This is a genomic window from Collinsella aerofaciens (assembly GCF_028206795.1).
Classification (GTDB): Bacteria; Actinomycetota; Coriobacteriia; order Coriobacteriales; family Coriobacteriaceae; genus Collinsella; species Collinsella aerofaciens_AX.
The window spans coordinates 1-57,671 of record NZ_JAQLFJ010000007.1 but is presented as its reverse complement, the minus strand read 5'-3'; the positions used below and the strand labels follow the sequence as shown (position 1 = coordinate 57,671).

The 57,671-nt window shown below is 59.6% G+C and carries 47 protein-coding genes, 1 tRNA gene, 1 rRNA gene and 1 other RNA gene (1 of these 50 running past the window's edge); 14 read left to right on the top strand and 36 right to left on the bottom strand.

Annotated elements, in window-relative coordinates; all coding sequences use genetic code 11:
• Positions 1-605, bottom strand: partial view of an ABC transporter ATP-binding protein gene (locus tag PMX70_RS06125; protein WP_271743156.1) — the 5' portion only. It extends 1,261 nt beyond the left edge of the window; the window shows 605 of its 1,866 coding nt (coding positions 1-605); the start codon lies at positions 603-605; its stop codon lies beyond the left edge, outside the window.
• Between the two features lie 211 nt (positions 606-816).
• On the opposite strand from PMX70_RS06125, the gene PMX70_RS06120 reads away from it, so the two are divergent.
• Positions 817-1,884, top strand: coding sequence for an LPXTG cell wall anchor domain-containing protein (locus PMX70_RS06120; protein WP_271743155.1), 1,068 nt, complete (start codon positions 817-819; stop codon positions 1,882-1,884).
• Between the two features lie 350 nt (positions 1,885-2,234).
• Here PMX70_RS06120 and ffs read toward each other — a convergent pair.
• Both ffs and tadA read right to left on the bottom strand, forming a co-directional pair.
• An RNA gene (gene ffs, locus PMX70_RS06115) (signal recognition particle sRNA small type) lies at positions 2,235-2,330 on the bottom strand.
• Positions 2,331-2,784: 454 nt separating this feature from the next.
• Entirely contained in the window at positions 2,785-4,566 is a 1,782-nt protein-coding gene (gene tadA, locus PMX70_RS06110; RefSeq protein ID WP_271743154.1) for a tRNA adenosine(34) deaminase TadA, read from the bottom strand.
• Between the two features lie 51 nt (positions 4,567-4,617).
• Here tadA and PMX70_RS06105 point away from each other — a divergent pair.
• Positions 4,618-4,707 (top strand) — tRNA-Ser (locus PMX70_RS06105).
• A gap of 3 nt (positions 4,708-4,710) precedes the next feature.
• Here PMX70_RS06105 and PMX70_RS06100 read toward each other — a convergent pair.
• Positions 4,711-5,295: a TetR/AcrR family transcriptional regulator gene (locus tag PMX70_RS06100; protein WP_158549345.1), complete on the bottom strand. Its 585-nt coding sequence runs from the start codon at positions 5,293-5,295 to the stop codon at positions 4,711-4,713.
• A 211-nt stretch (positions 5,296-5,506) separates the two neighbouring features.
• Here PMX70_RS06100 and PMX70_RS06095 point away from each other — a divergent pair, with 211 nt between their 5' ends.
• Positions 5,507-6,058 (top strand): LemA family protein, encoded by a 552-nt coding sequence (locus PMX70_RS06095; RefSeq protein WP_171021549.1) that lies wholly within the window; start codon positions 5,507-5,509, stop codon positions 6,056-6,058.
• Positions 6,059-6,537: 479 nt separating this feature from the next.
• Here PMX70_RS06095 and PMX70_RS06090 read toward each other — a convergent pair whose 3' ends face one another.
• Positions 6,538-7,590 carry a branched-chain amino acid aminotransferase gene (locus tag PMX70_RS06090; RefSeq protein WP_035138743.1) on the bottom strand — a complete coding sequence of 351 codons (1,053 nt, stop codon included), beginning with the start codon at positions 7,588-7,590 and terminating at the stop codon, positions 6,538-6,540.
• A gap of 298 nt (positions 7,591-7,888) precedes the next feature.
• Complete coding sequence (locus tag PMX70_RS06085; protein WP_138113555.1) at positions 7,889-8,527, bottom strand: DedA family protein; 639 nt, start codon at positions 8,525-8,527, stop codon at positions 7,889-7,891.
• Between the two features lie 223 nt (positions 8,528-8,750).
• Here PMX70_RS06085 and cysE point away from each other — a divergent pair, with 223 nt between their 5' ends.
• Positions 8,751-9,455, top strand: coding sequence for a serine O-acetyltransferase (cysE, locus tag PMX70_RS06080; RefSeq protein ID WP_195521049.1), 705 nt, complete (start codon positions 8,751-8,753; stop codon positions 9,453-9,455).
• Positions 9,456-9,565: 110 nt separating this feature from the next.
• Here the strand turns inward: cysE and PMX70_RS06075 are convergent, their stop codons facing one another.
• The 4 genes from PMX70_RS06075 to PMX70_RS06060 form a co-directional block, all read right to left on the bottom strand.
• Positions 9,566-11,566 carry an ABC transporter ATP-binding protein gene (locus PMX70_RS06075; protein ID WP_238057931.1) on the bottom strand — a complete coding sequence of 667 codons (2,001 nt, stop codon included), beginning with the start codon at positions 11,564-11,566 and terminating at the stop codon, positions 9,566-9,568.
• A 1-nt stretch (position 11,567) separates the two neighbouring features.
• A complete protein-coding gene (locus tag PMX70_RS06070; protein ID WP_138375060.1) occupies positions 11,568-13,292 on the bottom strand; it encodes an ABC transporter ATP-binding protein in 1,725 nt (574 codons plus the stop codon).
• Entirely contained in the window at positions 13,292-13,792 is a 501-nt protein-coding gene (locus PMX70_RS06065; RefSeq protein WP_022094370.1) for a MarR family winged helix-turn-helix transcriptional regulator, read from the bottom strand. Before PMX70_RS06065 ends, PMX70_RS06070 begins: the two co-directional genes overlap by 1 nt.
• 181 nt (positions 13,793-13,973) lie before the next feature.
• Positions 13,974-14,264 carry a hypothetical protein gene (locus PMX70_RS06060; RefSeq protein ID WP_006235631.1) on the bottom strand — a complete coding sequence of 97 codons (291 nt, stop codon included), beginning with the start codon at positions 14,262-14,264 and terminating at the stop codon, positions 13,974-13,976.
• A gap of 294 nt (positions 14,265-14,558) precedes the next feature.
• On the opposite strand from PMX70_RS06060, the gene PMX70_RS06055 reads away from it, so the two are divergent.
• Positions 14,559-15,080 carry a nitroreductase family protein gene (locus tag PMX70_RS06055; RefSeq protein WP_271743153.1) on the top strand — a complete coding sequence of 174 codons (522 nt, stop codon included), beginning with the start codon at positions 14,559-14,561 and terminating at the stop codon, positions 15,078-15,080.
• Positions 15,081-15,143: 63 nt separating this feature from the next.
• On the opposite strand, the gene PMX70_RS06050 is transcribed toward PMX70_RS06055, so the two are convergent.
• The 3 genes from PMX70_RS06050 to PMX70_RS06040 all read right to left on the bottom strand — a co-directional run bounded on the left by PMX70_RS06050 (position 15,144) and on the right by PMX70_RS06040 (position 18,322).
• Positions 15,144-15,719, bottom strand: a complete 576-nt coding sequence (locus tag PMX70_RS06050) for a hypothetical protein (RefSeq protein ID WP_271743152.1) — start codon at positions 15,717-15,719, stop codon at positions 15,144-15,146.
• 84 nt (positions 15,720-15,803) lie between these two features.
• Complete coding sequence (locus tag PMX70_RS06045; protein ID WP_238057934.1) at positions 15,804-17,021, bottom strand: helix-turn-helix domain-containing protein; 1,218 nt, start codon at positions 17,019-17,021, stop codon at positions 15,804-15,806.
• A gap of 266 nt (positions 17,022-17,287) precedes the next feature.
• Positions 17,288-18,322: a YeiH family protein gene (locus PMX70_RS06040; RefSeq protein ID WP_138113569.1), complete on the bottom strand. Its 1,035-nt coding sequence runs from the start codon at positions 18,320-18,322 to the stop codon at positions 17,288-17,290.
• Positions 18,323-18,515: 193 nt separating this feature from the next.
• Here PMX70_RS06040 and PMX70_RS06035 point away from each other — a divergent pair, with 193 nt between their 5' ends.
• A complete protein-coding gene (locus tag PMX70_RS06035) occupies positions 18,516-19,217 on the top strand; it encodes a GntR family transcriptional regulator (RefSeq protein WP_226790702.1) in 702 nt (233 codons plus the stop codon).
• Positions 19,218-19,329: 112 nt separating this feature from the next.
• Here the strand turns inward: PMX70_RS06035 and glmS are convergent, their stop codons facing one another.
• Complete coding sequence (glmS, locus tag PMX70_RS06030; RefSeq protein WP_238057791.1) at positions 19,330-21,177, bottom strand: glutamine--fructose-6-phosphate transaminase (isomerizing); 1,848 nt, start codon at positions 21,175-21,177, stop codon at positions 19,330-19,332.
• A 442-nt stretch (positions 21,178-21,619) separates the two neighbouring features.
• Positions 21,620-23,224: an MFS transporter gene (locus PMX70_RS06025; RefSeq protein ID WP_238057790.1), complete on the bottom strand. Its 1,605-nt coding sequence runs from the start codon at positions 23,222-23,224 to the stop codon at positions 21,620-21,622.
• Positions 23,225-23,380: 156 nt separating this feature from the next.
• Here PMX70_RS06025 and PMX70_RS06020 point away from each other — a divergent pair, with 156 nt between their 5' ends.
• The gene (locus tag PMX70_RS06020; RefSeq protein ID WP_271743151.1) at positions 23,381-25,213 is read left to right on the top strand and encodes a BglG family transcription antiterminator; all 1,833 of its coding nucleotides are present in this window, start codon (positions 23,381-23,383) and stop codon (positions 25,211-25,213) included.
• A 124-nt stretch (positions 25,214-25,337) separates the two neighbouring features.
• Here the strand turns inward: PMX70_RS06020 and PMX70_RS06015 are convergent, their stop codons facing one another.
• The 3 genes from PMX70_RS06015 to PMX70_RS06005 form a co-directional block, all read right to left on the bottom strand.
• Positions 25,338-26,954 (bottom strand): amidohydrolase, encoded by a 1,617-nt coding sequence (locus PMX70_RS06015; protein ID WP_238057788.1) that lies wholly within the window; start codon positions 26,952-26,954, stop codon positions 25,338-25,340.
• 3 nt (positions 26,955-26,957) lie between these two features.
• Entirely contained in the window at positions 26,958-28,574 is a 1,617-nt protein-coding gene (locus tag PMX70_RS06010) for an MFS transporter (protein ID WP_271743150.1), read from the bottom strand.
• A gap of 238 nt (positions 28,575-28,812) precedes the next feature.
• Positions 28,813-29,319, bottom strand: a complete 507-nt coding sequence (locus PMX70_RS06005) for a hypothetical protein (protein WP_238057786.1) — start codon at positions 29,317-29,319, stop codon at positions 28,813-28,815.
• 228 nt (positions 29,320-29,547) lie between these two features.
• Between PMX70_RS06005 and PMX70_RS06000 the strand changes: the two genes are divergently transcribed.
• Positions 29,548-30,657: a LacI family DNA-binding transcriptional regulator gene (locus tag PMX70_RS06000; RefSeq protein WP_271743149.1), complete on the top strand. Its 1,110-nt coding sequence runs from the start codon at positions 29,548-29,550 to the stop codon at positions 30,655-30,657.
• A 113-nt stretch (positions 30,658-30,770) separates the two neighbouring features.
• Here the strand turns inward: PMX70_RS06000 and PMX70_RS05995 are convergent, their stop codons facing one another.
• Entirely contained in the window at positions 30,771-31,421 is a 651-nt protein-coding gene (locus tag PMX70_RS05995; protein ID WP_006235623.1) for an HAD family hydrolase, read from the bottom strand.
• A gap of 173 nt (positions 31,422-31,594) precedes the next feature.
• Here PMX70_RS05995 and larE point away from each other — a divergent pair, with 173 nt between their 5' ends.
• A complete protein-coding gene (gene larE, locus PMX70_RS05990) occupies positions 31,595-32,473 on the top strand; it encodes an ATP-dependent sacrificial sulfur transferase LarE (RefSeq protein ID WP_138113575.1) in 879 nt (292 codons plus the stop codon).
• A gap of 782 nt (positions 32,474-33,255) precedes the next feature.
• Here larE and PMX70_RS05985 read toward each other — a convergent pair.
• The 6 genes from PMX70_RS05985 to PMX70_RS05960 all read right to left on the bottom strand — a co-directional run bounded on the left by PMX70_RS05985 (position 33,256) and on the right by PMX70_RS05960 (position 39,251).
• Positions 33,256-33,708 (bottom strand): PTS sugar transporter subunit IIA, encoded by a 453-nt coding sequence (locus PMX70_RS05985; RefSeq protein WP_271743148.1) that lies wholly within the window; start codon positions 33,706-33,708, stop codon positions 33,256-33,258.
• A gap of 11 nt (positions 33,709-33,719) precedes the next feature.
• The gene (locus PMX70_RS05980) at positions 33,720-34,658 is read right to left on the bottom strand and encodes a transketolase family protein (RefSeq protein WP_271743147.1); all 939 of its coding nucleotides are present in this window, start codon (positions 34,656-34,658) and stop codon (positions 33,720-33,722) included.
• On the bottom strand, positions 34,658-35,488 hold the full coding sequence (locus PMX70_RS05975) for a transketolase (RefSeq protein ID WP_271743146.1): 831 nt from the start codon (positions 35,486-35,488) through the stop codon (positions 34,658-34,660). The genes PMX70_RS05980 and PMX70_RS05975 overlap by 1 nt, the downstream gene beginning before the upstream one ends.
• Positions 35,489-35,551: 63 nt before the next feature.
• The gene (gene fsa / locus PMX70_RS05970) at positions 35,552-36,235 is read right to left on the bottom strand and encodes a fructose-6-phosphate aldolase (protein ID WP_006235616.1); all 684 of its coding nucleotides are present in this window, start codon (positions 36,233-36,235) and stop codon (positions 35,552-35,554) included.
• A 124-nt stretch (positions 36,236-36,359) separates the two neighbouring features.
• Positions 36,360-37,634: a class II D-tagatose-bisphosphate aldolase non-catalytic subunit gene (locus PMX70_RS05965; protein WP_195192740.1), complete on the bottom strand. Its 1,275-nt coding sequence runs from the start codon at positions 37,632-37,634 to the stop codon at positions 36,360-36,362.
• A 144-nt stretch (positions 37,635-37,778) separates the two neighbouring features.
• Positions 37,779-39,251, bottom strand: coding sequence for a PTS fructose transporter subunit IIC (locus PMX70_RS05960; RefSeq protein WP_006235614.1), 1,473 nt, complete (start codon positions 39,249-39,251; stop codon positions 37,779-37,781).
• Positions 39,252-39,666: 415 nt separating this feature from the next.
• On the opposite strand from PMX70_RS05960, the gene PMX70_RS05955 reads away from it, so the two are divergent.
• The gene (locus tag PMX70_RS05955) at positions 39,667-40,677 is read left to right on the top strand and encodes a LacI family DNA-binding transcriptional regulator (protein WP_271743145.1); all 1,011 of its coding nucleotides are present in this window, start codon (positions 39,667-39,669) and stop codon (positions 40,675-40,677) included.
• 119 nt (positions 40,678-40,796) lie between these two features.
• Positions 40,797-41,780, top strand: a complete 984-nt coding sequence (locus tag PMX70_RS05950) for a DNA/RNA non-specific endonuclease (RefSeq protein WP_138113581.1) — start codon at positions 40,797-40,799, stop codon at positions 41,778-41,780.
• A 127-nt stretch (positions 41,781-41,907) separates the two neighbouring features.
• Here the strand turns inward: PMX70_RS05950 and PMX70_RS05945 are convergent, their stop codons facing one another.
• The 4 genes from PMX70_RS05945 to PMX70_RS05930 form a co-directional block, all read right to left on the bottom strand.
• On the bottom strand, positions 41,908-43,983 hold the full coding sequence (locus PMX70_RS05945) for an elongation factor G (RefSeq protein WP_128620655.1): 2,076 nt from the start codon (positions 43,981-43,983) through the stop codon (positions 41,908-41,910).
• A 310-nt stretch (positions 43,984-44,293) separates the two neighbouring features.
• Complete coding sequence (locus PMX70_RS05940) at positions 44,294-45,058, bottom strand: amino acid ABC transporter ATP-binding protein (protein WP_229066893.1); 765 nt, start codon at positions 45,056-45,058, stop codon at positions 44,294-44,296.
• The gene (locus tag PMX70_RS05935) at positions 45,051-45,704 is read right to left on the bottom strand and encodes an amino acid ABC transporter permease (RefSeq protein ID WP_006235606.1); all 654 of its coding nucleotides are present in this window, start codon (positions 45,702-45,704) and stop codon (positions 45,051-45,053) included. The genes PMX70_RS05940 and PMX70_RS05935 overlap by 8 nt, the downstream gene beginning before the upstream one ends.
• 150 nt (positions 45,705-45,854) lie before the next feature.
• Positions 45,855-46,715, bottom strand: coding sequence for a transporter substrate-binding domain-containing protein (locus PMX70_RS05930; RefSeq protein WP_271743144.1), 861 nt, complete (start codon positions 46,713-46,715; stop codon positions 45,855-45,857).
• Positions 46,716-47,052: 337 nt separating this feature from the next.
• Here PMX70_RS05930 and rlmD point away from each other — a divergent pair, with 337 nt between their 5' ends.
• Positions 47,053-48,501, top strand: coding sequence for a 23S rRNA (uracil(1939)-C(5))-methyltransferase RlmD (gene rlmD, locus PMX70_RS05925; RefSeq protein WP_138113589.1), 1,449 nt, complete (start codon positions 47,053-47,055; stop codon positions 48,499-48,501).
• A 78-nt stretch (positions 48,502-48,579) separates the two neighbouring features.
• Here rlmD and PMX70_RS05920 read toward each other — a convergent pair whose 3' ends face one another.
• The 5 genes from PMX70_RS05920 to tilS all read right to left on the bottom strand — a co-directional run bounded on the left by PMX70_RS05920 (position 48,580) and on the right by tilS (position 55,315).
• Positions 48,580-49,401, bottom strand: a complete 822-nt coding sequence (locus tag PMX70_RS05920; protein WP_271743143.1) for a phosphatase — start codon at positions 49,399-49,401, stop codon at positions 48,580-48,582.
• A 165-nt stretch (positions 49,402-49,566) separates the two neighbouring features.
• A complete protein-coding gene (locus PMX70_RS05915; protein WP_271740479.1) occupies positions 49,567-50,751 on the bottom strand; it encodes a pyridoxal phosphate-dependent aminotransferase in 1,185 nt (394 codons plus the stop codon).
• A 189-nt stretch (positions 50,752-50,940) separates the two neighbouring features.
• Positions 50,941-53,079, bottom strand: coding sequence for an ATP-dependent zinc metalloprotease FtsH (gene ftsH, locus PMX70_RS05910; RefSeq protein WP_271740480.1), 2,139 nt, complete (start codon positions 53,077-53,079; stop codon positions 50,941-50,943).
• Between the two features lies 1 nt (position 53,080).
• Positions 53,081-53,629 carry a hypoxanthine phosphoribosyltransferase gene (hpt, locus tag PMX70_RS05905; RefSeq protein WP_035138721.1) on the bottom strand — a complete coding sequence of 183 codons (549 nt, stop codon included), beginning with the start codon at positions 53,627-53,629 and terminating at the stop codon, positions 53,081-53,083.
• Positions 53,630-53,776: 147 nt separating this feature from the next.
• Positions 53,777-55,315 carry a tRNA lysidine(34) synthetase TilS gene (gene tilS, locus PMX70_RS05900; RefSeq protein WP_006235599.1) on the bottom strand — a complete coding sequence of 513 codons (1,539 nt, stop codon included), beginning with the start codon at positions 55,313-55,315 and terminating at the stop codon, positions 53,777-53,779.
• 48 nt (positions 55,316-55,363) lie between these two features.
• Between tilS and PMX70_RS05895 the strand changes: the two genes are divergently transcribed.
• Positions 55,364-56,173, top strand: a complete 810-nt coding sequence (locus tag PMX70_RS05895) for an MBL fold metallo-hydrolase (RefSeq protein WP_006235598.1) — start codon at positions 55,364-55,366, stop codon at positions 56,171-56,173.
• Between the two features lie 82 nt (positions 56,174-56,255).
• Here the strand turns inward: PMX70_RS05895 and PMX70_RS05890 are convergent, their stop codons facing one another.
• Entirely contained in the window at positions 56,256-56,687 is a 432-nt protein-coding gene (locus PMX70_RS05890; RefSeq protein ID WP_040359532.1) for an Hsp20/alpha crystallin family protein, read from the bottom strand.
• A 277-nt stretch (positions 56,688-56,964) separates the two neighbouring features.
• Here PMX70_RS05890 and PMX70_RS05885 point away from each other — a divergent pair, with 277 nt between their 5' ends.
• Entirely contained in the window at positions 56,965-57,432 is a 468-nt protein-coding gene (locus PMX70_RS05885) for a hypothetical protein (protein WP_138113597.1), read from the top strand.
• Between the two features lie 130 nt (positions 57,433-57,562).
• On the opposite strand, the gene rrf is transcribed toward PMX70_RS05885, so the two are convergent.
• A 5S ribosomal RNA gene (gene rrf / locus PMX70_RS05880) occupies positions 57,563-57,671 on the bottom strand; the annotation flags it as partial.

Here is a 57,671-nt window from a genome sequence, read left to right as displayed (position 1 = left end):
CCCGAAAGCCCCTCGCGGCAGATAAGCGCGATGCGGTCGAGCTTTGCCTGCAGCTGCCTGTAATACGGGATACAGCGCGCCATGACAAACCAAAACACCAGGCCGATAGCGGGCGTGCAGATCAAGAAGATCATGCCGAGCTTAAGGTCGATGGCAAGGGCCGCGCACATGGAGCCCACCGCTAGAAAGGGCCAGCGGATGAGCATGCGCACGCCCAGCGCCACAGCGAGCTGGACCTGGTTAACGTCGTTGGTAATGCGCGTGATGAGCGACGGCGTGCCAAAGCGGTCGAGTTCGGCATAGCTCAACTCGTTGATGTGCTGGTAGAGCGCACCGCGGATATCGGTGCCCATGCCCTGCGAGGTGAGCGCCGCCATCTTTTGGCAGACGAGCGTAAACGAGATGCCGATCACAGCCATGGCGCCAAGTACCATGCCGTAGTGGATAACGGCGTTGACATCGTGTGCGCCAATACCCTTATCGATCATCTGGGCAATCACCAGCGGCGTCAGCAGGTCAAAGATCACTTCGATCAGCTTACACGCAGGGCCAATCACCATATACCGGCGAAACTTACCACCAAAACGCCTGAGCAGCTCAATCATGTATAGGCGCTCCCTATCATCATTCACATTCAATTCGAACCATGATAGTACCGCCACCCCAAAAGAAGCGTAAACAACTCGTCATTTCTAATGGGATTCGGTTTCCAAAGAAGCGGAGAGGCGCGCACCCAGCCAGTGTCGGGTCGACCACTTGGTATACTTGCATTAGTGCTACCAAGTTAGTCGCCGACCCTTGAAATGAGGTGCCGAGATGAACGACATTCTCGCAAGAAGAGCAAGACGAGCAACTGTGGGCATCGCCCTTTCCGCGGCACTTGTCGCGGGAATCGCCCCCGTAACGGCGATCGCTGCAGAAACCAGCGCCCCCACCGGTGCGGCCGTTTCGCAGACGAGCGCCGCCAACGGCAATTCGGGCGCCCCGCAGACAGAAGACGCGGCCGCCGCAAAAGAAAAAGCGTATGCAGCCATGCAGGAAGCGCTCAAAAACCTCGAGGCCGCAAAAAACGCCGCAAGTCCCGAGAAAATTGCGAGATTCAATGATGACATTACCCGTTTTCAAGAGTACCGCGAAAAGATGGCGGCGCAAGCCGCCGAAGGGAGGGAACTCCTTCCCACCATGCAAGCGGACATCGATGCTGCCCAAGCCAAATACGACGGGGCCATCAACCGGGTAAGCGAGCTCCAGGCAGAATTAGAGAAGAAACATGAGATGCTTAAGACACTCGAAGCACTCGGCTACGAGGAGTTTGTCGAAACTACTAAACAGCAAATAAAGCAGTTGCACAATGAGATCATATCGGCAAAAACGCACGTAAACTATTGCGAAACGGAGCTCCGCGAGTTCCAGTACCGCCTCAGAAGAGAGGAAAGACGAGTTAATGACTGTGAACGTGCTGTAGAGAAATATAAAGCCGATATCGACCGGTTCACAGCCTGGCGAGATGCGCTCCTCGACAATTTGGAAAAGGCGCAAGCGGCCTATGACGACGCCTGCAAGGCATACGAAGAGGCGAAAGCCGCGGCAGACAAGGCCACCTCGCCCGAGATAACGAAACCGACCGAGACGACGCCTCCCTCCGGCTCAACGCAACCCGCCGAGGCGACACCGCCCGTTGCCTCACCTGCAACCGGCAAAGACGCCCTACCAAGCTCCACCAAGCAGGCGAACTCGAGCAGCGGCAAGCAAGCAAATACGACCGCCGGCAAGCTCGCGAACACGGGCGACACAGCACCGAGCGCAATAGCACTCGCAGGAATCGCCGCCATGGGACTCGGAATAACCGCCACAGCCACACGCCGCATCAAGAACTCAAAATAGCCGACAGAGCATTCTGCCTTCACCAATCCACAAGCCCAGAGACAAAAAGAGGCCCGTTTCCCCAACCTAGGGAAACGGGCCTCTTTAACTGCAAAAATTCAAGCAACAGCACCGCCGCCTCTTGAACCACGTAGCCATCAATGCCCAGACAACGCCAGCAAGCCGCATTCCGCAAGGGATAGATTAAATTAGATAAACGCGCCTTTACGGGTGATTTTTGGACGACGGGGCCCGGCCGGCGGCGAGGTGTTTGGTAGTCGAGCGATCCCGCAGGCGAAGCCGAGGACCAGCGAGACACCAAATACCTCGCCGCCGGCCGGGCCGTGTCGCGGCACCAAAAAGCGCCCGTGCGCTCGATGGATTCGGATGCCCGACAGAGGCTCCTTATGGCTGCTTCCTTCCGGACCTGACCAGATTCGGAACATGTCGTCATCCGAACCCATCGAACGCGCTAGGCGCTCGGTATATCTTACCTGCTCCCGCCCGCCAGAGCAAGGTAGCTAATTTGGGACGGAGCTTTTTTGACTACTTTTGCAGCCCGATTGCCAGAGCAGCCAATGAGTAGTCAAAATAGTCCCATCCCAAAATGACCGGCTTGGTGCCGCACCACAGAAAGGGCCCATCTACTACGTTTAGGCCACAGGGGTCGACCATAGCCGACTTTTTCGAAAATCGGCAAGCTTTCTACCTGCGGTTTTGTTTTTGTAAATTCCGGGATGGTCGAGAGTGGCCGGTTTAACGTAGTAGATGGCCACGTTTCGTGGCAGGCGGTCCGACCCAAGGCACAAGGCAGCCAACCTCGAATGGACATTCTCGAAGTTGCGGTGGAATACGGACTGAATTGGCACCTTAAAGGCAAAAACGCTCCGTATTTCACCGCAACTTAAAGAGAGATGGGTTTTAGAGGCGGGCGAGGTCGTAGGCTCGCGCGGCAGACTCGCCGGCGCAGATGAGGTTGGTTGTGGCTTCTTGCACACCGAGCGCCTGGTCGAGGGGCATGGGCTTGCGGCAAATCGGCAAAACCAAGTCAATACCCTGCTCATACACCGTGTCCAGGTTGACGGCGCGACCGCCCACGACGGCGACCACCGGCTTGCCATATCGCTTCGCACGACGGGCCACACCCACCGGCGCCTTTCCAGCAGCGGACTGCTCGTCCATATTGCCCTCGCCCGTTATGACCAGGTCGACATCGCGCACGCGCTCGTCAAACTCCACGAGATCGAGCACCGTCTCTACACCCGAGCGCAGCTCCGCACTGAGCGCCAGCAACGCCGCGCCCAAGCCACCGGCAGCGCCCGCGCCGGGCACACCGAGCACCGAGCCAAATGTCCGTGCGCCCTCGGGTGTGCGCAACAAACCCTGGGCTCGAGCTCCGGCAATCGCCGTATCGAGCAAGCGACCGTAGCCGACCATCCAGCCGTCGTATCTGCACAGCACCTCGACATCATCCGCCGGCAGGCCCTTCTGCCCGCCAAACACCGCCAGTGCGCCTCGACGCCCCACGAGCGGATTCTCGACATCGGAAAGCACAACGATACGAGCATCATCCAAAGCCTGCAGAGCTGGCGCCAAATCAACGCTCGCCACCTGCTCAAGGCCGGCAAGACCGGGGGCGACATCGCATCCCTGATCATCGACCACACGCGCGCCCAGCGCCTGCAGCATGCCGGCGCCACCGTCGTTGGTGGCACTGCCGCCCAGACCAATATAGATAGTCTTTGCCCCGGCGCGAACCGCACGGAGCATCAGCTCGCCCACGCCATAGGTCGAAGCCGCGAGCGCCGCCGATTCCGTGCAGGGTGAATACCCAATACCCGCCGCCTCGGCCATCTCAATTACAGCCGAGTCGCGCTCGCCGTCCACCAGCATCCGGGCAGACACGCGGTCGCCCAAGGGGCCTGCCACCTCGCAGGTCACAATCTCACCGCCGCACGCAGCAACGGCATCGAGCGTTCCCTCGCCACCATCTGCCAGCGGCAATGCGCGCACCTCGGCATCGGACCACACACGGCGCACGCCTTCGGCAACCGCCGCCTCCGCCTGCGCACTCGAAACGCTGCCCTTAAAGGAGTCGATCGCCAGCAGCACACGGCGGGGCCGGCGGCACGCAGGACCAAAGTCAACCGCCGTGTCAGCATCCTCACCGGCACCTGCAAGCGCTGCGGCGTGAGCGGCGTGTGCTTCAAGATCGGCCCCACAACCGCAATCAGCGCCGCCCGCTCCGCGCAGACCGCCAAAATAGTTACTCAGCAGCTCGCGACATTCATCCGCCAGGACCCCAGCCGTCACGTTAAACCGATGATTCAGGCGCGAGTCGGCATTCAAATCGTATAGGGATCCCAGCGCGCCCGCCTTGGCATCAGCCGCGCCATAGACGCAGCGCCCCACGCGCGCGTTGACCATAAGGCCCGCGCACATGCAGCAGGGTTCCAACGTCACATAGACCGTACAGTCGGAAAGGCGCCAGCGGCCAAGCGCCTGGGCAGCGGCGCACAGGGCCGCAAACTCGGCATGAGCCGAAGGATCCTGATCGAGCTCGCGACGATTATGCGCCCGCGCGACAATCTCGCCGTCGCGCACCACTACGGCTCCGATGGGCACCTCGCCCACCTCCGCGGCGGCTCGCGCCTCGGCCAGCGCCTCGCGCATGAACTTCTCGTCGATTTCGGTGATCGTCATCGTTCGCCTTCCCTGTTGCAAATTCAAAACGATGCTATCATTACGACTCACGGAGAGATGGCAGAGCGGTTGAATGCGGCGGTCTTGAAAACCGTTGAGCGCGAGAGCGTTCCGGGGGTTCGAATCCCCCTCTCTCCGCCACTTCTAGTGATGCACCGGTGTCATGGTCCGCTCAAACAGTGCATCGACCACGTCGGCTATCTCAGGTCGACGCTCAAGATCGTGACCCGACTCCCACCATATCGTGAAAAGTCGAATAATACCGCCGGCGACAAACTCAGACGTCGTCTCAAGTGACACGGGGGCCAGGGCATCCTCGGCAAGCACGTTCATCACGCGCTCGCGGATGGAGCGGGCAATGCGGTCGCAAATAACGTTGGTCAACATGCCCGACATGCTGCTTGCCAAAATGTTATCCATGAGCTGCTCGTGCGCCAGAATCAAATCCATGGCATCGTCCAAAATCGCGTGCCGAAGCGCGCGCACGTCCTCGGCAGATACCGCGCCGGCCTCATCGGGCTGTTTTTGCGGCAAGCCCGACATGAGCTCATCGATATAAAAGGCAAAGTAATCGTTCTTGTCGCGAAAGTGCTTGTAGAACGTCGTGCGGCGAATCATGGCGCGGTCGCACAGCATGGCAACCGTCAGGTCCTCAAAACGATGCTCCTCGAGAAGCTCGGTAAAGGCATCGAACAGGGCGCGGTAGGTTTTCTTGATGCGAAGGTCCACTGGTATCGCCATCCTCAGGGCAAAGACAACACTCGCCAATCTGTCGCATATCTTACACCTGTACCCCGCGCGCTTTGCCCCGGTGCCGACCCCGACGAAAACACAACGCTTACCGGAAAGTTCGGCACGACAAAACGTTGCGGGTATACTAGTAGCGTTATACCAACGGCAGCTGGCGCATGCCGCCGCGGCCATTCGAAACGGAGACATCATGCTTCCCGTCATCATCGGCATCGTTGTTGTCATTGTGATTGCCTGCGCCATCGCCGGCATCTACAACAACATGGTCACCAAGCGTAACCGCATCGATAACGCCTGGCAGAACATCGATACGCAGCTGCAGCGTCGCAACGACCTGATCCCCAACCTGGTCGAGACCGTCAAGGGCTACGCCAAGCACGAGCAGGAGACGCTCTCCGCCGTGATCAGCGCGCGTAACACCGCCGTCAAGGCCACCACGCCCGAAGCCAAGATGGAAGCCGACAACGTGCTGACCGGTGCGCTGCGCCAGCTCTTCGCCGTAGCCGAGGCCTATCCCGATCTTAAGGCAAACACCAACTTTACGCAGCTGCAGGCATCGCTCGAGGATACCGAGAACAAGATTAGCTATGCACGCCAGAGCTACAACGACTGCGTGCTCAGCTACAACAACGCCATTCAAACGTTCCCGGCTGTCATCTTTGCCGGCATCTTCCAGTTTAAGGAGCGCCAGGGCTTCGAGGCCGCCGAAGCAGCCCGCCAGGCCCCGACCGTCAAGTTCTAGTAGTTTGGCAGCGCATCCTTAATCGGCCAAATGCATAAACCGCCCCGTCGAATGCATACTTCGACGGGGCGGTTTCCTTTTTCGCGAAGGTCCCCCTCTAAGCGCCGTGCATTTTTAGGAGTATTCAACATAACCAAGAGCTTCGGGCGCCACGATAAATGCCAAAGACCGCGAATATCCCTGCAAATCAAACGCTGTCAGCCCATAACCCCGCCCATCATCCGTAGAAAACATCGAGAAATCCCGATTTTTTGCCCGAGGTCGGTATGCAGGGGCCTTCGATTGCAGAATACTCGCAAAAATGCACGTCGCCACCGCCCCCACATGGCGCGAAGCAAAACAAAAGGGCGACCTTCCTTTCCGGCGCACTCCGCAGGACGAAAGAACCTCCGCCGCACAAAGTGCGCAGCGGAGGTTCTTTCATGTCCGAGGACGCGCCGGAAAGGAAGGTCGCCCTCGGGCCGGACAGCTAAGACAGCTTACGCGACGGTGTAAACCCAGTTGTGCTTGTCCTCGACAGCACCGGACTGGATGCCAGTCAGGGTCTCGCGGAGCTTCTTCATCACAGGGCCGATCTCGGTGTAGCCAGCCGGGAAGGTCACGGTCTCGTCGGCGCCGTAAACCTTGTTGTCGATCTCGCCAACCGGGGAGATGACGGCAGCGGTGCCGCACAGGCCGCACTCGACAAAGGTACCGGCCTTGACCTCGGCCCACTCGACGGGGCGCTGATCGACGGTCATACCCAGGTCCTGAGCAACCTGAACGAGCGAACGACGGGTGATGGAAGGCAGGATGGAGTCGGTGTGCGACTGCGGAACGACGAGCGTACCGTCCTCCTTCACGAACAGGACGTTGGCGCCGCCGGTCTCCTCGACATAGGTGCGGGACTCGGAGTCGAGATACAGGTTCTCGGCATAGCCCTCGCGATGGGCCTCCATCGTGGGCTTGAGGGACATGGCGTAGTTCAGGCCGGCCTTGATGTTGCCGGTGCCGTGCGGGGCCGCGCGGTCATACTCGGAAACGCGCAGCTTGACGGGCTTGAGGCCACCCTTAAAGTACGGACCGACCGGGGTCACGAGGATGCGGAACGTGTACTCAGGAGCGGGAGCCACGCCGATCACGTCACCGGAGCCGATCATAAACGGACGCACGTACAGGGTCGCGCCGGAACCGAAGGGCGGAACCCAGGCGGCGTTGGCAGAAACGACCTGCTTGACGGCCTCAACGAACTTGTCCTTGGGGAACGGGGGCATCTCGAGGCGCTGCGCAGAGTTATACATGCGCTCGGCGTTCATGTCGGGACGGAAGCAGACGATGCTGCCGTCCTCGGCGGTGTAGGCCTTCAGGCCCTCAAAGACCTCCTGGCAGTAATGGAAGATGCCGCCGCACTCGGAGACATGCAGGGTGTGGTCGGTGGTCAGGCCGCCCTCGTCCCACTCGCCGTCCTTCCAATGGGCCTCGTAGCTGTAATCGGTCTTCATGTAGCCAAAGCCGAGGCTACCCCAATCGATATCCTTCTTCTCGACAGTCATATGTCGCTCCTTACATACACAGTTGCAAACTCGCGAACCCGCACGCAAGGACCGAGGCCGGCCGCGTCGCAACGTCGCACGCCCGGAGCGTAGAGCCGGACGGGACACGCGAACAGCATCAAAGCCGATGGCACGTCGATTCGCATGCACGAGATTGTACTCCGCACGCGCGTCGGATAAAACGTTTTTCTTTAACTAACTAAAGTAATTTCATTTGACCGAAACTAAAGAGGCCCGCCACCGTAAGCGGTGACGGGCCTCAACTGTACGGTCTGCGCGCTGGCTCGAGCTAGGCGTTCTATTTACCCAGCTTGGCCTTAACCAGACCGACCACGGTCGGGATGATCGACACGGCAACGATGCCGATAATCAGCAGCTCAAAGTGCTCCTGCACAAAGGGAATGCCGCCAAAGAAGTAGCCCAGCAGCGTAAAGACCGTCGACCAGGTAATGCCGCCCAGCACGTTAAAGACGACAAAGTTGCGCCAGTGCATGCCGCCCATGCCAGCGATAAAGGGCACAAAGGTGCGGATAAACGGGAAGAAGCGACCCAGGAAGATGGCCAGGTGACCCCACTTGTCCAAGAAGTCCTCAGACTTTTTGATGCGCTCGGGCGTCATGGCCTTGACCTTGCCCGAAGCGATGATCTTGCGGCCAAAGAAGTGACCGATCATAAAGTTGCACTGATCGCCCAAAATGGCAGCGGCCCATGCGGTGGCCAGAAGCGCCACGATGTTAAAGCCGCCGTTGTGGGCAAAGAAACCCGAGGCGAACAGCAGCGAATCACCGGGAAGGAACGGGAAGAACACCACGCCCGTCTCGATAAAGATGATCAGGAACACGCAGCCGTAGGCCATAAGCGGGCCGGCGGCGATCCAGCTGGCGATCGCGGTGCGCGGGTCCTTAAGCAGCTCGGCAATAAAATTGATGAAACCCATGAAGTAAAACCTCTCAGTTGTGGGCGCGGATACGTCCAAGTTGACCAGTATACGGTTGCGGTGCCCCCTCGTGCGCAACCCCACAAAAGCATGACTCCATTACCAGCAAGTTTGCATAACTGACACTTGTAGCGCAAAGCCGCCAAGATTGTCCTTTTTAATCCCTAGCGAATCGCTATACTTTATTGAATCGCATTGCCATGGCGCTAAGGGAGGGCGGCCGGTGAGCTTTATCAATACCATTCGCGAGGACATCAAGACCGTCCAGGCGCAGGACCCCGCCGCGCAAAACGGTCTGGTCATCTTTCTTTCCTATCCTGGCCTGCACGCCAAGTGGAACCACGTGCCCGAGCACTGGCTGTGGGAGCACGGTCATCGCTCGCTCGCCCGCGTGCTCTCGCAAATCACCCGCCACATCACCGGCGTCGAGATTCACCCTGCCGCGCAGATTGGCAAGCACTTCTTTATCGACCACGCCATGGGCGTCGTCATCGGCGAGACCACCGTTGTGGGCGACAACTGTGTGCTCTACCAGGGCGTCACGCTCGGCGGCACCGGCAACGAGACCGGCAAGCGTCACCCCACCCTGGGCAACAATGTCACGGTGGGCACGGGCGCCAAGGTGCTCGGCAACATCCGCATCGGCAACAACGTCAAGATCGGCGGCAACTCGGTCGTCGTTAAGGACGTCCCCGACAACTGCACCGTCGTGGGCGTGCCGGGACGCATCATCAAGCGCAACGGCTGCCGTGTGTTCGAGGAGAGTTTCGACGCCAAGCAGCATCGCGAGTACATGCCCGATGACGCCGCCGAGCAGTCCGCCCTCAACCGCCAGGGCATCACCGAGAATGCCCGCCGCGTCAAGGAACTCGAGCGAGAGGTGGCCGAGCTCAAGGCCCTCGTCGCCAAGCTCGTGGACGAACGCTAGGAACGCAAGCGGCACAAAACGACATCGGCATCAACGCAAAGGCGCGCCAGGGAATTCATCCCCGGCGCGCCTTATTTGTGATGTGGCAAAGAGACTGTCCCTTTGTCACGTTATGCGAACTGGCTCAGATAGAGGTCGGCGTAGGCACCCTCGGCAGCCAGCAGCTCCTTATGCGTGCCCTGCTCGATAATGTTGCCGTGATCCATGACCAAGATCAGGTCGGCGTCCACGATCGTCGACAGGCGGTGCGCGATCACAAAGCTCGTGCGCCCGCGCATGAGCGCGTCCATGGCACGACCGATGGCAAGCTCGGTACGCGTATCCACGCTTGAGGTCGCCTCGTCCAGGATGAGAATCGCCGGGTTATTGAGCAGCACGCGTGCGATGGTCAGCAGCTGACGCTGGCCCTGGCTGATGCTTTCGGCATCGTTGGCCACGCGCGTGTCGTAGCCCTGCGGCATGGTACGCACAAAGAAGTCGACCTGCGCGGCGCGCGCAGCCGCCACGATCTCCTCACGCGTCGCCTCGGGACAGCCGTAGGCGATGTTTTCGGCAATCGTGCCATCGAACAGCCAGGCGTCCTGCAGCACCATGCCAAACTGCTGCCGTAGCTCGCCGCGGTCCATGTGGCTCGTATCCACGCCGTCGAGCGTAATACGCCCGCCGTCAATCTCGTAGAAGCGCATGAGCAGGTTGATGAGCGTCGTCTTGCCCGCGCCCGTGGTTCCCACCACGGCAATCTTCTGGCCCGGCTCGGCGGTAAACGACACGTCGTGCATAAGCGGCTTGTCGGGCGAATAACCAAAGCGCACGTGCTCAAAGGAGACGCGACCCTCAACGCGACCCGGCAGCTTGGCGGCCTCGTCCGGCAGCGGATCGGCCTCCATCTCGGGCTCATCGAGCAGGTCGAACACGCGCTCCGCACTCGCCAATGCGCTCTGCAGCGAGTTGAAGGTAAACGACAGCTGCGTCATGGGTTCGGACGCCTCGTAGATAAACTGGAAGAACGCCTGGAACACGCCGACGGTCATGTGACCGGCAACCAGCATGCTGCAGCCCACCAGCGCGATCACGATCTGCGCCAAACGGCCGATAAAGCGCACCGCAGGGCCGACGGCATTGATCATAAAGTCGGCCTTGGCACTCACGCGTGCCAGCTCGCCCGAGGCCTGGTGCACCTCGGCAGAACTTTGGCGTTCGCGGTTAAACGCGCGGATCACCAGACGGCCCGAATAGCCTTCCTCGACCGCACTCGTAATCTTGGACACCCACTCCTGGCGCTCGCCCGTCACATCGTGTGTGCGGCGCGAGACGACCTTCGTCACCAGCAGCGACAGTGCCGTAAAGAACAGAAAGACGAGCGTAAGCTGCACGCTGAACACGAACATCACGCTCACAGCACCAACAACCGTGCCGATCGACACGAGCAGCTGCAGCAATCCGCGCTGCATGCTCTCGGACATCTTGTCCAGGTCGTTGGTCGCGCGGCTGACGACCTCGCCGGGACGATGCGCGTCAAAATAGGCGAGCGGCAGACGGTTGAGCTTTTGCGCGATGCGGTTGCGCAGGCGCAGATTGAGACGCTCAGCGACGCTCGACATCAAAAAGCTCTGGAGCGCATAGAACGAGGCAGCGGCAGTCCAGATCATAAAGTAGACGAAAATGGTCTTGCCGCAGTTCTCCCAGGTGATGCTGAAAGTGGTGTCGTTGGCAAACGCCACCTGAATGTGGCCCCACAGCTCATCGATCACGCGGGCGCTATATGCCGGCGCGGCGGTGTTAAAGATGACATAGAACACAATGCTCGCGAACACGATATAGAAGCGCCAATGGTCGCCGGCAGCCTCACTCCACAGGCGGCGCACCGTCGCCCAGGTATCCCGAGGCGTCTCGTCCTCGTCTTCGTCGTCCACGTCGCGCATACGCTCTGCCTCGGCGCGGGCGCGCTCGTCCTCGGCACGTTCGTTTTCCTCGTAGAGCGCTTGGCGGCGAGCCTCGCGCTCCGCCGCCTTGGCGGCTTCGTCCAGGTCGGGCGCGACGCCCGTCTCCTCGACTGTCTCTACAACCGCAGCGCCATCGACGATGCCCTGCTTCTTGAGCTCCTCGGTCATGCTACTCACCTCCCTTCATCTGCGATTCCGCGATTGCGCGGTACACCTCGCAGGTTTCCATGAGCTCGTCGTGCGTGCCTAGGCCCACGATCTCGCCGTCTTTGAGCACCACGATCTGATCGGCATGCAAAATAGTCGAGATGCGCTGGGCGATGATGAGCACCGCGGCATCGCACGTCTCGTCCTGCAGCGCATGGCGCAGTGCCGCATCGGTCTTAAAGTCCAGGGCCGAAAAACTGTCGTCGAAGATATATAGATCGGCATGCTTCATGAGTGCGCGGGCAATCGCCAGGCGCTGGCGCTGACCACCCGAGAAGTTCGTGCCGCCCTGGGCCACCGGCGTATCGAGCCCCTGGGGCTGGTCGAGCACAAAGGTGCTCTGGGCAACCTCCAGCGCATGGAGCATGTCAGCCTCAGTCGCGTCTTCGTTGCCAAAGCGCAGGTTGCTCGCCACCGTACCCGAGAACAGCCATGCCTTCTGCGGCACATAGGCGATACGCCCGCGGATGTCGTCTTGCGAAAGGTCGCGCAGATCGATGCCATTCAGGCGAATGGCGCCCTTCGTGGCATCGTGGAAGCGAAGCAAGAGCTTGGCCACCGTCGACTTGCCCGAACCCGTCGAGCCTACAATCGCCGTGGTCTGGCTACGGCGACAGGCAAAGCTCAGGTCGCACAGGGTATCCTCGTCGGCATCGTCAAAACGGAACGACATGTGGTCGAACACGGCCACCGCGTCGGCACCGTCAACAGACTCCGCCGCGCACGTGTCCAGCGTGCGCTTGCCGTCCACGATGCTCGGCTCAATCTCCAACACCTGCTGCGCACGGTTCAGGCATGCGGCGGCGCGTGGGAGCGTCAGAATCACCATCTGCGCCGTCATCACAAAGAACAGGATCAGGATCGCGTACTCCAGCACGGCCGAGATGCTACCGATTTGCATGGCGTGGACGCCCACGCGGTTGCCGCCCACCCACAGCACCGCCACCTCGGCGATATTCATCAAAAAGAAGCTGGAGCTGTCGAGACCCACAAACAGGTGGTTGACCTTGATGGCATTGGCCGCGTAATCGCTAAACACCTCGTCCAGGCGCTGCTCCTCGTGGCGCTCCTTGTTAAATGCGCGGATGACGCGCACGCCCACGATGTTCTCGCGCAGCACCACGTTCATGCGGTCGATAAAGCTCTGCAGGCGCATAAAGATCGGCGCGGCGTTGGCAACGGTAAAGACCGCCGCCACCAGCACGATCGCAACCACCACGCCCAGCAGCGTGCCCATGGCGGGATCGATGAACCAAGCAAAAATGATGCCTGCCACGGCCAAGAACGGCACCGGCAGCACCAGCTGAATCGTCTGAAGGACAGCTTGCTGAATCACGTTGATGTCGTTGAGCGAGCGCGTGATCATCGAACCCGTGCCAAAGCGCTCAAAGTCGCTGGCGGACAGCTCGAGCGACTTGTCGTACACGGCATTGCGGATATCGCAGGCCACGTTGGCGGCCAGGCGCGCCGAAAGATAGCAGCCCAGCACCGTGCCGCCGCTGGCCATGCCGGTCGCGATAAGCATGTACAGGCCGTTGCGTAATATATAGTCGACATCACCCGTGGTAATACCGGTGTTGACCATGTTCGCCAGCATCGTGGGAACCAACAGCGTACCGACGTTATCTATCAGCACCGCAAACAGCGTCACCGCAATCAGACCGCGGTACGGCCTCATAAACCTCATTAAGAGTCGCATGCGTCCCCCTCGCCCTTATCGTCAGTCTCGTTCTCGGCGGCCACTTGCCGTTTAAATGCCTCGCACTCTTCGTTAAGAACATGGGAGAACTTACCGACCAAGCGCATGATCTCGCACTGTTCCCACGGCTCGAGCGCCTCGAATGCCTGTTGCTCGGCTTTTTGCGCCGGCAACGCGTAGCGCTTGGCAAACCGCACGCCTTCTTCGGTCAGTCGTACAACCTTGTTTTTACGACTGCCCTCGGCAAACTCCAACGTCGCAAGCCCTCGCGCCCTAAGCGTTTTAATCGCCGAATTGATGGTCTGTTTGCTGTAGAACCATTCACTCGTCAGCCGACTCACGGCAACGCTTCCGCCCGCTGCACTCGTGTCGACGAGCATCCAGTAGGCGCAGTCCGAAAGGCCGCAGGCGCGCGAGAACTCCGAATAGATATGGTCGAGTCCATTGAGCAACCGATCGAAGTCGACCAGCGTAACCGCACTATTCATCTATCCCACCATTCAATTGTCCGATTTTTGACCAATTATGTGTCTCTAGATTAGTCCGAGTTTTGACTATCGTCAACAGGCTCTCCGCAAATGCGTGCATTTTTATGGCCTATCGGCAGAAAAAGACCGCCGGCGCGGGGGCGGCGCCAGCGGTCACGTGAAAATCGGGTTTTATTGCCTGTTAAGCGGCGACGGCCTCATAGACCGTAGCGCCCGAGAAGCTGTCATGCAGGCTCTTGCCGGCAATCCACGGCAGCTCGACGACCTCGCAGACCGTGTTGACCAACTCAGAACAGTCAGTAAAGTGGCCCTTGTCGTTGAGGGCCTCGCAATCCTGAACACGCCAATAGCCATCGGTGTGCGTGATGTAGTACTCGTGATCGTTGATCGACACGAAAGCGCGCGTCTTGGAACGCAGCAGCTTCAGAAATCCTTCGAAATCGGTCTCGACGACATCTCCAGCCTGGAACATGATGTTACCTCCTGGCCCGGCGCCACCACGGCGCATTGATAAACGTTGGTACTCCTTTAGTAAAAACTTTATCAGAGGTTATGCGTTCGTCATTTAGGCAAGTGGTAAAAAACCGCAGGGTAGACGGGATAAAACGTTTAACCATCCCATTTGTTTGTCACATTCTGAAGGTACTTTTATGCAAACCTACTTTCCCAATTGGAATCTATCCTTTTGGCCGGGCAATTGACCGTCTATCGTTTGAGCCCGACGGGTATGAACGGGGCATCTGCAACGCCACCGCAAGGAGACACCATGGAGACTATCGAAGCACTCATTCACCGCCGCAGCTGCCGCAACTACAGCGATCGTCCCGTCGAGGCCGAAAAGCTTGCACGTATTATCGAAGCCGGCCAATATGCACCGAGCGGCATGGGCCGCCAGCCGGTGACGTTTGTCGCCGTCACCGACCCCGCGACCGTCAAGCGTCTCTCGCAGCTCAACGCGCAAGTCATGGGCAGCAACAGCGCCCCCTTCTATGGCGCCAAGACCGTTGTGGTGGTGCTGGTTGACCGCAGCGTGCCCACACATCTGGAAGACGGCTCGCTCGCCATGGGCAACCTGCTCAACGCTGCCTATGCGCTGGGCGTTGATTCGTGCTGGATTCATCGCGCCCACGAGGTTTTCGATTCGCCCGAGGGCCTGGAGCTACTGGCCAGTTGGGGTCTACCCGCCGACGGCAGCCTGCGCGGTGTCGGTCACTGCATTCTGGGCTATGCCGAGGACACGCTGCCCGAGCCCAAACCCCGCCGCGACAACATCATCTACGTAAGGTAACCCAGGAGCGTCAGCGGGGTGGCTAATTTGGGACGGGGCTATTTTAGCTACCCCACTCGCAACTTATATTGACGTCGCCGTTGTCGTCGTTTCGTTCGTCTGGGCCGTTTCGACGTCGTCGCCTTGCTTGTCTTCGTCCTTTTGCGCATCGGCGATGGTGGAGGCCGCCGCAACGATACCGCGCTGGGGCGCGACGCTCGTCTGGGCCTGAGCGCCCTCGACAACTTCTGTACCTACATGCGCGAGCTCGGGCGATTTAAACATTGCGTCCAAGTTGGCGCCACCGCCGGCATATCCGAGCGCAGCGAGCGCGATGACGATCACTGCAACGGCGGCCACGATCGGCACGTAGCGATGCCAGCCGGCGGGATTGAGCCCGCTGCGGCGAGCCGCCCCGCGGCTGATGTAGCCGAGCGTTCCGTCGTGCTTGAGCTTTGAGCCCACCACGCGTTTGCGGCCCCACAGCGAGGACTCTGCCTGCATTGCCAAGCGGGCGCTTGCCGAAGGATAGCCGTATTTAGTGCGCTTGAACGAGCCATCAAACCCCGAGGCGTGTTTGCCCCACGTCACCGATGTTGTGCGTCGGTTGACCGGCGCGGCACTCCGCCTTCTGCGGCTCGGTTTTGAAGTCTCAGCCATATGCCCTCGCACGCCGTAACCAAATCGAAACAATAACGCTTTGGACTGTAGCACACGCGTCGCGTGCGGTCACGGGCGCCTCGCTCAACGGTCATCGTCCTTCAGCAAGCGCCACAGCGTTGTACGGCTTATGCCCAGCACCTCCGCCGCACGGGTTCGGTTGCCGTGGAGATGGTCTACAACCAGATGCGCGATATCTCGCTCGGTATCGGCCAGCGGTCGCAGGATATACAGGTCACTTTCAAGCGTCGGGGCGCCAAAGGTTGCGGTCTTAATCACGTCCTCTTGGGCGAGCACTTCCTCCGCCACAGCGCGGTCCACCGTGCCCGTCCCCACCAATATATACAGTCGTTCCGAGACCTCGCGGAGCTGCAGATAGTTGCGCGGCCAGCGGTAAGCATCGAGCGTCTTCGTCGCCGCGGCAGACAGCGTGGGCGCTGCCGTCCCAAATGCATCAGCGAGATATTCCAAATAGCGCGCGACCTTCGTCGACGCGGCTCCCTGCTCGGCGATTGCCGGCGCGACGCTCACCGCACAGGCGAAGCGCTCGGTCACAAAGGCGGCTTGATCACTTTCGCCGCCGCCCGGCATGTCATTCGCCGTCAGCACCACATGGCAGCGCGTCGCCAACGCGGTGTCGGTCATCGTGGAGACCAGCTCGCGGAGGCGCTGGGGGCCAACCGCGTTCCAGCCCTCAATGCAAAGGGTCAGCCCCATTTGGAACAACGGCGATTCGACGCTTTTGAGTACATGGCGCCAACCGCGCTCGGTGAGCTCATCGAGCGCAACGGAAACAAAGGGCTGATCGGCAAAAGGACCGTCCAGATAGAGGCGCTTGGCGATCTCGACCTGACCCGCTTCCAGCTCGCCCTCGAGCATAAGAGGCACACCGCGCGCGTAACTCTCTGCAACCGGCGCAGCCACCGAGGCCGCCCCCTCAACGATGCCGTACGCGCTCGATTCGTAGCGGGCCTCAACTTCGTCGGCGTTGAGCCACTCGATGCCCGCATGCGCCGCGGCACCGCGCACCTCGCGGACCACGACGACCCAAAGCCCCCCGCCCTCTTTGTCGGTGGGGCGAACGGTCAGGCTCAGGCGCGCACCCGCACGCCCCATAACCAGACGCGCGCCGTCTCCTATACGGTCGAGGCGCTCAGCTACAAAAGCCGCCACATCCCGCTCAAGCGCCGCGTCATTCATGGTCGAGATCGCGACGTCCCCACGCGCATCGATTGCCAATGCCGAGGCCCCGGCAGCAGCCAGGGCCTCGGTCAAGATGTTCAGCTTGGCATCGCTATCCATGATTTGCCCCTGTCCGCGGCGACATGCAGCCGCCGACGGTCGCACGACCGAGTGTTTCAAAATTGAACGATATTGCTCACCAAACACTATAGGGCAGAAAGCGCCGTCCTGCGAGTATAGGTGTTGCCCCGCATCGCCATCCTGGCGGGGCGATAAGAGCTCTTCGGGACTTATAAACCTGCGGACAAGCCATACCCGCAAGAGCTCCTATCGCTCCACCGTGAGAATGCGCTCACCAGCAACCAGCACGCAAACAAGCTACTTCTCTACCAGATTCCCAGTACGTGTTGCATTCCCAAACTCATGCACGCAATGCCAATCCAGCAGCAAAAGCCCAATGCGATGGGCTTGCCGCCCTTTTTGACCAGCTCGACGATATCGGTATTAAAGCCAATAGCCGCCATGGCCATCACAATAAAGAATTTCGACAGCTCCTTGATGGGCGCCGTAAAGGACGCGGGAAGCTGAAGCACCGTGGTGATCACGCTCGCCAGCACAAAGAACAGCACGAACATGGGAAACGCGCGTTTAAGCGAGAACGTGCTTTTGGCGTCACCGCCGGCCTTGCGCGCCAGATGCATCTGCCAGCATGCGAGAACCAACGTGATGGGAATAATGGCCAGCGTCCTGGTGAGCTTGACCACTGTGGCGCTCTCGAGCACATTGGCGCCGGGGTGCATGCTGTCCCAGGCGCTCGCCGCAGCCGTTACGGACGAGGTGTCGTTGATGGCGGTACCGGCAAACAGGCCAAAGCCCTCGTTGGTCAGCCCGAGCATGCCGCCGAGCGTCGGAAACACGAGCGCCGCGATAACGTTAAACAGGAAGATGACCGAAATAGCCTGGGCAATCTCGCGATCGTCGGCATCGATGACGGGTGCGGTCGCAGCGATGGCAGAACCGCCGCAAATCGACGAACCCACACCCACAAGCGTCGCGATCTTGCCCGGCACGTTCATAACGCGGCAGAGCACAAAGGCGATGACAAGCGAGGTCGAGATTGTCGCCACGATAATCGGCAGCGACTGGGCGCCCTTGGACAGAATCTGGGAGAGGTTCATGCCAAAGCCAAGCAGGATAACCGCGTACTGCAAGACTTTTTTGGACGTATAGGTGACGCCGGCGGCGAGCTGTTCGCGACGATTCTTGGGAAAGACGAGCGCCAGGACCATGCCAAAGAGGATGGCGAATACCGGACCGCCGACCACCTCAACCTGTTTGCCGAGCAACGTCGCGGGAATGGCGATGATCAGGCAGAACAAGACGCCTTTCCAGCGCTCGCGTACGATATTTGCCAGTTGCATATGGGATTCCTTCTTTCTATTTCACGTTTGCGACGGCTTATGATACGGCAACATTGAGCACAGCCTTGCGCAAACACAGACTAAGATGCCGCGATAGTTCTCAGGCAACAGCCGAATTACCCACCGCGGAGAGCTGATTCGCGGCATAATTAACAACTGACATATGAGTTTGATAGAACAGTTGCGAGGCGCTATGGAAGAATCGATGCACGTCGGCGAGCAGGAAACGAGCCTACAGGACCAGTCCTACCACACCATTCGACGCAAAATCGTCTACCTGGACTACAAGCCGGGCGAAAAGCTGGGCGTCAAGCAGCTTTGCGACGACCTGGATATGGGGCGCACCCCTGTGCGCGAGGCTTTGGTTCGCTTGGCGCAGGAAGGCCTGGTGCGCACCGTGCCCCAAAGCGGCACCTATGTCTCACCCATCAACCTCACCCTTGCCGAGAGTGCCTGCTACATCCGCGAACATCTGGAAAAGCAGGTGATCGTGGAGTGCTGTGCGCGCGCCACATCGGCCGGCATCGAGCAGCTCGACCGCGCCATCGCGCTGCAGGAAAAGGCCATGGCCGAAGAGGATCGCATCGGCTTCTTTTTGAGCGACAACCTCATGCATCACATGATTTTTAGCATCGCATGTCGCAGCACCGTGTGGTCGTGGCTCGAAGAGACCAATGCCGACCTGGAGCGCTTCCGCTGGTTGCGCGCCGCCACGCAGGTTCTCGACAATCAGGACATCGTGAACGAGCACAAGCAGATTCGCCGCGCTATCGCCGGTCGCGACCCCATCGAAGCGAGCTTTTTGGTCAGCAAGCACCTGCACATGATGTTCCGCAACCAAACCGAGGTTCTGGACCAGTTCCCCGAGTACTTCGAGACCAGCAAGCTCCGCTAACCTGCCAAAAAGGGACAGGTTCATTTTGGCAGGTTTTATCTGGTCAAATGAAACAAGGCCCGACTCCGCCACAACGGAGCCGGGCCTTAGTTGTTAGAACGACGGAACTCGATTACTCGACAGTAACGCTTTTCGCCAGGTTACGAGGCTGGTCGACGTCGCAGCCGCGCAGGATGGCGACCTCGCGGGCGAGCAGCTGCAGCGGAACGCTCGCCGTGATGGGGCTGAACACGTCGCGGACTGCCGGCACGCGGATGATGCAGTCGGCAATCTTGTTGATCTCCTCGTCGCCCTCGGCGGCAACGACGATGACCTTGGCGCCGCGCGCCTTGCACTCCATAAGGTTCGACACGGTCTTGTCGTAGGTGGCACTCTTGGTGGCCACAGCGATGACAGGGAAGCCCGGGTCGATCAGGGCAATGGGGCCATGCTTCATCTCACCGGCGGCATATGCCTCGGCGTGCAGGTAGCTGACTTCCTTGAGCTTGAGCGCACCCTCGTAGGAAATAGCGGCACCCATGCCACGGCCCACGAACAGCGCCGACTGCGCATCCTTGCACAGCAGGGCGGCCTCATGCACGGCCTCGGTTTGGGTATCCAAAATCCACTGGATCTGCTCGGCCGTATCGGAAAGCTCGCGGAACAGCATGCGCGCTTGCTTGGTGGTCAGGCGGTACTTGACCTGCGCCAGCAGCAGAGCCAGCAGCGTCAGGCTCACGACCTGGCCGATGAAGCTCTTGGTCGAGGCGACCGCGATCTCCTTGTTGGCCTTGGTGTAGATGACGCCGTCGCTCTCACGTGCCACGGGGCTGCCCACCACGTTGGTGATGCCGAAGACCTTGGCACCCTTGATGCGCGCGTCGCGAATGGCGGCAAGGGTATCGGCCGTCTCGCCCGACTGGGACACGGCAACGACAAGTGTCGTCGGCGTGATGATGGGGTTGCGATAACGGAACTCGCTGGCCGCCTCCACCTCGGTGGGGATGCGAGCCCAGCCCTCAATGAGATTCTTGGCAATGAGGCCAGCGTGATAGCTGGTTCCGCAAGCGATCACGTAGACGCGGTCGATGTCGTTGAGTTCCTCGAGCGAAAGGCCCAGCTCGTCGATGTCGAGCTCGCCGGCCGGCGTCATACGACCAACCAGCGTGTCGCGCACGACGCGCGGCTGCTCGTGGATTTCCTTGAGCATAAAGTCGGGATAACCGCCCTTTTCTGCCATGTCCAGGTCCCAGTCGATGTGGGTGACCTTGGGCTCGATAACGTTGCCGGCCTCGTCGGTGTACTCGACGCCTGCGGGCGTAAGCTTGGCAAACTGACCGTCCTCGAGCACCACGACATCGCGGGTGGCGTCGATGAGCGCGATGACATCGGAGGCAACATAGGCGCCGGTCTCGCCCGCGCCGACCACGATCGGGGAATCCTTGCGGGCCACGGCGATCACGCCGGGCTCGTCAGCGCACACGGCGGCCAGACCATAGGCACCGACCACGTGGGTGCACGCCTCGCGCACGGAGGCCATCAGGTCGTGCGTCTCGGCATAAGCCTCTTCGATCAGATGCGCGAAGACCTCGGTATCGGTCTCGCTCTTAAAGTGGTGGCCGCGGCCCTCCAGCTCTTCGCGCAGCTCGGCGAAGTTCTCGATGATGCCGTTGTGGACGATGGCGATACGACCGTCACAGCTGGTGTGGGGGTGAGCGTTAACGACGGAGGGCTTGCCGTGGGTGGCCCAACGGGTGTGGCCGATACCGCAGGTAGCGTCGCTGTCGATGTTGGAAAGCTCGCTCTCCAAGCCCGCGACCTTGCCCACGCGGCGGATGACATCGAGGTGTGCCGCGGCGCCCTCGCCCACCTCGAGCGCGACACCCGAGGAGTCATAGCCGCGATACTCCATACGCTTGAGGCCCGTGACCAGGATGTTCTTTGCAATATCAGAGCCGGTGTAGCCGACGATTCCGCACATAGGATAAATCCCTTCGTTCGCGTGACTGCAAGACGTCCACGCACGGGAGGCGCTGAGACGTATAACGTTCGAGTATTGTACTCACGCAAGCACAAGCTGATATACCAGAAGTGGTATCTCAACTTAGATACCACCCGATGCACACACATCCAGCCGGTCCAAACCACCACAATGGGGACAGGCACCTTCGTGGTGGTTTTGGCCGGGGCGGCGGCCTGTCCCGGCGATTTATCTCAATCTGTAACAATTAGGACACCAAAAGCGGGCTTGCTGTTACAGATCGAGATTTTCCGTCCGACCTCGGCGTTTCGTCTCGATCTGTAACAGGTAGAGCCGGTTTTGCCGTCCAGATGTTACAGATCGAGACAATTGAAGGCCGGAACAGCAAAACCGCCACGAAGGGGACTATCCCCTTCGTGGCGGTTTGGGCGGCGGCGTTTGTCTATGAGGTTTGCTTGGGGAAGGTCGTTGCGAGCGCTACGACGGCAAGTCCTGCCACCACGTAGAAGGCCGTGGCCGCCGACTTTGCGCGAACCTCGGCATTGTCCGCCAAGAGCTCTCCCTGCGCCTCGGGTGCAACGCCCATCGATTCCAGGCGCGCCGTAAACGCGGCATCACTCTCGTAGGTATAAACAACCTCTTCGAGCGCCGCCTTGCTCTGCGTGTCGACCACATTACTCGCATCAATACGCGCATCGAGACCGGTGTTGACGGCGATAAGCAGGACCGAACCCATGGCGGCAGAGCCCAACGCGAGGCCCAGGTTACGCGCCGCACCCTGGATGCCGCCCGATTGCTGGGCGTCACTCGGCGGCACGGCGGAAGCGACAATGTTGTTAGCCTGTGAGTTCACCAGGCCAACGCCCACGCCACCAAAGAGCGTACCGACCACCATAATGGGCGTCAGCTCGGACGCGCGCACGCCAAACGCCATGCTCACACAGGCCGCCGCCATAAAGACATAGCCCGTACGCACCACAGACCAAGGCTTAAGCTGCGGAAACTTGCGCGGCACAAACATTGCGAGCACCAGCATGGGCACACCCGAGATGATGCCCAAAAGCGCTGTTTGCATGCCGCCAAGGCCAATTACAAGCTGATAGTACGAAGTGCCGACCAGACCCTGAGCGCCCATGTAGAAAAACGGCAGAGCAATGGCGATGACGCCGGCGCGAACGGTGGGATTGCGCACAAAGCTCGACGGCAAAATCGCTATGCCGTGGGTGCGCTCCATCCAGTGCTCGACCGGAATCAGCATCACCAGCAATAGCAGGCCGACGCCGACAATAGGCAAAGCGGGAGAAATACCGGCGATCGTGAAGGGAGCCTGCGGTAAGGGAGCAAATACGCCCCAGGTCGAGATGCGCGAAAGACCGCACATAACGGCGAACAATCCCAGAGAGGCAATAACCGCACCCGGCGCGTCAAACTTGCCCGCGTGCAGCCCGCCACCCGTCGGCAGCTTTGCGCTCGCAACGAGCAGTGCGACAAAATAGGCGGCGAGCACGCCGAAGGTCACGCGAAAACCTGCGATATCGACCAGAATGCCCAGCGCGATAGGAATAATCGTCGCAAGCGCCGCCGATGCGGCAATCACGCCATATGCCTGCTTGCGCTCCTCGCCTTCGTACAGCATGGACACCATGCCCAGTACCGAAGGGATAATGAGGCTTGCGCCCAGCCCGACCATCAGTCGGCCACCCCAAATAAGCAGCTCAATGCTCGGTGAAAACGCGCACAGCAGCTCTCCCACCACAGCAAGCACCAATCCGGCACGGAAGTTGCGGCACCACCCGATAACCATGCCGAGCAAACCGCTCGCAAGCATAAAGGTGCCCGCCATAAGCGAATAGACCGTGCTCGCCATCTGCACGTCCGAGAGCGGACATCCAAACACGCGCATCATCTCGGCCATGGCAACCGAAAACGCACCGTTGTCTGCCGAGGTACCCACCTGAGCGCATGCCAGCACGATCAGCGGCGCCAGTCGCGCCAAACGAGAAGTCGCCGCAGGCTCCATCCCCGAGTTCGAAACCGCGCGATTCATGCACATCACCATCCGCTTTTTTCATTCCGTATATGCGGCAAGGATTTAAAACCAACCCTTCCCCTACTCATCATAAAAAATGCGTATCATGACAGGTGCCACGCTCTTTTCCAGATATACGGCAAATCGAACTTTCTCGCGACCCTAGGGAGCCCCATGAGCATCAATCAGCGACAAGCAAAGCTGCTTAAAATCCTGCTCGGCCAGGCGGGCTACACCCCGACAGTCGATATCTCCGATGCCCTTGCTTGCTCGGAGCGCACCATCCGCAACGACATGCGGGCCGCTAACGCCTTCCTCGACGAAATGGGCATCCAAGCGGCAATTGTCTCCAAGCGCGGCAACGGCATCCGCATCGATGGCGACAGCACGCAGCGCGGTCAGATATCGGACATCATCAAGGAACGTTCGCTTTCCATGGACGCCGGTCTTGACCGCTTCTATCGCGGCATGTTGCTGCTCACCTGCGACTACCGGCACCAATACACCACCGAATCGCTTGCGCGGGCCATCCTCACCAACAAACAGCAGGCCCAAGACGACCTGCGCACATGGAACGAGCTCATGACGCCGTTTGGAGCCCAAATCGTACGCGGGCGCCGCATTACGGTCGAGGGTCCCGAGGAGTACATCCGATTCTTCGTCGTCTATTATCTGTTTGAGCTCGCGTCGACCGCCATGAAGCGCCGCATTGAGCCGCAGCTCTTTGGCGGCAACGAGCAATTCTTCAACGACCTCATCGCATACGTCGAGCGCGAAAGCCGAACGCTCTATACCGACAACGCCCGCCACCAGCTTGCCGTCTACCTGCAGATTATGGTCCTGCGCATTCTTAAGGGCAAAGAGGTCGGTGGTTACACCTCGGCGATTCCCGTTGTGTACGACGACGTCGCCAACCGCATTGAGCAGCACTTTGGCATCGAGGTCTCCGCCAACGAGCGCGGCATCATCCGCGACCTCTTTACGGTCTCCACGCGCCGCTGGACGCCCGAGTTCCAGCGCACATATCAGCCCACACCCGAGGCGGCGCGCCTCACCGAGGAGTTATTCTGCGCTCTCGGCGAACGCTTTGGCACGCGACCGCCGCTTCATCTTGAAAAGCCCTGCGCCGCGCTCATCGAAGCCGGACAAACTCACATGCGCTATGAACGCGCCATCTCACTGCCCCAGGAAAACACCTGGACGGTGCGATACGAAAACATGGCCTCGTTTATGCGCCTGTCCGAGGTGCTGCGCGACGCGCCCGGCCTATCTGGGCTGAATCTATACCAGACCGACGTGACGCGCCTGGCGATGCTATTGCTCTCGTATATGGACGGCCTGTCCTCGCACGATCAATGGCGTGTCGGACTCGTGGTCAACTGCGGCATTGAGCAGGTCTTCTATGCGCGCGATCGACTTGAGCGGCTCATTCCCTGCATGCGGGTCGCGCGTGTGCTGACCGAAACAGAAGTCGCCGAGATTGAATCAGACCCCAAGCACAGCAGCCTCGACTTCCTGGTCTCATTCGACCCCATCAAGACGACGCTTCCACTCTGCGTGCTGAGCAATGCCATCGATGACGCCGATCGCAGCCGCATCGAGCTGCTGCTCATGAAGCTTGGATGCCCCCACGCACTCGACGACGCCCCGCTTGCCGGCGGTCTTCCCGAGCGCGAGCTCGATATCTCGCACGCGCGCATGCTCACGCGCACCCTTCACGCTGCACTTGTCGAAGACGGCCTCTGGCGTGGCACGCTCTCCGGCTTCTCGAACACCTTCGAGATGCTGTCGTTCACGCACGGACCTTGGCTCTTGCTGACCGTATGTTCCCAAGATGTCGCTCAAACCGGGGCCGTGCATTACCGCGTGGAAACACGAGTCGGCTTTACCGGCGACCGCCTGCAACACATCCTGGTGCTCTGCGTCGCCCCAAGCGATGAGCGCGTCCTCACTCCGGCCACACAGCGCTTCCGCAAGCTCGCATCCGAGGCCGGTCTCAAACGGTAGACGGCGTGGGCGCCCATCGCGCGTGCCCATGCAAGCCTTCAAATACGCTTAAGCGCAAAGAACCCGTGGCCGCCCCTGCAGCCACGGGTTCTTTTTAGCGTCTATGGCCTATGCCATGACAAAGCTATTTGCGCGTCCAGACAGTCTCGCCCTCTTTGACCGTCTCGAGAACGCGCAGGTTGCGCACCTCGTCGAGCTCGATCTTGAGCGGGTTCTTCTCGACAATGCAGAAGTCGGCCAGCTTGCCGGCCTCGAGCGTGCCCTTACGGTCGAGCTCGCCATACTGGAAAGCGCCGTTGACCGTGATGGCCTTCAGACCCTCGTACACGCTGATCTTCTGATTCTCGTCCAGCTGAGCGCCGCCCTTGGTGACGCGCTTGGCGGCGCACCACACAGCCTCAAAGAAATTGGGGCGCAGCACCGGCGTGTCGGTGTGGAAGGTAAACGGCAGGCCGCACTCCAGAGCGTCATGGCAGGCAGACACGCGACCGCCGCGCACGGGACCGAAGTTCTTAAGATGCACGTCGGCCCAGTACCAGATATGGCTGGCGAAAATCGACGGGATCATGTTGATCTCGGCCATCTGCTCGTACTGATCGCGGCGGGCAGTCTGGCAGTGGATCATGACCGGGTGCAGGCTCGCTTTATCGGGATTAGGCGAATCCTCCAGCGCGCGCTTGTACACGCGCAGGTACTGGTCGGCAGCCGCATCGCCGTTGGTATGGGCGAGCAGCTGATGATTGCCGTCGATGGCCTTGCGCATAAAGTCATACGCGGCCTTGTCGGTCATGGTGCCATAACCGCAGTAACCCTCGCCCTCATCGCCGGGAGTGTAGGGCTCGGTCATCCACGCCGTACGACCCTGGGGAGAACCGTCAAAGAACATCTTGAGGCCGCCGATGCGGAAGTGACCGGTGTAGTCCTGCGAGACAAAAGGCTCGTGGTCGGCCAAGATTTTGTCGACATCCTCGCCGTACATGGGATAGCTCACGACGTCCATCTTGAGCAGGCCCTTGTTCGCAAGGCCGCAGAACAGCGCTGCGAAGTCGGCGGTGGTAGCACCCTCCTGGCAGGTGGTGATGCCGTTTTCCAGGTAGATGTCCTGCATCTCGCCGATCATGACGTCCATGTCCATCTTCTGACGCGGCTGAATCACGGCAAAGACCGGCCACATAGCGCCTGGCTCCTCGCAGTAACCGTCCGGCGTGCCGTCGGCCTCGCGGCCGTAGCGAGCGCCCTCGGGATCGGGAGTCTCGGCGGTAATGCCGGCAAGCTCCAGCAGCTTGGTGTTGGCAACAACCATGTGGCTCGAAGCGTGGACGGCGATAACCGGAATGGTCTCGCTCACGCGGTCGAGCACGTGACGGTTAGGGTGCTCATGCTCGGCCAGGGAATTCTGGTCGTAGGAAACACCCATGATCACGCCGTCCTCGCCAATGCCGCGCTGCTCGGCAAAGGCAGCCAGACGCTCGACGATCTCATCGAAATCCGCCGCGCCGTTAAGGTCGGCAGCCACGATGTACTGCGTGCAGCCAGAGATGTGGCTGTGGGGGTCAATCAGACCGGGCATAAGGCAGGCGCCGTTGAGATCAATCTCCTCGGCATCCTCTGCCTGAGCGCGAGCCTCCTCGAGCGAGCCGGTAAACGCGATGGTGCCGTCGTCTGCAACCAGCAGGGCCTCAAAAGTATCGCCCTCGCCGGTCATGGGAACAAAGTCGCCGTTAAAGTACAGCTTCTTCATGACCTACTCCTCCTCTTTGGAGAACTTCTTGATAGCAGGGGTGGTGGCCAGGCCAAGCACGATGATGGCAGCGCCCACGTAGTAAGCGAAACGCGTGGAGTTGAAGCGGGACTGGGCATTGATCTCGACCAGGGCGTCGCGCTCCTCATCGCTCATATCGATGTCCTCAATAGAAGCGCGGAAGTTCTCATCGGAGACGAGGTCGATATTGCGCTCGGAAATAGCGGCGACGGTGGACTCGGAAATGCGGGAATCGTTAGCGGCTGCATCCTTCACGGAGTTGGTGATACCAAAGAGCAGCACGGCACCCAGCAGGGCAATGCCGATGGCCTGGCCAACGTTACGCATGGTGGTCTGAATGCCGCCGGACTGGGAAGCGTCGCGCTCGTTCACGGCAAGGGCGACAACGTTGTTGGCCTGGGCGGAAACGATACCGGCGCCCGAGCCGGCAACAACGCAGCCAATGAGAATGCCCGGCATGGAAGCAGCGTCGAGCGTAACGGAGAACGCCATGATGATCAGGGCGGCGGCAAGGGTGAGGTAGCCGACCTGGATGACGCGACGCGGGTTAGCCTTCGGCATGAACTTGGGGATACCGATGGAGAAGGCGAAGGTCGGAACGCCAACGACGATGGAGAGCACACCAACGATAGCCGGAGACCAGCCAGCAACGAGCTGCAGGTAGGGGGCCATCAGAATGGACTGAACACCCATGAAGAAGAACGTGATGGCGGAGGCGGCGAGACCGGCGAGGACCTGCGGGGTCTTAAGGAAGGACTGGGGCAGCAGGGCAAAGCCGTTCTTCTCCTCGACCTTCTTCTCGACGTTGATCATAACGATGAGGATGATCACGCCCAGGACAGCCATGGGCAGGCAGGGGGAGATACCGGCGATGGTGAAGGGGCATGCCGGGAAGGGCTCGACGAGGCCCCAAGCGGAGATGCGGGACACGCCGACCAGGAACAGGAACAGGCCGGTTGCGGCAAGGGCAACGCCGACGCCATCGAACTTGAGCTTCTCATCGGACTGCTCGATCTCGGGCAGCTTGAAGGACAGCAGGAACACGAGTACAAAGTAGGCGGCGAGGACGAAGAACGTCACGCGCATGCCGGCGGCCATGAGCACGATCGAAAGCAGCAGCGGCAGCAGGGCGGAAAGGCCGGAGGCGGCGCCTATGCAGCCAAAGGCAAGCACGCGGTTCTTACCGTGATAGATCTTGGGAACGAGGCCCAGAACCGAGGGAATCATGAACGACGCGCCGAAGCCCACGAGGGTACGGCCGCCCCAAATGAAGACGGTCATGTTGGGGGAAACGGCAAGGACGACCTCGCCGGCGGCGCACAGCAGGGCGCCCATGCGGAAGTTCTTCTTCCAGCCGATGATGGTACCCATCATGCCACCGGCGATCATAAAGGCGCCGGCCATGAGGGAGTAGACCATGTTGGCGAGCTGGATGTCGGCGGTGGTGGCGCCGAGGTCCTGCGTCAGGGCGGTTGCGGCGAGCGAAAGGGCGCCGTTATCGCCCGAAGTGCCCATCTGGGCCAGGATCAGAACGAGAACGGGGAGAAGCATGAACTTCTCGGCACCCTTCTCCTCTGCCACAGCTTTAGCTTTAGCCATGTGTTGGTTCCTTTCTTTTCCGTTTCACGCGGGCATTGAACCCCTTTGAGCCCGCGCGTCTTGTCGAGGCAAATATAGGCTGGAGCGCAATACGGACGGCATCAGAGCCATTGCCGTAGATACGGTAATTCTGACGGCGGGCCTAAAGGGCATCTGCTTTTTCTCGTGAAAAGCAAAACGGCCGACCCCTTTGCTCGGGCCGACCGTTTTGAAGAGAAAGTTTGATTGTTGGAAAATCCTAGGCAGTCGCGGCGACTTCCCCAGCGTCGACGCCCGCGGTGGTGGCACCGATGACGACGTAGCCGCTCACACAGCCGGCAACAGCGCACATAACGCCCTTAAAGATCATCATGCCCGTGCGCGAAAGCGGCAGCGGGAGCACAAAAGTGCAAAGCCATGCAAGGGGCGTGGCAACTACAAGGGCAATGATGCCAACGACGATCGACAGGGGAATCGACTTTTTGGGCAGCTTGGCCAGCCAACCATAGCCTTCGGAATTGCCCGGGTAAACGCCCTTGTTGAAATCCATCTTGGTCAGCGGCACCACGCACCAGGTCAAAATGAGACCAAGCAGGGCGCCTGTCAGCGCAATCTCCTCGACAACCTTACCGGCGGCAAAGGTAATATCGGCGTCCCCCGCGTGCATGCCCATAAAGATGAGCGCGTTAACGATGCCGTTGACGATGCCGTAACCGACGATGCACTTGTTCTTAAGATAGCTCTGGTAGTCCTTTGCGGCGGCCATATGCCCTCCCCATTTTCGCAGTGTCATTTGAGTGGGGCCAGTGTATCCTCACGCATCACGCCCGCTGACCAGAAGGATTGCCGTTTTTACGGCAACAGCCACACCCCAAACCACCACAAAGGGGGACAGGCACCTTTGTGGTGGTTTTCAACATGGTGGGCTTTGACACCCCAGGGGCGGGCGATGCTACAATCTGGCTTGTACTTGAAACGCATCAAAGGGGCCGCTATGGCAAAGGTTAAAATCAGCGACGTCGCGCGCGAAGCCGGGGTTTCGTTGGGCACGGTTTCCAACGCACTCAACCATCCCGAAAAGCTGCGCCCCGAGACCCTCAAGCTCATAAATGAAACCATCAATCGACTGGGCTACCTGCCCAACCAAAGCGCTCGTCAGCTCGCGGGCGGCGCCACCAAGTCCTTTGGCCTGGTGCTCCCCCGTCTCGATCACGGCTTTTCGCTCCAAATCGCCAGCGGCGCCCACAACGAGGCCCGCAAGCACGGCTACGACTTGCTCATCGCCAACGCCGATAACGACGATATTCTCGAGGACCATTACCTGCGCTACTTTATGGGCACCCAGATGTCCGGCGTCATGGTTCAGCCCATGGCATCCCCCGACTGGCACCCCGCCATGACCAAGATGCTCGTGCCGATCGTCCATCTGGACATCCATTGCTCCGAGCCCGGCTACTACGTAGCGGCCGACAATGAGGCCCAGGGTCGCATCATTGCCGAACTTGCCATCGCCCGCGGCGCGCACCATATTGTCGTCGTCGGCCGAGCAGCATTTATGCAACTCACCCTGCGCGTCCTTGGCATTCATAAGGCGCTCGCCCTGCACCCCGATATCAAGATCGAAGTCATCGACGCCGGCGAATGGAATACCGCTGCCGACGGCTACGGCATCGGTGCCCAAATCGCCGAGCGCCCCGCGGACGAACGTCCCGATTTTGTCGTCGGCCTGACCGACGTGCTGGCCTCGGGCGTTATCTCGGCATTGGTCGACAAAGGCATCTCCGTCCCCGAGCAGGTTCGCGTGGCCGGATGCGACGGCAACCCGCTCGCTTGGAGCGGATCGGTCCCACTCACTACGGTAGCGCCCCCGGGCTACGAGATTGGCCGCAAGGGTGTCCAACTGCTGATGGAGCAAATCGAGAACAAGGCCCCGGCAAAGATCAAGCATATCCGTGTCGGCTCCGCAGTGCGTACCGTCACCGCAGTCGCCGCCGAGGATATCAACCGCCAAGAACTGGTACGTCCGTTCCTGCTGGAACGCGCCAGCACCCGGGCAAGCAGCCAGACCGACGCCACGGCCATCAACCTCGGCGCGTATCTATAGCACGCCCGCAAGTATGCTAAGTCGCCGCTCAAGCAAAAGAGGCCCGACCATTGCCGGACCCCTTTTGTTTAAGCGCAAACGTAAGCAATTGCTCGTTTCAACGCCGCAATTGTCTAGCGCACGGCCTTGACCGCCGCCGCCAGATCGAACAGCGTATCGAGCACGGCCTCGCAGCCATCCACCACGTCCTGCGGCAGCGGCACGATATCGGGGACGGCAAAGACATGGCAGCCGGCCGTAATGCCCGAGACGCAGCCGTTGCGCGAATCCTCGACCACGGCACATTCCTCGGGAGCAAAGCCCGCGCGCTCGCAGGCGAGCAGATACATCTCGGGGTCGGGCTTGCCGTGCACGACGTCCTCGCCACACGTTACCGTTTCAAACTTGTCAAAGAGGCCAACCATCTTAAGGTTGCGCTCGGCCGTAACGAGGCGCGACGACGTCGCTAGACCAACGTGATAGCCCGCAGCTAGCAGCTCGTCTAGGCACTCGGCGGCGCCGGCCTTAAGTTCCAGTTCGGTCTTGACCATCTCGTCGCGAATCTCCTTGTGGCGGACATAGACCGCCTCGGTGGTTTCGTGGCTGCCGTAATGCTCATCAAGGATGTCCATGACATCGGGCAGCGTGCGGCCGATAAACTGATGGATCAGCGCTTCATCAATCGCGAGCCCCAGCTCAGCGGCGCCTGCCTTCCAGGCCTTAATCCCCAAACGCTCGGTATCGACCAGCGTTCCATCCATGTCAAAAATAACAGCCTTGATCATATCGGTCCCCCATCGACTCTCGCTGTCGCGTTGCTGCAACTCTACCGCATTTGGCAACTTGTATATAACGTATATACCATATTGCACTTTCGTTACACAGATAGAAGTCTTATGGCAAGTAACGCATTAGGATTATAGTTTTCGATCGAGTACTCAGCGATAAGGAACGTTTCATGATTTTAGACACCACGGCACCCGCAGAGGAGCTTCAAGACAAGCTATCGGCGCTCGAACAGCTGCTTTTGGCATACGGGCGCGTGGCTATCGGGTTTTCCGGCGGCGTTGACAGCAGCTTTTTGGCCGCCGTATGCGCCCGCATCATGCCTACCAATACCCTCCTCGTCCATCTCACCACGCCGCTCATCGGCACGCCCGAGCAGGCTTCGTTTGAGCAGTCCGTTGATGGACAAGCCAATGAAGGGGCGCATTTTAAGCTCCCCGTGCTCAATCTTTCGGTCGATCAGTTGCAGCTCCCCCAAGTAGCCTGCAACGATGCCAATCGCTGCTACCACTGCAAGCACGCTGGCTTTACCGCCATCGTCAACCACGCCAAGTCGCTCGGCTTTCCCACCGTCATCGATGGCAGCAATGCAAGCGATCGCGGTGACTACCGCCCCGGCATGCGTGCGGCAGAAGAGCTCGGCGTACGCTCACCCCTTATGGAGGTCGGCTTTACCAAGGACGAAGAGCGCGAGCTGCTGCGCGCATGGGGTTATCCCGTTTGGAACCTGCCGGCGGGAGCATGTCTTGCCACGCGCGTCCCCACGGGCGAGGAGCTTACGCGCGAGAAGGTCTCCCTGATTCGCGCCTGCGAGGATTACCTGCACGATCTTGATCTGGCACAGGTACGCGCGCGCCTGGTCGGCGGCTGCATGCATATCGAGGCCGCACCCGCAGATGTCGCCAAGATTGCCACCCTCGGCGGTGCCGCCGTCGACGACAAGGGCAAGACCCCGCTGCCCGCCGTTATCAAGTCCGCGCTGCGCGAACTGGGCTGCGACCATATCTCCCCCGAGGTCACCCCCTACATTCACGGCAACATGAATCTTTAAGTTACGCCGTTTTACAAACGGCGTAACCGCTCGGCGCTGCGCAGGCCCCGGGCACGGCAATCTGACGCTCAACTTCACGGGCGCGACCAAAAGGTCAGCGCCCGCTTGTTTCACGTCACCTTACCGCACCCGGAGCCCGCTCGCTCGCATATGCTCAACCTGCACTGCGTTAACTGACCTGCCAAAAAGGAACAGGTTTATTTTGGCAGGTTTTATCTGGGGAAATATCGCGAGGCAGTCGCTCCCCTAGCACCCATCAAACTTCGAGAGACGATAGAGGGGCAATTCGGCTGCATCTACTTCTTCCGATAGCGGCGGTTGCGGCTCGTCGATGAACCCATTACTTCGATGAGCCCTTTATCCGTCATTTTTGGCAGATGGTAGCTGACGGACGAATTTTGGCATTCCGTCTCTCTAAAACAAGGCGCTCATCTCTCTAACTTTAGAGAGATGAGCGCCTTGTTTTAGAGAGACATTAAGAGAGATGTATCGAATTCGCTGCTAGATTGCCTAATGCTATCTCTCTAACCAACCTTCTCTTTAGAGAGACATTTAGCGAGATGAGCGCGACCTCTCTAATCATGGGCTCCACTCTTTAAGGTGCACACTTCCTAACCGTGCCCTAAGTTGCGGTGAAATAGTCCCCGATTAACCTGCCAAAAAGGGACAGGTTTATTTTGGCAGGTTTTATCTGGGGAAACGCAAATAGGGCCGTGACACCCATACGGCGTCGCGGCCCTTTTCCTTGGAGAAGGATCAATTGATTGAACGGGATGACCGTTCTAGTCTTCGAGTCCGCTATTGATGAGCTCCGCAATCTCAACGGGATCGGTGCTCGCGCGCACCTTGTCACGGAAGCCAGCGTCCATCAGCATCACGGCAGCCTTGGAGAGCAGACGCAGGTGCGTAGTTCCGGCCTCGCTGGCGGGCACGTACAGCGCGAGCGCAACATCGACGGGCACCCCATCGAAGCTCGGCCATTCAACGGGTTCGGTCAGTTTAAGCACGGCAACGCCCGGCATGTGGATCGCGTCGCTTTTGGCATGCGGAACGGCAAAACCGGCGACAAGGCCGGTTTCGGCCTCGTTCTCGCGAGCAATGAAGGCGGCCTCTACGGCAGATGCGTCATCGGCAAAGCCGAGCTCGATGGCCTGCTCGGACAAATAATGCAGGGCGTCCTCGCGCGAGGCGGCGGTATACCCGATTGTCACTTGGTTGGCAGATACAAATCCCATGGAAACCTTCCTTACAACACGGACCTGACCGCAGCTTCGATGCCGTCGGTGTCCAAACCGTACTTGTGCAGCAAATCGACCGCAGGGCCGGACTCGCCATACACATCGCGCACGCCGACGCGACGCATCGGCACCGGATGCTGCTCCGCGAGCACCGAGGCCACGGCCTCGCCAAGACCACCGATAATCGAATGCTCCTCGGCAGTGACCACACGACCAGTCTTCTTGGCGCTGGCAACCACCAGGCGCTCATCAAGCGGCTTGATCGTGTGCATATTGATGACCTCGGCATCGATACCATCGGCAGCGAGCGCCTCGGCAGCCTCAAGCGCCTCAGCGACCATAAGGCCACAAGCGATGATGGTCACATCGGACCCCTCGCGCACGACCACGCCGCGACCAATCTTGAACTCATAGTCCTCGCAGTCGTTGATGACCGGTGTTGCCAGGCGTCCGAAACGCATGTAGACCGGCCCCTCAAACTCATAGGCGGCGCGCACGCATGCGCGAGCCTCGATGTCATCGGCGGGAACAATCACCGTCATACCCGGGATCGTGCGCATGAGCGCGATGTCCTCGCAGCACTGATGCGTGGCACCGTCTTCACCGACCGATATGCCCGCATGCGTGGCACCGATTTTGACGTTGAGGTGCGGATAGCCGATGGAATTACGCACTTGCTCGTACGCGCGGCCGGCAGCGAACATGGCAAAGGTGCTCGCAAAGGCGACGTGACCCGTGGTCGCAATGCCGGCGGCAAGCCCCATCAGGTTGCTCTCGGCAATGCCGGCGTCGTAGAAGCGCTCAGGGTGCGCAGCCTTAAACTTACCGGTCTGCGTGGCGGCGGCCAGGTCGGCATCGAGAACCACAAAGTCATCGCGCTCATTGCCCAGCTCGACAAGTGCCTCGCCATAGCTAACGCGCGTGGCGACTTTCTTGACGTCTGCCATTAGAGCTCCTCCCCTGCTGCCGCGAGCTCGGCCATGGCCTGCTCAAACTGCTCGTCATTGGGCGCCTTGCCATGCCAGCCAACCTGGTTCTCCATAAAGGAGACGCCTTTGCCCTTCACCGTCTCGGCGATGATAGCGACGGGCGCGCCGGTCACCTCACGAGCCTCAGCGAAAGCCGCCTCAATCTGCGCCATGTCGTTGCCATCGGCTAGCTCTATCACATGCCACTTAAAGGCGCGGAACTTGTCAGCGAGCGGCATGGCAGAGTTGACCTCATCGATCGTGCCGTCAATCTGCAAGCCGTTGTGGTCGACGACGGCAACAAGATTGTCGAGCGCATGGTTGCCGGCAAACATGGCCGCCTCCCACACCTGGCCCTCCTCGCACTCACCGTCGCCCAGCAACGTGTAGACACGGTAGCCGTCGCCCCAGTGCTTAGCGGCAAGCGCCATTCCAACTGCAGCAGAGATGCCCTGACCGAGCGATCCGGTGGACATATCGATGCCCGGGGTGTCGTTCATGTTGGGATGGCCCTGCAGTCGGCTGCCAATATGGCGGAGCGTCTCGAGCTCTTCGACGGGAAAATAGCCGCGATTTGCCAACACCGAATACAGGCCCGGCGCCGCGTGACCCTTAGAGAGCACAAAGCGATCGCGATCGGCCTTGTAAGGGTCGGCAGGATCGATATTCATTTCCTCAAAGTACAGATACGTCATGATGTCGGCAGCACCGAGCGATCCACCCGGGTGTCCCGACTTGGCCGCGTGAACCGCAGTCACGACACCCTTCCTGACCTCATTGGCGACCTTCGCCAGCTCCTGGTTGGTCATACGAATTCCTCTCTTGAGAACAACCCCGGCACCGGATGACACGATGCCGGGGCAATCCACTCGTTAAGCCTGAGCGACGACCTTCTGCCAGTCGGCCTCGAACGAGGCAAGGCCCTGATCGGTCAGCGGATGGTGCAGGCACTTCTTAAGGGCTGCCATGGGCACGGTCGCGATATCGGCGCCAAGCAGCGCGGCCTGGGTTACGTGGTTGGGCGTACGAACCGAGGCGGTGATGATCTCGACGGTGTCGTCGACGTTCTTGCCCGTCCAGTCGTAGTTCTTAATGCAGGTCACGACGTTGTCGAGCTGCGAGATACCGTCCTCGGCGATGTCGTCGAAACGACCGACAAACGGGCTGATGTAGCGAGCACCGGCGTTGGCGGCCATAAGGGCCTGCGTCGGCGAGAAGACGAGCGTCATGTTGACGCGCACGCCAGCATCGGCCAGCGCACGGCAGGCGGCAAGGCCGGCCTCGCACACGGGAAGCTTGACCACGATGTTGGGGGCGAGGGCGGCAAGGCGCTTGCCCTCCTCGATCATACCCTCGGCAGTGGTCGCGGTAGACTCGGCGGACACGGGCAGGCCCTCGCAGAGCTCGGCAATCTTGAGCATATGCGGCTCAAAGTCGGCAAGCTTGCCGCCGGTCTTGGCGTACAGGGACGGGTTGGTGGTAACACCGGCCAGGCAGCCCCAGCTCTTGGCCTCGGCAATCTCGTCCAGATTGGCGGTATCGATAAAGAACTTCATGGTGAACCCCTTCAAAGGAAGCTAAAACTCAAAAGAATGGGACAAAGGGACTGCCCCTTTGTCCCATGTGCCGGGCCTGCAGCTGGGACATGCCCCAGGCCCGGCGTCGCGTAGGAAAAGCTACTTACTCGGCAAGAGCGGCCTCGATGCGGGTCGTGACGCCCTTGAGGTTAAGACCGACGACGTACTGCTTGATCGGGCGCTTGATGTGCTCGATGACAAAGCGCTTGCCGTCGATGTCCTGAGCGGCGAGGTTGCGGTAGAGCTTCTCGACCTGCTCCTTGACCTCAGGATCGTTGAACGCATAGTGACCGGAGACATCCAGGATCTTCAGGCTGAGCTCATCGTCGGCAAGAATGTCGTCGACCTGCAGGTTGACGTCGTCGCCAGTCATCCACTTGCGCCAGCGCTCGGTCTTGATAGCCTTGACCAGCAGGGTGTGATACAGGTCGGAGGGGTCATCGCACAGACCGTTGTCGACCAGGATCTGCTCGGTGGCGCAGAGCTTGAGGTAGGCGCGGGTCTCCTCGGTGCCATACTGCGGAGCAACGTTGGAGGCGGTCACGTGTGCCGGGATGTGCTCGAGCAGCGTCGCGTCGTCCAGATAGTCGGCGTTGTGCTCCTTCAGGCCCACGCCGTAGCGCTTAGCCATGTCGGCGAGCTCGCGGGCATTCTTGAAGTTGTAATGGCCGACCTGCTCGGTCCAACGGGTGAGCGTACCGGTCTGGCCGACGATAAAGGTGGGCATGGGGCAGCCGCGCTTCTCGAGCTCGGGCTGCAGCTGAGAAATGAACTCCTCGTACTTATCGGTAGAGGTCAAGCCGCCATTGGTCTCCTCGGTACCGACCTCATAGGCAACCTCGGGCAGGTTATGCTCGCGACGGTACTGCTCAAGGTAGTCGATAAGATCAATCGTGCGGCGAAGCACCACGTCGAGCGGAATAACCTTGCCGATCTGATAGGGGTCCTTGGTGGGGTCGACCATCAGCAGGTCAAAGCCCGCCTCCATGTCGGCGACGAAGGACTTGCGGGCGAGCTCCATGGCCTCGTCCTCGGGCAGGTGGGCGTTACGCTCCTCGTCGCGCTGCCACGGACCGCCGTGATCGCGGCACAGGTAGTACGGACCGGTGTAACCCACCTCGTCGGCAACCTTCTTGATGTCGGCGGCAAAGCGCGTCTGGTCCCAACCGTTGACGTAGCCGGCGCCCATCTCGTCCATATCGACCTGGTTGCGGCTGGCGATAAACATGGGCGGGAAATCCTCGTCCTTGGCAAGCTCGAACACGGCCTGAATCAGGTTGGGGCTCATGGGGCCAATGCCGACCATGGTTGCGTGATCGCCGCTATCCTGCAGCTTGAGCATGCCCTGAACGGCCTGACGGATGGTGAGGTTGGACATTTTGTTCTCCTTCTCCAGAGGATTTTTGACAAAAGTTCCCTGGGACCCAGATGCGGGCCCTATCAGTACGGATGGATTTTGTTGTGTAGGGGCGGTTGTGCGGAGTCAAATCCATCCCTCCGCACAACCGGAGTCCTCAAAGGTTTACTTGGCCTGCTTATCGAGCGTGGGCTTCATGGCAATCAGGATTGCGGCGGCGACCACGGCGCCAATCACGATGTCCAGGCAGAACAGCGCGACGTTGTTGGTGGCAAGGGCGACGATAAAGCCACCGTGTGGGACGTAGCAGTCGATACCCTGGAAGGCGGCGAGCGCCGCACCCACGGCAGAGCCGATGCAGATGCCGGGCAGGGTGTGACCGAGGTCCTTGACCGCGAAGGGGATAGCGCCCTCGGTAATGCCGATGCAGCCCATGAACAGTGCGGAGATGCCCATCTGGCGATCGGCGTCATCGAACTTGTTCTTGGCGATGAGCGCAGCGAGGCCGCAGGCGATCGGGGGAACGGCGACGGCGACGCGGAACATACCGTTAGGACCGTAGATACCGGAGGCCATGATGGCCATGGTGAAGGTCGAGGCGGTCTTGTTGATGGGGCCACCCATATCGAAGGCGGTCATAACGCCAATGACCAGACCCAGGACAACTGCGGAACCGCCCTGCAGGCTGCCGAGCACGCCGGTGAGCCAGTCCATCACAAAGCCAAGCGGCGTGGCCAGGATGTAGATATAGGCCATGCCCAGGACAAGCGAGGTCAGAATCGGGATGATCAGGATGGGCATGATGGTCTGGATGGTGTTGTTGACCTTCCAGGTCTTCATCCAGCGGACAAAGTAGCCGCAGATGACCGCCATGATCATGGCGCCCAAGAAGCCGGTCGAAACGCTGTTGCCGTTAGGGGTGACGACGGCGTTGTTGACCAGGTAGCCCAGGACAAAACCGGGGGCGAGCGCGGGCTTGCCGGCCATCGAGTAGGAGATGTATGCCGCAAGCACCGGGATCATCATGGAGATGCCGGCCATGCCGATGGTGTTAAGGCTCACCATCAGCGGGTTCGTAACCTCCATGCCGTTGGCGCCGGCGGTACCGGATGCCAGCGAGAAGGCAAGAAACACGCCGCCGATAACGACGATGGGGATAAAATAGGAAACGCCGGTATTGAATGCATTGAGCAGCGTCTTGCCAGGATCGGCAAAGATAGACTGCTTGGACGCCGGTGTCGGGGCCTGCGGGGCAGCGGAGACGGCCTTCTTCTCTGCCTTGGCCTCGGCCTTGGGCGCGTCAACGGCGCCACCCGTCGCCTTGATGATCTCAATGGCCTGGTCGATGATCTTTACCGGATCGGCGATTACATCCGAGGTGCCGACCTTCAGGAACTTGCCCTCGGCCATCTTCTGCTCAAAACGGTCCTCGTTCTCGACACCCACGTCGACGGACTCCAGGACCAGGTCGGCGGAGTCCACGTCTTCCTGCGTGAGCTCATTCTCGATACCCAGGCCACCCTGAGCCTCGACCTTGCACTCGATGCCACGGGCGGCGCATTCATCCTGAATCGCCTTCTGAGCCATATACGTGTGGGCGATACCCACGGTACAGGCGGCAACGCCTACGATCTTCATTGCTTCCCTCTTTTCATAGAGTTGCGTGCGCAAGATACCGTTTGCGGAGGCCTCCGGAGCATCCCCTGCCGTTTGGACTTGCTGTCTTTTCGACAAGACCAATATAGGTGCTCGTTTTTCTTAATGCCAGCTTATTTCGGTAAACGCGCAGGTCAGAGCGTTGGTTATGCGATTTAGTTATGCGTTTAACCAAAAATGAATCCTGCGATTTTACCCTCGATTTCAAAAGTCAAGAAGTATTTGATTTTCTCGGTAGACGGCAGATGCGCATGCCGGTCACAAATTTCGACCCCACCCGTATGCCGCATTTGTTGCATACTCATATGAAAGGATAAAACCGCTCACCGAAGCGCATCCCTCACCAAGACTCAAAGTCATCATGTTGGAAAATGCTCATCTGTCGGAAGGAGTCGCTGTGGCAAAACAGCGCGTTACGATCGCAGACGTCGCTCGAGAGGCGGGAACCTCGACGGCAAGCGTCTCGTATTACCTCAACGACAAACGAGAAAAGCTTAGCGAGAAGACGCAGAACAAAATCGCGCGCGTCATTAAGGAACTCGGATACGTTCCCAACGCCCAAGCGCAGACGCTCACCGGCAAGCAAACCCACGTCATCGCCATCATCATTTTGGATAACACCAACAAATGGGCGGGGCTCGTTCTCAATGGCATGGAGCAGGTCATGCTCCCCGCGGGCTACCAGACGGTCGTTTGCACGAGCAACTTTAACCCCGAGACCGAGCTCATGTACGTCGACAAAATGCTCTCGCTGGGCGTCGATGGCTTTATCATCCAGCCCACGGCAAACTTCAAAGCCGTGCACGACCGCATTAGACGAGCCGGCAAGCCGGTCGTCTTTTTCGATGCGGCCATCTATAGCCCAGGTACCAGCTGGATCAAAACCAACCTTTACGACGGCGTGTACAACGCCACACAGGCACTCCTCGACGCCGGCTACGAAGATTTCTTTTCCATTGCCGCCAACATGACCGAGATGCGCACCCGCATGGAGCGTTTTCAGGGGTATGCCGAGGCGCTGGCAGCGAACGGGCAGCTCTACAAAGCGATTCCCATCGATCACAACAAGCCGTCAATCAACGAGCTTACCGAGTACTTTAAATTCAAGTTCAATCCCGCCAAGCGTACGCTCATCTTTGTCCAAAACCAATGGGCGCTCCCCCGCGTCTACAAGGCGCTTCAGCCCATGGCCCATCTGCTTCCGCAGCAAATCGGCCTTTTGGGACTCAACTGCGAAGACTGGACTAATCTCACCACGCCGACCGTCTCCACCATCATCGAGCCCGTCGACCAGGAAGGTCGCGAAGCAGCCGAGATGCTGCTCGCCCTACTTGACGGCAGCGGCGAACCCGGCGAGCAGCGCATTCTCGAGTGCAAGCTCAACTGGCTCGACTCCACCTCGATCTAGACCGCGGGACAAATGAATCAGTAGCGTTTGTCTCAAATCTTAAGTATTTGTTCGACAGAACGGCCCTTGCCGGCTCCTGCTAGACTGGTAGATTCCCAACCGTCCATCCAGGAGCCTCAATGTCGCGCAAGCCCGCCTACAAGCAAGCACTTTCCATCGGCACCGCCGTGGTGCTGGGGTTTGCGCTGTTTACGGGATCGCTCGACGGAGCGCCCAAGTTGCTGTCGCCGCAAGGCGATGAGCAGGCGGCGGCTCTGGCCGAAAAACAAAACGAGAGTCCCAGCCGCACCGACGACGAGGCAGACCTGGTCGCTCGGCTCGAATCGGGAACGGCGAGCGCGGCGGACCCTCAAAACAGCCAGGACTCCGGCGATGGCTCCGATTCCGCCGCGACCGACACCGATGACGACGTTTCCGCGGGCAGTGCCGCCACCCCCATCGACGAGGTCGAAAACCCCGACCTCAACCGCGCCCGCGGTGTTTATCTCAGCAGCATTCCCGACTACGCCGGCAACCCCTACGTTGCCCTTCGCGCCGACAGCACGCACCCGCTCGGCACGCCGTCATTCACACTCGATGAATACGATCGCGCCACCGAAGAGGGCTGCTTTAAGAAATTCTCCAAGCTCGACAGCCTGGGTCGCACTCGCAAGGCGCTCGCCTGTGTAGGCCCCGAGTCGCTCGGACAGGGAAAGCGCGGCGATATCTCGCGCATCCATCCTGCCGGTTGGCACCAGCAGCGCTACGACTTTATTCCGGGCCAGAGCCTCTACAACCGCTGCCACCTTATCGCCTGGTCGCTCTGCGGCGAAAACGCCAACCGCAAGAATCTCCTCACCGGCACGCGCTATCTCAACGAGACGGGCATGCTGCCGTTTGAAGAGCAGATTCTCAACTATATTCGCGATACGGGCAACCATGTGCTCTACCGCGTCACGCCTATGTATAACGAAGAGGAACTTGTCTGCCGTGGCATGCGCCTTGAGGCGCAATCGGTCGAGGACCACGGCAAGACCCTCTGCTTCCACGTATATTGCTACAACCTGCAGCCGCACGTGCAGATCGACTACACCACCGGCCGCAATCAGGCCTCGGGAGACTAGGACCGACCAAGCTGCCCCAAAGCCTAAATGATCCGTTTTCCTCCGTCCCCAAGGAATCAAAAAGAGCCGCCCCGGTTACCCAGGGCGGCCCTTTCGTCAGCACCTACATTGCAGACAAAATCACGTGCTACTTGGCGCGGCCCTCCTCATAGCGCTCGACCAGCTTGGCCTGAACGTCATAAGGCACCTGCTCATAGCCTGCGGGCTTCATGGTAAAGTCACCCGTGCCGCGCGTGATAGAGCGCAGGCGCGTCGAATAATCCGTCAGCTCTGCCAGCGGCGCCTGGGCAATAACCACGGTATCGCCGCGCTCATCGGTCTCCATGCCCGTCACGCGACCGCGCGATGCCGAGATGTCGCCCATCACAGCGCCGGCGTAGCTCTCGGGGATGGTCACCGTAATTTCCTCAATGGGCTCCAGCACCACCGGGTCGGCATCGGCACATGCCTTGCGCAGGCCGATGCGAGCTGCCGCGCGGAACGCCATCTCGTTGGAGTCGACGCTGTGATACGAGCCGTCGTACACAGCCACGCGAATGCCCGTGAGCGGGTAGCCGGCAATGATGCCGTCCTTCATGGTCTCCTGGACACCCTTGTCCACGGCGGGGATCAGCGAGCGCGGAATACGGCCGCCCACGACCTCGTCCACAAACTCATAGCCATCGCTCGTGCCGTCGGGCCCAATGAGCGGCTCCACGCGCAGCCAGCAGTCGCCGTACTGACCGGCGCCGCCGGTCTGCTTCTTATGGCGGCCCTGGGCACTTGCCGTACGGCGAATGGTCTCGCGATACGGAATGCGGATCGGCACGCTCTTGGCCACGACTTTGGTGCGATCCTCCAAACGGTTGAGCAGCACCGAAACCTGCGCCTCACCAACGGCGGAGATAATGGTCTGGCCGGTCTCCTCGTCGCGGTCGATGCTCATGGTCGGATCGGCCTTGCAGGCCTTCTCGATAAACGTGTAGAGCTTCTCTTCGTCGCCGCGATTCTCGGCCTCGATGGCAATGCGGTACTGCGAGTTGGGGAACTTAAACGCCGCGGCCTCGACCTTACCGGTAATCGAGAGCGTGTCGCCCGTCTCGGCAGCCAGCTTGGGCGCCACGATGATGTCGCCGGCATAGGCGTGACCGACCTCGGTCATATCGCGGCCGCACATCACATACAGGTGAGCCAGACGGTCGCCCTTGCGGGTACGCGCGTTGATCAGCTCAAGACCCGGCTCAAGCGTACCCGTCAGCACCTTGATAAAGCTGATGCGACCCTGCTGCGGATCGGCCAGGGTCTTAAACACAAACGCCACCGGACGGTCATCGTCGCTCGAGATTTTGAGCGAATCACCGTCGATGAGCGGCATCTCGCCGTAGTCGGTCGGCGCCGGAAAGTACGTCGCGATGTCGTCCATCAGCGAGTTGACGCCCTGCTCCTTAATGCAATCGCCCGCAAAGACCGGCACAAAGATGCGCTCGGCGATCGCCTTCGACAGCAGGCCCTCAAGCTCCTCCTGCGTCAGCGTCTCCTCGCCTTCCAGGTACTTCATCATCAGCTCATCGTCGGCCTCGGCCACCAACTCGCACAGATGGTCATGGGCCTCCTCGGCCTGGGCACGATACTCCTCGGGAATCTCCGACTCAACGGCTTCGGTGCCGTTGCAATGGCGCGCCTTCATGCGCACCAGGTCGATGATGCCGTCAAAGTCCTCGCCCTCGCCCCAGGGAAGGGTCACGGCGCCCAGGCGCGTGCCAAAGCGCTCTTGCAGCAGGTCCATCGTGGTCGCAAAGCTGGCCTCGGAGCGCGACAGGCGGTTTACGAACACCGCACGCGCCAGACGCAGGTCCTCGGCGGCATACCAGAGCTTAACCGTCGTAGGCTGTGGGCCGGCCTCGGCGTCGACCACAAACAGAGCCGTCTCGCAGACGCTCATCGCGGCAAAGGCGTCGCCGATAAAATCGGGGTAGCACGGGGCATCGAGCACATTGATGCGCGCGCCCTTCCAGTCGATCGGCGCGATGGTCGTCGAGATGGAAAATGCACGCTTGACCTCTTCGGGGTCATAGTCGAGCGTGGGCTTGGTGCCGTCGTGGCCGCCCAGGCGGGCGGTCTTGCCGGAAAGGTGGAGCATGGCCTCGGCGAGTGAAGTCTTGCCCACCCCGCCTTGGCCTACGAGCACCACGTTCCTTACGTTACCGGTCTTGGGAGCACCCATGATGACCTCCTTGCAGGGCCGCGCGCAATGCGCGACGCCAACGGGGAGAGTTCGCGGTCGGTGCCATCCCGGGAGCAGCATGGTCGGCAGCCGAGCCGACTCACCCTCCAAATGTCCTATGCCACCACCCTACCCTCACGGGCGACCGTCCATGCATACCTTTCGGCGCACGTATGAATACAGGCGGCGAGAGGAAGAGACAAGCTTGTGAGGCGATTATTGAACCCCGTCGATGCAAACAAAAAGCCGCCACAGACCGTAAGACCTGCGGCGGCTTCGCCTTAATTAATAGTTGAGTAAATACCTGAGCCTATCCCTCGATACGGCTCAAGAACTCACGGGTGCGCTGCTCACGCGGATGGTCGATGACCTGCTCGGCAGGACCCTCCTCGACAATGCGGCCGCCATCCATAAAGACCACGCGGTCGGCAACATCGCGCGCAAACTGCATTGCGTGGGTCACAATCACCATCGTCATATTCTGCGCGGCAAGGTCTTTAATGACACGCAGCACCTCGGCCGTCAGCTCGGGATCGAGCGCCGAGGTCGGCTCGTCAAAGAACAGGATCTCCGGGTCGAGCGCCAAGGCGCGGGCGATACTCACACGCTGTTGCTGACCGCCCGAAAGCTCACACGGAACCTTGTTCTCGTTGCCCGTAAGCCCCATCTGCGCGATCAACTCGCGCGCACGAGCTTCCGCCTGTTCGCGCGGGCGCTTAAGCACGCGGATCGGCGCGTCGATGATGTTTTTCATCACGGTATAGTGCGGGAACAGGTTGTAATTCTGGAACACCAGGCCGAATCGCGAGCGTGCCCGCTTGGGCACATCGCCCTTCGCATAGACTGCGCCCGAACCCGCATCCGTCGCAACGGCAAGGTCACCAAACGAGAGCGAGCCTCCGCCGAGTGTCTCGAGCAGCGTGGCACACCGCAGCAGCGTGGACTTGCCGCCACCCGAAGGCCCGATAATCGCCACGACCTCGCCACGCTTGACCTCGAGCGAGATATCCTTGAGCACCTCATTGCCGCCAAACGCCTTGCGAGCGCTTTCGATTTTCATCACCGAGTTAGTCATGATAATAGTCCAGCTTCTTTTCGGCGGCGCCCAACAGCATCTCGACCACGAAGTTGAAAACCCAGTAGATCAGCGCCGCAATCGCAAACGGTACCATGCTCACCTGCGAGGCAACCAGGGCCTTGGCGGTCGAGAACATCTCGCCCACGCCAATGGCAAACGCCAGCGACGTGTCCTTGACCAGCGTGATGATCTCGTTGCCCATCGCCGGCAGAATACGCTTGGCGACCTGCGGCATCACGATATACAGAAACGTCTGCACGCGCGAATAGCCCAGCACCTCGGCAGCCTCGTATTGACCGCGCGGAATGGACTGCAAGCCCGAGCGATAGATCTCGGCAAAGTAACCGGCGTAGTTGATGATGAACGCCACGACGCACGCCGTCCACTTGGAATCGGGCGTGAGCGAAATGCCAAACACGTAGTACGGGGCAAAGTAGATGGCAAACATCTGCAGCATGAGCGGCGTACCGCGCATGACCGAAATGTAGATGCGCGCAATCCAGCGAAGCGGCGCGATTTTGCTCATGCGCATAAACGCCACGGGGATTCCCAGCGGAATCGACCCCAGCAGCGTCAGCACAAACAACTGCAAACTGACCAAGAATCCCTGGCCAAGCATCTGCATCATGACCTGAATAGACAACCTAAGCTCTCTTTCACAGCAACAGAACAGCAAACCCAATGCTAAAGCGGGTTTTCCAGGTGCTCGAGTTTGCCGTGAAAGAGGAGCGCCGCGTACTAAATGTACGCAAGCGACGGTTTGAACGGCAAAATCGGGTGCCTGGGAAAGCCGCTATTTCAGAACCCAGTTGTCGAAGGAAAGGCCGTAATCTGCATATTTGTCGCACAGGTCCTTAACCGTGCCGTCCTCGTAGAGCGCCTTGAGCGACTCGGTCACGGCGTCGGCCGACTTGGTGTCGACCTTCTTAAAGCCGACGGCGTAGTGCTCGCTGGACAGCGGCTCATCAAGCTGCGTATAGGCATCGGGCTTGGCGGCAAGCTGATACTGGGCAATCGAAAGGTCGCAAGCCACGGCATCGACCGCGCCGCTCTCGAGCTGCATAAAGGCCGTGTTGTACTCGCCGATCGTATCGAGCGTGGCAAATGTCGCCGCCAGATCCTTCTGATCACCCTCGAGCACATCCTGCGCAGCGGAATCGGTCTGGGTAATCACGGTCTTGCCGGCAAGATCGTCCCAACTCTTGATGCCCGCATCCTTCTTGACCACCAGCACCTGCTCGTTGAGCATGTACGGCTCGGAGAACGTGTAGTCGTCCTCGCGACCCTCCATGGTAAAGCCGTTCCAGATGCAGTTGATGGCGCCCGAGTTAAGCAGCGTGTCCTTAGCGTCCCAGTCGATGGCTTCGTATTTGACCTCCCAGCCCTGCTTATCGGCAACAGCCTTGGCCAGATTGAGATCAAAGCCGGTGTACTCGCCATCGTCGCCCACAAAGCCGTACGGAGGATAGGACTTATCAAAGCCTACCACGAGCTTCTTGGACTCCGCAGCGCCCTTCACATCCTTGGCCGCGGCAGAGCCAGCAGCGGAGCCCTTGCCGGCACCACCGCCGCAACCGACAAGACCAAGGCCAAGCACCGTGGCGAGCGAGCCGGCTAGACCAACAAACTGACGACGAGACATATCGGTATTCATGGTATCCCCCTTGATGGTACTTTAGTTAAGTAAAGTGAATCGTGTAACGTTCAGCATCATACACTTTAGCGTGATAGAGCACAAGGCGAGTTTGCCCGCCGCGTGAGGGGTGTGGGGGTTAAGTTTCCTGCTCTACAGTCCTGCTCACGACGGAGGCCACATTAAGTGGCCTCCTGTTCGTGCGGAACTCGCGATAAACTTAACCCCCACACCCCTCACGCGGCGGGCAACCGTCGTTGGGCTTATCACCGACACGATTAAACCGCTTGTATATCGTCTGCTGGCTTGGCACGGTACAATACTTGCAGCTTTAATTCATGAATTAGTGGAGTTATTGATGGCAGAATCTCGTGCGGAGCGTAAGGCTCGTCGTGCTTTGATCGAGGCGGCTGAGGGGTCGAAGGAGGAGAAATCTTCTACGAAATCCAAGTCTTCTAAAGCTGCAAAAAGCAAATCGACCAAGAACAGGGCTAAGACCAAGCGTTCTGACTCTCGTCGGAGCGAGGTCAAGGCATCTCAGACTCGCTCCAAGCGCTCGCATAAAGATCAGGTTTCGTCTGCGCGCAAGGCCGTTGATCCCAAGTCTCCTTGTTCCATCATGAAAGCTTGCGGTGGATGTACGGCGCTCAATCGTCCTTATAAGAAGCAGCTCGCCGCCAAGCAGGCTGCTATGGAGGAGCTTTTTGCTTCGCTTTGTGAGCGTGAGGGCATTGCTGTAGATCCTATTCGTGGCATGGGTGTCACCCTGGGCGACCCGGGTAAATATCCTGCGCCGCGTGGCTTTCGTCATAAGGCTGCCACTCCCTTTGCTCCCGGTAAGGAGGGCGCCGTCCGTTGCGGTTTCTTTGAGCGCGGCACGCACAAGATCGTTGCCGTACCCGAATGCCCCGTCGAGGCACCGGGCGCCCGTCAGATTCTCAACGGCATCGCACGCGAAGCTGAGCGGCTGCATATTCCCGCCTTTAATGAGGACAAGCATCTTGGTTTGCTTCGCTATGCCGTCGTCCGCTGCGGTTGGCGTACCGACCAGGTCATGGTCACGCTCGTGACCGCTCAGCGCGACTTGCCGCATGCGCAGGAGTTCTTTGAGGCTGTCGCCGCACTCAATCCGCACATCGTCACCGTCGCCCAAAACATCAACGGACGTCCCGGCAACGCCATCCTCGGCGAGGAAACCCGCATTGTATATGGCGCCGAGTGCATGCGCGACCAGCTGCTCGGCTGCGAGTTCGATATCTCCCCCACCGCGTTCTACCAGACCAACCCGCAGCAGACCGAGCTGCTCTATCAGCTCGCGATTGACGGCATGGACCTGCAGCAGGGCGACGTACTCATGGATGCCTATTGCGGTAGCGGAACTATCGGCCTGTGCGCAGCCAAAGCCGCCCAGGACAAGGGCGTCGGCATTATGCTGCTTGGCGTGGAGCGTAACCACGCCGGCATTGCCGACGCACGTCGTAATGCCGAGCTCAACGGCCTCACCCGCAGCGCTTGGTTTATGGCCGACGATGCCACCGACTACATCCTAGATGCCGCCGACAACAACGAGCGAGTCGATGTCCTTTCCATCGATCCGCCGCGCGCCGGCTCCACGCCCGAGTTCCTCGAAGCTGCCTGCGCGCTTAAGCCGCGCCGCATCACCTATATCAGCTGCAACCCCGTAACTCAAGAGCGCGACCTGCATCAGCTCCTCGACGGAGGCTATCGCCTGCTCAAGATCACGCCCGTCGACATGTTCCCTCACACCGACCACACCGAAACCGTAGCGGTCCTCGAACGCCGCTAACCAACCTCAGTAGATTTTTGGGACAAGAAAGGGGGCGACCCGTCTGGGCCGCCCCCTTCGCTTGGTTTATAAACTCCGCTACATCCCATTGCGCAGATTGCACACGCCGGCTGCCGCCATCTCGCACAGCAGCGTCTCGCGGTCGCGCGTCACGATCAAATCCAGCGGGAAGTGAATCTCGTCGAGCATCTTGCGCGCGTGATCGAGCTTGCCAATCGCCATGCCAATGTGCGCATCGGTCGAAACGCCAATGCCCACGCCCAGCTCGGCGCAGCGCTCGGCGATCTTGCGACATACGGCCCAATGCTCAGTGTCGACACCGTGTTCAAGACTATGGTTGTTGATCTCGATAATCTTGTGCTTGGCCTTAGCCGCCAACAGCACCTCGTCGATATCGAACGGCACGCCCGAACGCCCCGTGTGACCCAGCATGAACACCTTGGGGTGCTCCAGGGCATTGATATACATCTCGGTCGTCTGGGCCAGCGTCGCGCCTTCAGCAATCTGCGGATTATGCACGCTCGCAACCAAATAATCCAAATTACGCGTAACCAAATCGAACAGCGAATGCTGACGGCTGTACGAATCGCCGGCAATATCGAGCGTGACAGGAGTGTCCTCGCCAAACAGGCTTCCGTCCAGCGAAACGATATCGGCCTCGGCACCACGCAGCACCAGCACGCCGCTCCAAATGCGCGGCCAGATATCCTGGTTGATAAAGAACTGGTAACTGCGCAGGTCATTGGGGCAAGCCGTAACCATAGAGCTCAAATGGTCGGCAGATCCGAGCACCTGCAGACCACGCTCTGCCGCCCAGTACACATTCTCCTCAATGGTCGAATATGCATGCGCAGAGAACATCGTATGGGTATGAATGTCACAAGAAAGCAGGTAGGGCATCAGGTCTCCTTATCTGGCACGGCCGTCGCTTATATTCATTGTACGCATAGCCTTCGATAGTCGTAAAACCACTCCATCCCAAAGACACAACGTCCATGACAACGGGGTCCGGCTTAACACCAAACCCCGTTTCACGTAAAACATTGTAGGCAGAGCGCTTTACTTTTAACGATACTCGTCCGCCAACTGTTTCCAAGCGGGTAGCGAATTGACAATCGTTTCGTAGCTCACGCAATAGCCCAGGCGGAACCAACCCGGCATACCAAAGCTGTCCGAGGGAACCGCAAGCAACTCATACTTCTTTGCGCGCTCGCAAAACGCATTCGCATCGGGCTCCAACGCTTTCACCCATAGGTAGAACGCGCCATCCGGCTCAACATAGGTGTAGCCGTACTCCGCTAGTGCGTCGGTAAGCGCGGTGCGGTTGCGTGCATAGGCCTCAACGTCACTCGGCTCATCGATGCAGTCGATAATTACGCGCTGAAAGAGCGCCGGCGCGCACACGAAGCCCAGCGTACGGGCGGCACCGGCAACGGCCGGCATCAGACGGGCAGCCTGCGGATTGGTGTTGGGAACCAAGATCCACCCCACGCGCTCACCCGGCAGCGACAGCGACTTGGAATACGAGTAGCACACGATGGTGTGCTCGTAGATCGAGGGCACCCAAGGCACCTCGGCACCGTACACGATCTCGCGGTACGGCTCATCCGAGATGAGCATAATCGGATTCTCGGGATCGCGCTGAGCGTTGGCCTCGCGCAGAACATTGGCCAGTCGCGTCAGCGTGTCGCGCGTATATACGGCACCGGTCGGGTTGTTGGGCGAGTCGATAATGACGGCTGCCGTCTTGTCGGTGATCGCCTTGAATACGTTATCCACGCTCAGCTGGAATGTGTCCTCGTTGGCAAGCGCCTCGACACACGTGCAGCCGGCCTTCTCAATCCAAACGCGATACTCCGGAAAGTACGGGGCGATAACAATAACCTCGTCGCCCGGGTTCGTAACGGCGTTGAGCGTACAGGTGAGCGAAGCCGCGGCACCCACCGTCATAAAGACGTCTTTGCCCTCATAGCTCGTGCCAAAGCGGCGGTTGAGCGATTCGGCGACGGCTGCTCGACATTGCGGCAGGCCCGGAGCGGGGGTGTAGCCGTGCAACTGGTCACTCGGCAGCTCCAGGGCCTTCTTAATCGACTCAGCAACAGCAGCGGGCGCCGGAACGCTCGGATTGCCCAGCGAAAAATCGAATACGTTTTCCGCACCGATCTGCGCCTTGCGCTCAAGGCCATAGCTAAAAATCTCACGGATGATGGAGCTTTCCGCACCGCGAGCATACATAGTTTCGTTGATCATCTGTTCCCCTTTCGCATAGGCGCTATTGTACGCTTTAGCCGAGCAAAGTGCCGCAGCAATGTTGATTGGGGACAGACTTAAATGCGTGAAAACGCTCATTTAAGTCTGTCCCCAATCAACAGACGGCCCCATATCGCTCAAAAGAAAAAGCCTCCGCAGGTTTCCCCGCGGAGGCTTTCGCTACAAGAACTATTTGTCGGCGTCGGTGTTGCCGTCAGCGTTGACAGCATTGCCATCACCGGCATCATCGGATGCGGCTTCGGCATCCTCCTGCATGGCCGCCTGCGCAAAGGCCGCGGCATCGGCCGCCAGCTCTTCCTCGCTCATGCGAGGCGCGCGCTTTTTGGCCGGCATACCGGCCGCCTTGGCATTGCGCTCCTCCTTGGCCGCCAGGATATCGCCCTCGCGCTCAAGGTAGGCGTCCCACTCGTTGTCAAGCAGGGCGTTCACGGCATCGCCCTCGACAGTCTCGCGCTCAAGCAACACCTTGGCCATCAGATCGAGCTGGTCGCGACGGGCATCCAGAATCTCGACCGCACGGCGATGGGCCTCACGCATAATGCGCTGAACCTCGATGTCGATGCGACGCGCCGTCTCCTCGGAGTAATCCTGGTGATCGGCATAGTCGCGGCCCAGGAATACCTGATGCTGCGCCTCGCCAAAGACCTGGGTACCCAGCTCTTCACTCATGCCCAGGCGCGTGACCATCTCGCGCGCCATCTTGGTCGCACGCTCCAGGTCGTTGCTCGCGCCCGACGTAATGTCGTCGCACATGAGCTCCTCGGCAACGCGTCCGCCCAAGAACACGGCGAGCTCGTCGAGCATCTCGTTTTTGGTCTTGAGGAAGTGGTCCTCCTGCGGCAGCTGCAGCGTGTAGCCCAGGGCCTGGCCGCGGCTGACGATCGAGATCTTGTGGACCGGATCGGAGTGCTCCAGGATGTGACCCACCAGGGCGTGACCGCTCTCGTGGTAGGCAATCGTGGTGCGCTCGGCCTCGGTCATCACGCGGCCCTTGCGCTGCGGTCCGGCAATCACGCGCTCCATCGACTCCTCGACCTCGTCCATCGAGATCACGGAACGATGGCGACGGGCAGCCAGCAGCGCAGACTCGTTGAGCAGGTTTGCCAGATCGGCACCGGTAAAGCCAACGGTCATCTGGGCGAGCTTCTCAAACTTAACGTCCTCGTCCATCGGCTTGTTCTCGGCATGCACGCGCAAGATCTGCTCGCGGCCCTTCACGTCCGGACGGTCAACCGTAACCTGACGGTCAAAACGGCCGGGACGCAGCAGAGCCGGATCCAGAATGTCGGGGCGGTTGGTAGCGGCGATCAGGATAACCGACTCGCTCTCCTCAAAACCGTCCATCTCGACCAGCAGCTGGTTGAGCGTCTGCTCGCGCTCGTCGTGACCGCCGCCCAAGCCGGCTCCGCGCTGACGTCCCACGGCGTCGATCTCATCGATAAAGATGATCGACGGGGCCTGGGACTTGGCCTCCTTAAAGAGGTCACGCACGCGGCTGGCGCCGACGCCCACGAACATCTCGACAAAGTCAGAACCCGAAATGCTAAAGAACGGCACGCCCGCCTCGCCGGCAACGGCCTTTGCCAGCAGCGTCTTACCGGTGCCCGGAGGGCCCACGAGCAAAACGCCGCGCGGAATCTTGGCGCCCAGCTTGCGGTAGCGATCCGGATCGCTCAAGAAGTCGCGGATCTCCTCGAGCTCCTCGACTGCCTCGTCCACGCCGGCAACGTCTTCAAACTTGACCTTGGGGCGTGTGGCCTCGTTGGTCTTGGCGTTGGTCTTGCCAAACTGCATGTTCCTGTTGTTGGCGCCCATCATCTGGCGCATAAAGTAGAACATGATGGCGATAAGGGCGATCGTCGGAAGCACACTCATCGCCAAGTCACCCCAAAAATCGGGATCGTTGGTGTTGACGATGTACTTGGTATCGGGGTGCTCCGCCATGAGCTCGGCAAGCGAATCGGAGCCGACATAGGTCGAGGAGAAGCTCTTGAGCTCGCTCGTATCGCCCTTGTCCTTCTTCGTCTTCCAGTAATGACCCGTCACGCTTCCGTCTTGAACCGTATAGGTCAGATCTTCGACGCGATCCTGCTTGATGGCGCTCACCATCTCGCTCGTCGCGAGCTTAACGCTATTGCTGGAATTGGCAAAGCCGGAGCCCATGTTAAAGAAGGCGTAGCCCAGAAGCGCGCAAGCCAAAATAAAATACAGCCAGCCCGTACGCGTGGGCTTCTTGCCTCCGGGCATCCCCGGGATCTTAGGCTCCCGGGGAGTCTGGGAATTGTTCTCGTTACGGTCGTCGGGCATCTTACGAATAAACCTCCGGTTTCAAAATGCCCAGATACGGAAGGTTACGATAGCGCTCGGCATAGTCGAGGCCGTAGCCCACCACAAAGGCATCGGGGCAATGGGTTCCAACATACTTGGGCGTGATGGCCGAGACGCGGTCCTCAACGTCCTTCCACAGGAAGGCGGCGACCTCCAGAGAAGCGGGCTTGCGGCTCTCGAGGTTCTTCATCAGATACTTGAGCGTCAGGCCCGAGTCCAGAATGTCCTCGACGATCAGCACGTCGCGACCGCGGATGTCGATATCCAGGTCCTTAATGATACGCACGATACCCGAGGACTTCACACCGTCGCCATAGCTCGAAACAGCCATGAAATCGATGTTGGTCGGCAGCTCGATCTTACGCATCAGGTCGCCCATAAAGACCACGGCGCCGCGCAGGACCGCAATCAGCACCAGATCCTTACCCGCGTAGTCGCGAGTAATCTGCTCGCCTAGGCGAGAGACGATACCGTCGATATCCTCCTGCGTGAACAGAACCTTCTCGATATCCGGATGTTGAGAAGCCATGACAACCCTTTCTTGTGCTTATCGCCCACACACCGCCGTATGGACGCGAACTACACATTCTAGCAGCGCACGGGGTAAATTTACCAGCCCGTGCGCCATCAGCGCGGGAATACCGTCAACGCCGCACAGAACAGCTGGTGCGAGGGGCTAATCCGCGTCAACCACGCGAAGCAGATAAGCCACACGCGTCGCCGCCGTGCATTTAAAACGTTCGTCCGCGCGAACTCCGGCGACCCACACCACGGCACCTCCCGGCGCCGTCCTCACCACGGGCACGCCGGCGCGCTCGGAAACGGGAATGCGAGCCTCGCCTAGCAAGTCGGATACCTTCTTGCTTCGGCCACTCATTCCTAACGGGCACATCACGTCTCCCGGTGCGGGACCGTCCACCCACAGGCGCGCCAATCGCGCCTCTGCAGGGATCTCGCCACGTGAGCCCGCCAGGATCCGCTCACTATCGCTGTCGGCAAAACCCAGGGCAGCCGCGTCTACCAAAGCTGTCACTTCCCCGGCAGCCGCAAGCTCACGGGCGCGGCGCACGATATCGCATCCCGGCTCAACGGCCATCGGCTCTGCGACCAGCATGCGCCCCCCGCCCAACGGCAAACGACCGGGTATGGTAATCCAGTCCGCAACCAGCCCCTCACGAGCCGCCGGCGCCTTAAACGCTAGCATGCCAAACTCGACGCGCGCGTCAATTCCCGCCGGAAGCGTGACCGAGCCTGTGCCTTCGGCAACGCAGGAAAGGACTCGCTCCACATGTCGCATCTCTGGACGAGCGCCCGGATCGATGCGTTTGATCGCCAGTCGCACGATGCGCCGCGCGATTACCACCTCGGCCGCAGCAAGGCGTCTGGCATCGAGCACTAGCGCGCCCGCCGCCTCCTTGCGCAGGCAGCTTCGAAACGCCTGTGCCGACAGCTGGGATAGAAACGCATCTTCGTCACCCAAGATCTCACAGGCGGCGCCAATCGTCTTGCACACGCTCGCATTACGCTGTGCCACCACTGGCATTACCCGATGGCGCACGTAGTTTCGCAGATACGAGATATCCTCATTGCTCTCGTCTTCACGCCACGGCTGACCATGTACCTGTAGATAGCCCACGAGCTCGCCATGAGTTAGGTCGAGCAAGGGACGCACCACGATATTCCTCCGGCGAGGAATGCTCGATAGACCAGCGGGCCCCGAACCCTTAATCGCGTTCATCAAAAACGTTTCCGCGCGATCCGAAGACGTGTGCGCGGTGCAGATACGAGCCGCCGTTCGCGGTGCCCCCGTCTGGGCGCAGAGTTCGCGAACATACCTCCGCGCCGCGGCATAGCGCACCTCGCGGGCCGCGGCCTCAATATTGCCCGACTCCCCATCAAAATAAGCGTGCTCCACACACAGCGGTAAACCATATTGCGCGCAGAGCTCACGCACAAAGGCCTCGTCGCCATCGGACGCCTTGCCGCGCAGATGATGGTTTACATGCAGCACATGCAGGCGCTCGCGAGCAATGGGGGCAACACCGCGTCCGTCTTGGATATCCAGCTTTGATGTGCACGCCATAAGAAGCAGTGCCGTCGAGTCCGCGCCGCCTGATACCATGAGCACGACAGGAGCTGCCTGCTGCCTCGTCCGGGTCTCATCGACTGCCCCAGGCACGGCATGGTGTCCGTAATGCTGTGATACCGTTGGCATTCGCTTCCTCCTTTATTCGTCCGCACCCATTGTATCCTTTGGAATCTTATGTCTTGCCTGCACCTTCATATCCTCGGCAGTGGCTCTAAAGGCAACTGCGCACTCATCGAGGGCCCGCAGGGGCTCATTATGGTCGATGACGGACTGTCTCGCCGCGAGACATTAAAGCGCATGGCAGAACTGGGGCTCTCGGCAGACAACGTCTCGGCTCTTCTCATTACTCATGAGCATAGCGATCACATCAAGGGCCTCGATGTCTGGTGCAAGCACTGGCACGGCCCCCTCTTTGCCAGCAGGGGCACTCTTTCGAGCAAAGAAAATCTTTCGCATCTGCCTGTCGAGGAATTCGATCCCGGTGACACCCTATCCATTGCCGGCATCCACGTGCAAACCTACTCAACGTCACACGATGTCATCAATCCAGTCGGCTATCGATTCGACACCCTCGATGATTCCATCGGTTTTGCCACCGACACCGGAGAGCTATCGAGCCAAGCCATGAACACCCTCGAAGATTGTCGAGTCCTCGCACTCGAAAGCAACCACGATGTGACCATGCTGCGCGAGGGAGAATATCCCCGCTTTCTTCAGGAGCGCATCCTGTCTGCAAGGGGACACCTCTCCAATGGCCAAGCCGCCGAAGCCGCGCGCGAACTTGTTACCGAACGCACCGAACAGCTCATTGCCATGCATATCAGCCAAGATAACAATCGTCCGAGCCTTACCGTCAAAAGCTATGCCAAAGCTCTGACCGCAACCCTGGATGACGAGGTCGGCAGCTCCGCAACCCTTCTCCAAGGATCGCGAAAACTCTCGATACGCCCCGCAAGCCAGCATCGGCCAGTAACCATTCAATAGACTGTCCTAGACAGCAAAAGGGGCCGAGAATCGCTTCCCAGCCCCTTTTGCTGTCTTTTAATAGCGCAGAACACCAACGAAGTTAGTCGATGGAGATCTTCGTAACGTTCTTCTTCTCGACGATCTTGGGGACCGTAACGGTCAGGATGCCGTCAGCGTACTTAGCCGAGAGGCCCTCGCTCGAAGCGTCCTTTAGATACACGCCACGCGTCGCGCTGTACGAGCTGAACTCCTTCTGCAGGAAGTTCTTGCCCTCGTTCTCCTCGTCTTCCTCGACATTCACGCTAATGGACAGACGACCCTCGTTAAGCTCGACATCGATATCGTCCTTGGCGACGCCGGTCAGATAAGCCTTGACCTCATAGCCGTCGCCCTTATCCTCAACGTCAACGGGAAACGCCTTGGAAGCAATCGAGTTGTTTGCAAGGTCAGTCATATCATCAAACAGATCGAACAGCGAGCTAGCAGAAGGACGAACGCCAAAAACCGAACGATAAGGAACCATGCTTGCCATGTTTACCACTCCTTTTAAGGACTGCCGAGTCATCTTCTAGGTGACTGGGACTTCTTTTGACGCTCTTATATATGCCCACCCAGTGCTCATATATACATCGACTATAAAGTTTTTTGAGTCTAGTACTATAAGCATATCTAAGTGTGTTTGACTCAGGTTTTAATAAGGTTAAGGTTCTTTGAACCAGAGCTTAAATAACAAGTATGTTCACAGCTACAAATAGCAAGGGGCTTACAATGAGCGCGTACACGTTGTTGGTAACGAGCTAAAGGGCATCATGGACGACCAAAACCAGAACAAAATGTTTATGCCGACGCAGGGGGAAGATACTTCCACGCAGCCGCCGCGGTTCCATCGCCCCCACATCTCGCAAGAGCCCATTAATGATCCGGAGCCCGAGTATGTGACGAGAAATCGATATCAAACGCTCGAGGATGCCCAAACGGGACGTAAACATATGGGCGTCGCCTCGGGAGACCCTGTATATCTGAAAGACGCACCATTATCTAAAAACAGCGCAGCTAGTGATGAGCCGATGAAAGCATCCGCCACTCATCGACAAAGAGGTCCTCGACCAAAGCAAACCTTGACGCATTCGGCTCGCTATCTCGAAACGCCAAAACAGGGAAAATCAATCTTCGTTTCGACAAGTAAACGACGCAAGCAGCATCGACTGACAATCCTGCTTTTGATCATTGCGGTCATAGCAGTTGCCCTTGTTATTCGATTTATCTTCTTTAAATAAAGGCTCAATACCAAAAACGATAAGATCGTCTGGTGTAATAGAGTCATTTACGCCCCGTAAACGCAAAAAAGGGGGAGGCCGCGTGGCCTCCCCCTTCTAAGTTCAAGCGTACGGCTCGGTGCCGTCCACCGGTCAGCGGCGCCCTGGCCTCCCACGGGCTGACCCCGCAGTACTCTCGGCGCGATGGGGCTTAGCTTCCGGGTTCGGAACGGGACCGGGCGTGCCCCCCATGCTCTGGC

What these genes read in the sequence shown, in the direction of transcription:
- PMX70_RS06120 (WP_271743155.1), top strand. Translation starts at nt 817, where the DNA reads ATGAACGACATTCTCGCAAGAAGAGCAAGACGAGCAACTGTGGGCATC.
- tadA (WP_271743154.1), bottom strand. Translation starts at nt 4,566, where the DNA reads ATGACGATCACCGAAATCGACGAGAAGTTCATGCGCGAGGCGCTGGCC.
- PMX70_RS06095 (WP_171021549.1), top strand. Translation starts at nt 5,507, where the DNA reads ATGCTTCCCGTCATCATCGGCATCGTTGTTGTCATTGTGATTGCCTGC.
- PMX70_RS06090 (WP_035138743.1), bottom strand. Translation starts at nt 7,590, where the DNA reads ATGACTGTCGAGAAGAAGGATATCGATTGGGGTAGCCTCGGCTTTGGC.
- PMX70_RS06085 (WP_138113555.1), bottom strand. Translation starts at nt 8,527, where the DNA reads ATGGGTTTCATCAATTTTATTGCCGAGCTGCTTAAGGACCCGCGCACC.
- PMX70_RS06075 (WP_238057931.1), bottom strand. Translation starts at nt 11,566, where the DNA reads ATGACCGAGGAGCTCAAGAAGCAGGGCATCGTCGATGGCGCTGCGGTT.
- PMX70_RS06070 (WP_138375060.1), bottom strand. Translation starts at nt 13,292, where the DNA reads ATGAGGTTTATGAGGCCGTACCGCGGTCTGATTGCGGTGACGCTGTTT.
- PMX70_RS06065 (WP_022094370.1), bottom strand. Translation starts at nt 13,792, where the DNA reads ATGAATAGTGCGGTTACGCTGGTCGACTTCGATCGGTTGCTCAATGGA.
- PMX70_RS06060 (WP_006235631.1), bottom strand. Translation starts at nt 14,264, where the DNA reads ATGTTCCAGGCTGGAGATGTCGTCGAGACCGATTTCGAAGGATTTCTG.
- PMX70_RS06055 (WP_271743153.1), top strand. Translation starts at nt 14,559, where the DNA reads ATGGAGACTATCGAAGCACTCATTCACCGCCGCAGCTGCCGCAACTAC.
- PMX70_RS06050 (WP_271743152.1), bottom strand. Translation starts at nt 15,719, where the DNA reads ATGGCTGAGACTTCAAAACCGAGCCGCAGAAGGCGGAGTGCCGCGCCG.
- PMX70_RS06045 (WP_238057934.1), bottom strand. Translation starts at nt 17,021, where the DNA reads ATGGATAGCGATGCCAAGCTGAACATCTTGACCGAGGCCCTGGCTGCT.
- PMX70_RS06040 (WP_138113569.1), bottom strand. Translation starts at nt 18,322, where the DNA reads ATGCAACTGGCAAATATCGTACGCGAGCGCTGGAAAGGCGTCTTGTTC.
- PMX70_RS06035 (WP_226790702.1), top strand. Translation starts at nt 18,516, where the DNA reads ATGGAAGAATCGATGCACGTCGGCGAGCAGGAAACGAGCCTACAGGAC.
- glmS (WP_238057791.1), bottom strand. Translation starts at nt 21,177, where the DNA reads ATGTGCGGAATCGTCGGCTACACCGGCTCTGATATTGCAAAGAACATC.
- PMX70_RS06025 (WP_238057790.1), bottom strand. Translation starts at nt 23,224, where the DNA reads ATGAATCGCGCGGTTTCGAACTCGGGGATGGAGCCTGCGGCGACTTCT.
- PMX70_RS06020 (WP_271743151.1), top strand. Translation starts at nt 23,381, where the DNA reads ATGAGCATCAATCAGCGACAAGCAAAGCTGCTTAAAATCCTGCTCGGC.
- PMX70_RS06015 (WP_238057788.1), bottom strand. Translation starts at nt 26,954, where the DNA reads ATGAAGAAGCTGTACTTTAACGGCGACTTTGTTCCCATGACCGGCGAG.
- PMX70_RS06010 (WP_271743150.1), bottom strand. Translation starts at nt 28,574, where the DNA reads ATGGCTAAAGCTAAAGCTGTGGCAGAGGAGAAGGGTGCCGAGAAGTTC.
- PMX70_RS06005 (WP_238057786.1), bottom strand. Translation starts at nt 29,319, where the DNA reads ATGGCCGCCGCAAAGGACTACCAGAGCTATCTTAAGAACAAGTGCATC.
- PMX70_RS06000 (WP_271743149.1), top strand. Translation starts at nt 29,548, where the DNA reads ATGGCAAAGGTTAAAATCAGCGACGTCGCGCGCGAAGCCGGGGTTTCG.
- PMX70_RS05995 (WP_006235623.1), bottom strand. Translation starts at nt 31,421, where the DNA reads ATGATCAAGGCTGTTATTTTTGACATGGATGGAACGCTGGTCGATACC.
- larE (WP_138113575.1), top strand. Translation starts at nt 31,595, where the DNA reads ATGATTTTAGACACCACGGCACCCGCAGAGGAGCTTCAAGACAAGCTA.
- PMX70_RS05985 (WP_271743148.1), bottom strand. Translation starts at nt 33,708, where the DNA reads ATGGGATTTGTATCTGCCAACCAAGTGACAATCGGGTATACCGCCGCC.
- PMX70_RS05980 (WP_271743147.1), bottom strand. Translation starts at nt 34,658, where the DNA reads ATGGCAGACGTCAAGAAAGTCGCCACGCGCGTTAGCTATGGCGAGGCA.
- PMX70_RS05975 (WP_271743146.1), bottom strand. Translation starts at nt 35,488, where the DNA reads ATGACCAACCAGGAGCTGGCGAAGGTCGCCAATGAGGTCAGGAAGGGT.
- fsa (WP_006235616.1), bottom strand. Translation starts at nt 36,235, where the DNA reads ATGAAGTTCTTTATCGATACCGCCAATCTGGACGAGATTGCCGAGGCC.
- PMX70_RS05965 (WP_195192740.1), bottom strand. Translation starts at nt 37,634, where the DNA reads ATGTCCAACCTCACCATCCGTCAGGCCGTTCAGGGCATGCTCAAGCTG.
- PMX70_RS05960 (WP_006235614.1), bottom strand. Translation starts at nt 39,251, where the DNA reads ATGAAGATCGTAGGCGTTGCCGCCTGTACCGTGGGTATCGCCCACACG.
- PMX70_RS05950 (WP_138113581.1), top strand. Translation starts at nt 40,797, where the DNA reads ATGTCGCGCAAGCCCGCCTACAAGCAAGCACTTTCCATCGGCACCGCC.
- PMX70_RS05945 (WP_128620655.1), bottom strand. Translation starts at nt 43,983, where the DNA reads ATGGGTGCTCCCAAGACCGGTAACGTAAGGAACGTGGTGCTCGTAGGC.
- PMX70_RS05940 (WP_229066893.1), bottom strand. Translation starts at nt 45,058, where the DNA reads ATGACTAACTCGGTGATGAAAATCGAAAGCGCTCGCAAGGCGTTTGGC.
- PMX70_RS05930 (WP_271743144.1), bottom strand. Translation starts at nt 46,715, where the DNA reads ATGAATACCGATATGTCTCGTCGTCAGTTTGTTGGTCTAGCCGGCTCG.
- rlmD (WP_138113589.1), top strand. Translation starts at nt 47,053, where the DNA reads ATGGCAGAATCTCGTGCGGAGCGTAAGGCTCGTCGTGCTTTGATCGAG.
- PMX70_RS05920 (WP_271743143.1), bottom strand. Translation starts at nt 49,401, where the DNA reads ATGCCCTACCTGCTTTCTTGTGACATTCATACCCATACGATGTTCTCT.
- PMX70_RS05915 (WP_271740479.1), bottom strand. Translation starts at nt 50,751, where the DNA reads ATGATCAACGAAACTATGTATGCTCGCGGTGCGGAAAGCTCCATCATC.
- ftsH (WP_271740480.1), bottom strand. Translation starts at nt 53,079, where the DNA reads ATGCCCGACGACCGTAACGAGAACAATTCCCAGACTCCCCGGGAGCCT.
- hpt (WP_035138721.1), bottom strand. Translation starts at nt 53,629, where the DNA reads ATGGCTTCTCAACATCCGGATATCGAGAAGGTTCTGTTCACGCAGGAG.
- tilS (WP_006235599.1), bottom strand. Translation starts at nt 55,315, where the DNA reads ATGCCAACGGTATCACAGCATTACGGACACCATGCCGTGCCTGGGGCA.
- PMX70_RS05895 (WP_006235598.1), top strand. Translation starts at nt 55,364, where the DNA reads ATGTCTTGCCTGCACCTTCATATCCTCGGCAGTGGCTCTAAAGGCAAC.
- PMX70_RS05890 (WP_040359532.1), bottom strand. Translation starts at nt 56,687, where the DNA reads ATGGCAAGCATGGTTCCTTATCGTTCGGTTTTTGGCGTTCGTCCTTCT.
- PMX70_RS05885 (WP_138113597.1), top strand. Translation starts at nt 56,965, where the DNA reads ATGGACGACCAAAACCAGAACAAAATGTTTATGCCGACGCAGGGGGAA.